Genomic DNA, 56,226 nt, shown 5'->3' on the forward strand with positions numbered 1-56,226 from the left:
AGCGTCGCCCCCTTCATCCTGCGCGGCGTCTCGCTGCTCGGCATCGATTCGGTGATGGCGCCGAAGGCGGTCCGCCTCGAGGCCTGGCGCCGCATCGGCGCCGATCTCGACCACGCAAAGCTTGCCAGCCTGTCGATGAGCATCGGCTTCGACGGCATCATCGGCGCCGCGCATGAGATCGTCGAGGGCAAGATCCGCGGCCGCGTGGTGGTGGATATATGAGCCCCCAAGGGATAAAAAAGAGCGCGACCGCTAAAATTCGAGCGATCAACCACAACCTTCGATAAGCTCTGTCTGGCAGGAGTTCCGTATGATTGCGGAACCCGGCATCAGAGAGGCGGAACCAGCCGAACGGGCCGACGGGACGGCCCCCGCGGCGCCAGGACGGCAGCTTGTCGCCGCGCCACCGCTGGCGCCGGAACTGCCGGCCTCCAACCGCGAAGGCCTGCCCTTCCTGACGCTCGTCGCCATCGTCGTGCTGGCAGGCTTTTCGCATCTGACCGGGGCGCCGATCTTCATCACCATCGGCCTTTTGGCGACAGCCATCGCCGGGCTCGCCATGCATCTGCGCAACAGGCGCACCGAGCGCCGCGCGGTGGCCCTGCTCGATGCCACGACCGCCCGCAGCCGCGCCGAAATCGAGACGCTGGCCGACCGCATGTGGGAGATGCAGGAGAGCGAGGAGCGCTTTCGCGGGCTGATCGATGCACTCGGCGATCTCGTCGTCCATCGTGACCGCGACGGCCACATTGTCTACGCCAACAAGGTTTTCGCCGACCTTGTCGAAACCGACCAGCGCGACCTTGCCGGCAAGACCCTGGCCGAACTAGGCATCGATGTCGGCATCGTCCCCGACGCCGCGTTTTCCGACCATGAATGCCTGAGTTCCACCGACGTCGCCATTCGCACGCCGGACGGCCCACGCTGGTTCTCTTGGATCGAGCTGTCGGTGCGCGACAAGGACAGCGGCGCCGTTTCGCATCGCGCCATCGCCCGCGACATCACCGCTCGCAAGCGCGCCGAATCCTCGCTGATCACCGCCCGCGAGCGGGCCGAATATGCGAGCCAGGCCAAATCGCGCTTCCTCGCCACCGTCAGCCACGAGATCCGCACGCCGATGAACGGCATCATGGGCATGGCCCGGCTTCTCGCCGACACCAGCCTTTCGCCCGAGCAGCGGACCTATGTCGGCGCCATCTCGACCTCGGCCAGCGCGCTGCTGGCGCTGATCGAGGACCTGCTCGACTACTCCAAGATCGAGGCCGGCCGCTTCGATCCCGAACCGCAGCCGATGTCGGTGCGCGAGATCGCCGACAATGTCATCGAGCTTTTGGCGGCGCGGGCTTTTGCCAAGGATATCGGCCTCGGCTGCCATGTCGAACCCGACGTGCCGCAGCTGATCACCGCCGACCCCGGCAGGGTCAGGCAGGTGCTGCTCAATCTCATCGGCAACGCCGTCAAGTTCACCGACAGCGGCGGCGTCCTGGCAAGCATCGCCCGCGTCCGCACCGAAACCACCGACCGCATCTGCTTCACCATCACCGACACCGGCCCCGGTCTGCGCGAGGAGGACATGGAGCGCATATTCGAGGACTTCGAACAGGCTGACGGCACCTCGACCCGTGCGCATGGCGGTGCCGGCCTCGGTCTCGCCATTTCCAAACGCCTGGTGATCGCCATGGGCGGCACTATCTCTGTGTCGAGCCGGCTTGGCCAGGGGTCCGAATTCGTCTTCGAGATTCCCGCTATTTCCGCCGTCGAGGCGCCGCAGATCCGCCAGGACGCGCTGTCGGGCCGGCATGCGGTGATCGTATCGAAGAACCTGGTCGAGGCCGAAGCCCTCGCCCGCACCATTCGCGCCAATGGCGGCACGGTCGATCTGGCCACCGCCGCCGCCCAGGCCACCGCTTTCGCCGAGGGCTGTGACGTGCTTCTGATCGATGCTGCCATGGAGCAAAGCGACGGCAGGCTGCTCAGGCGCCTGCGCCAGAGCGGATTTGCCGATTGCGAGGCAGTGACGCTGATCGCGCCGACCGACCGCGGCATGCTTGGCGAGTTCCGTGCCAACGGTTACGCCACCTTCCTGGCGAGGCCGGTGCGCGGCGAGACACTGCTGCGCGTGCTTTTGACCAGCCATGCACCGGTCATCGCCGAGCCGCAACTGCAAAGGCGCGGCGCGCAGGCGGGGCACGCCATTGGCGCCCGCCAGCAGGGCCTGTCGGTGCTGATCGCCGAGGACAACGACATCAACGCCATGCTGGCCCGCGCCACGCTGCTGAAGGCCGGGCATCGCGTGAAAGTGGTCGGCAACGGCAAGGCCGCGGTCGAGGCGGTCATCAGCACCGGCCACAAGCACCGCTACGACGTGGTGCTGATGGACTTGCACATGCCTGTCATGGACGGTCTGGACGCCATCGCCGCCATCCGCCGCCATGAGGAGGAGACCGCGGTGCCGCCGGTGCCGATCATGGTGCTGTCGGCCGACAGCCAGGAAAAGACCCGCCACGCCGTGCTCGCTCACGGTGCCAGCGGCTTCGTCACCAAGCCGCTCGACCCCGATGCCCTGGTTCATGCGGTCGAAGGGCAAGCGGCCGCCTGAGGCACAACATAGACGGTTGATAGATTACCCAGCCGACGAAGTATTGCCCGCAGAGCCGTATCACGGTACTGTCACAATCCTGTTGCACCTACACCGTATCCCCGTGCCAAGAGGGATGGCTCGAAGGAGAATCACTCGTGCATACAGTCATGCCGGAATGTGATGCTCGGCCGAACGCCAGCGGGCCTTTGCTCGTCGGCCGGAACGCCGATGCCGTCATAAAAGGCGCATCGCTCGGCCGCATCGGCAATCTCGAAGTGCGGCTCGCCCGCAACGAGCCCGAGATCGCTGCCGCGCAGGAAGTGCGCTACCGGGTGTTCTACGACGAGCTTGGTGCCAGGAAGGACCTGTTCCAGATGCAGGACCGCCGCGATGCCGACCGCTTCGATCCCCTCTGCGACCATCTGCTGGTCTTCGATACTTCGCTTTCCGGCCCCGAGCATCGCCGCATCGTCGGCACCTACCGCCTGCTGCGGCAGGAGATTGCCGCGGCCGCCGGAGGCTTCTATTCCGAAGGTGAATTCGAACTGACCAAGCTGATCGCGCGGCATCCCGGCCAGCGCTTCCTCGAGCTCGGCCGCTCCTGCGTTCTGCCGGAATACCGCTCGAAGCGCACCATCGAGGCGCTGTGGCAAGGCATCTGGGCCTATATCAATCATTACGGCATCGGCGTGATGACCGGCTGCGCGTCGTTCCACGGCACCGTGCCGGCGGCACATGCAGAGGCGCTGACCTATCTTGCCCACCACTGCCGGACGAATTCATCCTGGGACGTGCGTGCCGTCGCCGGGCGCTATTGTTCCATGGATCTGATGCCGATCGAGGCGGTCAATACCAAGGCGGCGATCGCCGCGATGCCGCCACTGGTCAAGGGCTATCTGCGCGTCGGCGCGCGCATTGGCGACGGTTGCGTCATCGACCGTGAATTCTCGACGGTCGACGTGTTCGTGGTGATGCCGGTCAAGGAGATCGGTGCCCGCTACGTCAATTATTATGGTGGAGAAGCGCAGCGGTTTGCGGCGTGAATAGTGAATAGTGAATAGTGAATAGTGAATAGTGAATAGTGAATAGAACATAGCACTGACTGCTGGAGCAGCAATTGGCTACTCACTACTAACCATTCACTATTGACCATTCACCCATTCACGCATCTTTCTCAGCCTGCTCGTTGACCGGCCCCGGCTCGACTGGCGCTTCGCTCGCCACATGCTTGGGGCCGCCCTTAGCCACGCCGACCATGGCGGGCCGCAGAACACGCTCGCCGATCGAATAGCCGGGCTGCACGACCTGCACGACCGTGTTGGCCGGTACGTCGGGATTGGGCACCTCGAACATCGCCTGGTGGAAATTCGGATCGAATTTCTCGCCCTCGGGCTCGAGCTTCTTCACGCCGTGGCGTTCCAGCGCCGACAGCATGGCGCGCTCGGTGATCTCGACGCCGTCGATCAGCGCCTTGAAGCCGGCATCGCCCGAAGCCTTGGCCTCCTCCGGGATGGCATCCAGCGCACGGCGCAGATTGTCTGACACCGAAAGCATGTCGCGGGCAAAATTGGCAACCGCATAGGCGCGCGCGTCGTGGACGTCGCGGGCGGTGCGGCGACGCAAGTTCTCCATGTCGGCCGCGACGCGCAGCGCGCGATCCTTCAGCTCTTCGTTTTCCTTCAGAAGCCGCACAAGCGCTTCATAGTCGCCGTCGACGCCACCTTCCCTTGGCTCCGCGGCAGCCTCGGTCTTCTCGGCTTCATCGGGCGCGCGTTCGTCTTTTGCCTGGTCGCTCATCGCCGTTTCCCGTCATTTTCGAATGGTGTGGATTTGCGCCCGATATCGAGGTTTAGCGGCCAAAAATCAAGGGGCAAGCGATACTGCAGCCGCTGTCGCTGATTGATGGCGGACGGCGCAGACCTTTCGATTTTAATTCAAACTTTACCGTACCCGACGTCTTTGCTTGCCGGGACACTACAATGCGGGAACCATTCCTCCCTTGGAAGAGTTTCGAAGCCGACACAGGATTTTGGATGATGCCCCGCAGGAATGGCGAAAAACGCGATGGGCTCGCCGCCGATATCCGGCGCCAGCTCGGCACCGAGGCGACCAAGCGCTTTCTGCGCACCTTGCCGGCCTTCCGCACGGAGTCCGATATTCCCGACCGTCTGAAGGAATTGCTCGACCGCCTGGACGGCGTGGAAGCCAAGGTGGTCGCAGGCGGGCGCCGTCGGTAAACACCATTGCAGGCCGTGCGCCCGGCGACTGCGGCCATCAATTCCTCGCCATCGCGCGACATTTACCCGCAGTAACTTTGCGTGATCGCCGGCTTGCGGCAGCGCGCTGCTCCGCCTATGTTTCATGATGAACATGATTTCCCCCGAAGCTGTGGCAAACAGCAAGCGCGCCTGGTTGAAAATCCTGTCGCGCTATAAAAAGCCCGACAGGCGTCGCAGCGCCGTCGAACTCGCCATCACCCTCATCCCCTTCGCCACGCTGTGGACATTGTCCTCGGCCGCTTATGCCTATGGCCATTGGTGGGGTCTGGTCCTCATCCTTCCAGCCGCCGGCTTTCTGGTGCGGATCTTCATGATCCAGCACGATTGCGGCCACGGCTCCTTCTTTGCCAATCGCTATGCCGACGACTGGATCGGCCGCGTCCTTGGCGTGCTGACGCTGACGCCCTACGATTGCTGGCGCCGCGCCCACGCAACCCATCACGCCAGCGCCGGCAATCTCGACGAGCGCGGCACCGGCGACATCAAGACACTGACCGTCGCCGAATACCGGCAACTGTCGTGGCGGGGCCGGCTCGCCTATCGCCTCTATCGCCATCCGCTGGTGATGTTCGGCCTTGGCCCGATCTGGATTTTCATTTTCGAGCAGAGACTGCCCTTGGGCATGATGCGGGGCGGCCTCACCCCTTGGGTGTCGTCGATGTCGACCAACCTAGCCATCACGGTCATAGCCGCGCTGCTCATCTGGTTCGTTGGCCCCGGCGCGTTTCTGGTCGTGCATTTGCCGATCGTCATCCTCGCCGGATCGGCCGGCATCTGGCTGTTCTATGTCCAGCATCAGTTCGAAGAGACGGAGTGGACAAAGGACTCCGAGTGGGAATTCCAGCACGCTGCCCTGCACGGTTCGTCCTATTACGACCTGCCGCCGGTGCTGAACTGGATCACCGGCAATATCGGCGTCCACCACGTGCACCACCTCTCGGCCAAGGTGCCATGCTACCGGCTTCCGGAAGTGCTGAGGGACTATCCGGAGCTGCGTGAGATCGGCCGCGTCACACTCCTCGACAGCCTGCGCTGCGTCAAGCTGGCGCTGTGGGACGAGAGCCGCAGCAAGCTGGTATCGTTCCGCGAAGCGCGGATGGCCGTGTAGACGTACCGCCGCACCTAAAGCGCGTCGCGCTCGACCGGCCTCATGCGACGCGCTTTAGGTTCTTGTTTATGCATGCCGTTATCGCAAAACCGCTGAACACTTTTGCGCGACATGCGTTAGGGGTGCGGCGGGCTCCACATTCCGAGCTTAAGCCGCCTGGCGCTGGTCGCGCATCAGGATCTCGCCCTGGCGGATCTCGGTGCCCAGCACTTTCAGGCATTCGCGCATGAACGCGGCAAGGCCCGGCCAGCCCTTGGCCGACACCAGATTGCCGTCGACATGGGCGCCGGTCGGCGCAACATCGATATAGATGCCGCCGGCCAGCGTGACTTCCGGCTCGCAATACTGCAGCGCCGCGACTTCGCGGCCGCGCACCACGCCGTCGACCGCGATCAGGATCTGCACGCCGTGGCAGATGGTGAAGATCGGTTTTCCCGTCTCATGGAAATGCCGCACCAGCGCCTGCACGCGCTTGTCGATGCGGATATATTCCGGCCCGCGCCCGCCCGCCGCGTAGACGGCGTCGTATTCGGCCGGGTTGACCTCGGAAAACGTCTTGTTGAGAATGTAGTCGTGGCCGAGCTTTTCCGTATAGGTCTGGTGGCCCTCGAAGTCGTGCAGCGAGGTCTTCAGGATATCGCCGGCCTTCTTGTCGGGGCAAACGACATGGACGGTGTGGCCCACCGCATGCATGGCCTGTTCAAAGACGAAAATCTCGTACTCCTCGCTGAACTCGCCAACGAGCATCAATATCTTCTTGCCAGCCATACCCGGTTCCTCCCTTGTGGCCACATTTATTCGGATCGCGAAATAATGGGTCTATCCTAAGGCGGAGAGGCGCAAAATAAAAGGTTGAATCTGGAATGTGGTCCGACCAGAAGGCTTCTGGCCCTCTGGAGCGGATCAGCCGGCGCGCACCCGCCGCCAGGAATATTTCGGGCCTTTGGCCTCCGGCTTCACCGCCGGCTGATAGAACAGCGGCAGTCCGCCTGTGCGGCCTTGCTCGAGCCGCTTCAGCAGCACCGGGTGCGATATCTCGAATTCATCGAAGCCGACGCGCAGCATATGCGGCAGCTGATCAATCAGCACCTGCCCGGTGGCGCGCATAGCGCCTGCAAAATGATAACGGCTGCGCAGCAATTCGCCCTTGGAGAACGAGCGGCCGTCATTGAACGCCGGAAACGCCAGCGCCACCAGTGACAGCTGATCGAGCAGGCCTGCGATCTTTTCGAGCTGATCGCCGGGCTGCAGCAGCACACCGATGCGCTCCTTCGCCGACCGCCGCACCTCCGGATCGAGGCCGAGAAACGCCTGCAACGGCAGGATGAAACGGCCATTGCCGACCAGCGCCTCGGCGCTTTCGGCATGAACCCACTCGTCCTCGCGGAACCCATCCGGTGTCCACAGCCGCATTGCGTTTTCGGCTATCAAGTCGCTCATCAAGAAAATTCCCAAGTCCACAATATTCTCAAATTCAAAACACCCCGGGGTGTGTCGAGATTCAGGTCAGGCCAAGCCGAAGCCGACGGCGGGCGCGAAGCGACCAAACTGGGTGGCTTCCGAGAACCGGAGCGGAGCGTACTTTGGGTACGTGAGCGCCGGAAGCGCAGGAAGCCGCCGTTTGCAGGCCGGCTGAATATCAACATATCCTAAAGCGAGGCGTCGGTCAGCGACCTTTCCAGCCCCGACAAGTGGATGCCGCATTCGGTCTTGGCGTGCCCGGCCCAGCGGCCGCTGCGCGCGTCGTCGCCCGGCTGCACCGGCTGCGTGCATGGGAAGCAGCCGATCGACAGATAGCCATAGGCGACCAGCGGGTTTTCACGCAGCGCATGTGCGCGCATGTAGCCGGCCTGGTCCGATGTCGTCCAGTGCGCCAGCGGATTGATGCGGATGCGCGAGCCGACCGCCTCGAACACTGGCAGCGCTGCCCGGGTCGCCGCCTGGAAGCGCTTGCGGCCGGTGAACCAGGCGCGGAACGGCTCGACGCCGCGCGCCAGCGGCTCGACCTTGCGGACGTCGCAGCAGGCGTCGGTGTCGGTCTCGTTCAGATTGCCGGTCGGGTCGATCCTTGCCAGCGCCGCATCGTCGGGCCTGATCACCCGGATATCGCTCAGCCCGAAATCGGCGGCCAGCGCGTCACGATAGCCGAGCGTCTCCTCGAAATGCTTGCCGGTGTCGAGAAAGATCACCGGCAGCGTGCGGTCGATCTCGGCGATCATGTGCAGCAGCACCGCCGAATCCGCGCCGAAGGACGAGACGGCGGCGATTTCGCCGTGAAAGAACTCCCGGGTCGACCGCTCGATGATCTCCAGCGGCTTCAGATGGCCGTAGAGCGCGTCGAGACCCGCCGCTTGGGCGGCGATGCCGGCCTCGACGTCGACAATACGGTCAAGCGGCCTTGGCTTCGCCAGCATAGAGCGCCTCCTTGAACGGCGCGGGACCGACTCGGCGGTAGGCGTCGATGAATCTTTCGTTTCTGTCCAGCCGAAGCCCGAGATAGGTCTCGACGATCTGCTCGATGGCATCGGTGATCTCTTCCGAACTGAAGCCGCGGCCGATGATCTCGCCGACCGAGGTGTTCTCGTCGGCCGAGCCGCCGAGCGTCACCTGGTAGAGCTCGGCGCCTTTCTTCTCGACCCCGAGGATGCCGATATGGCCGACATGGTGATGGCCGCAGGCATTGATGCAGCCGGAAATCTTCAGCTTCAATTCGCCGATCTCGCGCTGGCGCTCCAGTGAGGCGAAGCGCCGCGAGATTTCCTGCGCCACGGGAATCGAGCGCGCCGTTGCCAGCGCGCAATAGTCGAGGCCGGGGCAGGAGATGATGTCGCTGATCAGGTTGGAATTGGCCGTCGCCAGCCCGATATCGACAAGCGCGTCATAGACCGCCTTGAGGTCGGCCCGCGCCACATGCGGCAGGATCAGGTTCTGCTCGTGGCTGACGCGCAGCTCGTCGAAGGAATATTTTTCGGCAATGTCGGCGACCGCTTCCATCTGGCTGTCGGAGGCATCGCCCGGCGTCTCGCCGATGCCCTTGAGCGAGATGGTCACCCCCGCGTAGTCGGGATGGCGATGGGTGACCACATTCTGGTCCAGCCATTCGGAAAAGCTCTTGGAGTCGAGGCGGGCAAGCTTGACCGCCTCATCGCCTTCCGGCCGGTCGACAAGCGGAGGCGGCGCGAAATAGGCGTCGATGGCGCGGATGTCTTCTTCCGGCAGCCTCAGCTCGGCGTCCTTCAACTCCTGCCATTCGGCCTCGACCTGGCGGGTGATCTCCTCGACGCCGGTCTCATGGACCAGGATCTTGATGCGCGCCTTGAACTTGTTGTCGCGACGGCCGTAGAGGTTGTAAACGCGCAGGATCGCCGTGCAGTAGGACAACAGATCCGCTTCGGGCAGGAAATCGCGGATCTTCTTGGCGACCATCGGCGTGCGGCCCTGGCCGCCGCCGACATAGACGGCGAAACCGAGCTCGCCGGCAGCGTTCTTCTTCAGATGCAGGCCGATGTCGTGCGTCTGGATGGCGGCGCGGTCGCGCTCGGCGCCGGTCACCGCGATCTTGAATTTTCGCGGCAGGAACGAGAATTCCGGATGCACCGACGACCATTGCCGCAGGATTTCGGCATAGGGGCGCGGATCGGCAACCTCGTCAGCGGCGGCGCCGGCGAAGTGGTCGGCGGTGACGTTGCGGATGCAATTGCCGCTGGTCTGGATGGCGTGCATCTCGACGCTTGCCAGATCGGCCAGGATCGCCGGGATGTCCGACAGCGCCGGCCAGTTGAACTGGATGTTCTGGCGCGTCGTGAAATGGCCGTAACCCTTGTCGTATTTGCGGGCGATGTGGCCGAGCATGCGCAGCTGCTTGCTGTTCAGCGTGCCGTAGGGCACCGCGATGCGCAGCATGTAGGCATGCAGTTGCAGATAGACGCCGTTCATCAGCCGCAGCGGCCGGAACTGGTCCTCGGTGATCTCGCCGGCAAGGCGCCGCGCGACCTGGTCGCTGAACTCGGCGACGCGGGCCTTGACGAAATCGTGGTCGAACTCATCATAACGGTACATATTCAGGTCTTTCCGGGCGCGTCCGCCCGTTATTTTCTTCGTTCGAGCATGATCGGGATCATGCTTGGGTCATCTATGCCGCGCGTGCGGCTTGCGGACGGGCCTGCTTGCCCAGGTCGTTGCGGGTGGTCGGGCCGGCGGCACGGATCTTTTCACGCAGCCGGACCGCTTCGACCGTGCCGTTGGCCACGGTCACGTCTATCAGGTTGACGTCGACCACTTCGTTGTTGGCGGAGGCCTTGGCGCCGATCGCCTCCAGCCGGTCCTCGGCCGCCTTGTCATGGGCGATGTCGGCATGGTCGATAGTCTCGGCCCAGCCGCCATTGGCGTACCAGACGGCTATGCCGTCGGCGAGGCGGTTCGCGGTCAGGACTTTCATTGGTTCACTCCTTGCGCGGCAGCACGGGCCACGCTTTCCTGCCTGTGTGCCGCCAGTGGCTCGGACCGTTCGAAATTGGCGCCGGCGACCGCGTCGCCGATGATGGTCATCACCGGGCCGCTGAGGTCGGCACGCGCCTCCAGCGATGGCAGGTCGGCGAGCGTGCCGTGGAAACGGCGGCGGCTGGCAAGGCTGGCATTCTCGACCACGGCGACGGCCGTATCCGGCGACAGGCCGGCTTCGATCAGCCGGCCGGCGACCTCTGCAGCGACCGAGCGGCCCATATAGACGGCGACCGTCGCGCCGGAAATAGCGAGCTTTGCCCAATCTGGCAGCGAATTTCCCTTGAGGTCATGGCCGGTGGTGAACACCATCGACGACGACACGCCGCGCAGCGTCAGCGGCAGTTCGAAATCGGCGGCGGCGGCGAAGGCCGCGGTGACGCCCGGAACCACTTCGTAGGCGACGCCGGCATCGCGAAGTGCCGCCATCTCCTCGCCGGCCCGGCCGAACACCAGCGGGTCGCCGGACTTCAGCCGCACGACACGCTTGCCGGCGTGGCCAAGCTCGACCAGCAGCGCATTGATCTCGGCCTGGCTCTTGGAATGGCAGCCCTTGCGCTTGCCGACCGGCAGGCGCTCGGCATCGCGGCGGCCCATGGCGACGATCGCCTCCGGCACCAGCGCGTCATGGACGATCACGTCGGCTTCCATCAGCAGGCGATGGGCGCGCAGCGTCAAAAGGTCCTCGGCGCCCGGACCGGCGCCGACAAGCGCGATATGGCCCGATGCCGGTTCTTTCGAAAGCAGCAGGCCGACGGCCGCATCATGCGCCTGCGAAAGCTCGCCGGCCTCGACAGCGCGGGCCGGCGCGCCGCCAAAGAAATCGCTCCAGAAGCGGCGGCGGGCGTTGCCCTTCGGCAGCAGTCTTTCGGCGGTGTCGCGAAACGATGCGGCGAGAGTTGCGAGCGGACCGAGCGAGGGCGACAGCATGCGGTCGATGCGGCTGCGCAGCATCTGCGCCAGCACCGGGCCGGCACCTTCCGTGCCGATGGCAATGGCGACCGGCGCGCGGTTGACCAGTGCCGGCGTGAAGAAATCGCATAGCTCCGGCCGGTCGACGGCATTGACCGGAATGCCCAGCCGGCGCGCATCCCCGGCAACGCGGCGATCGAGCGCCTCGTCGCCGCTGGCGGCAAACACCATCACCGCACCATTGAGATGTGCTGCATCATAGGCCTCGGCGATGTGGGCGGCCCCCGTCTCGGCGATAAAGGCCAGCAGCTCCGGGCTTGTTTCATCGCTGACGATGCGCAGCACAGCGCTCGACTGCGCGAGCAGCCGCGCCTTGGCCAGCGCTTCCTCTGCGCCGCCGACGATGGCTATGGCTTCGCCCTCGACCCGCATGAAGACGGGAAAGGCATTGAGCTTGGGCGTGGCTTGCGGCATGACGAGCGGAATCCTGGAACCGTTTGTCAGTTCTACGCGGGGGCGCGAAAAACCAGAAGGCACCCACTCGCGCATCGCTTCGTAGCAGGCAATCTCTTTTCTGCAAGCATGAAGGCCAAGAGAAAAATATTCCACATTCAAATGCGGAGCAGATTGAAGCTGCTGTTGCAGCCCTTGATCCGCTGCCTTTCTAGCGCCTGGAGGAGCTAACCACAAAACAGATTTTTCTAAATTCTATCAATTTAGTAGATTAAGCCGCCGGATGCTGACCGAGCGATCGACGGCAGCCCCGCGCTCTCGCCGGCCCTTGTCGGAATACCGGGTCCGAGTACCGGAACATTCCCGCCTCGGCACGCGTTTGCACTAGGGCCCAAGCCCGGTCATGCCCCTACGGCAAAGGCTTGGCGATGGGCTTGAAAAATCAAAAAAGGAGCGCCCCATGAGCAACGTCAGACTGAAACGCGGACTGTGGATCGTGGTGGCAGATGGCGAAAAGGCGCTGTTCCTCGAGAACCGTGGAGACGTCCAATATCCCGACCTTCAGGTCGTGCACGAGATGGAGCAGGAAAATCCGGCAACCCGAGAACAGGGCACGGACCGCCCCGGCCGCTACAGCGACGGCCCTTCCGTCCACCGCAGTGCGGTCGAGGACACCGACTGGCACCGTCTCGGCAAGGAGCGTTTTGCCGAAGAGATTGCCGACAGGCTCTACAAGCTCGCGCATCGCGGCAGCTTCAAGGAGATCGTGCTGATCGCGCCGCCGCCGGTGCTGGGCGACATGCGCAGGAAGCTGCACAAGGAGGTCACCGACAAGATAACGGCCGAAATTCCAAAGACGCTGACCAACCACAGCATACCCGATATCGAGAACCTGCTGCAGGCGACCTGATCGGCATCGGCGGCGTCAACCGCCGCCAGACTTGAACACGCCGCCCGCGATGCTGACAAATCCTGCCGGCTCGCTCGCCTGGAAAGCCTTCTACACGTGCTGGCCGCCATTGATGTGTATTTCCGAGCCGGTCACGTAGGACGCCTGCTGCGAGCACAGGAAGAAGATGATGTCGGCGACTTCCGCCGTGGTGCCCAGCCTTCTCAGCGGAATGGTCTCGACGATTTTTTCGGTGCCCGGCGACAGGATCGCGGTGTCGATCTCGCCCGGCGCAATCGCATTGACGCGAATGCCGTGCGGGCCGAAATCATGCGCCATCTCGCGGGTCAGCGAGCCGAGTGCTGCCTTCGACGTCGCATAGGCGGTACCGGCGAAGGGGTGCACCCGGGTGCCGGCGATCGAGGTGACGTTGACGATCGAGCCCTTGGCCGACGCCAGCTCCTTGAACAGTCCGCGCGCCAGCATGATCGGGGCAAAGAAATTCACCTGGAAGACGTCGCGCCAGACATGCATCGGCGTGTCGATCGAGTTCATGCGGCTGTTGCCGTCCTTGAGCTTCGGCGAGATGCCGGCATTGTTGACCAGCGCATGCAGCTGCCCGCCATGCGCCTCCAGCCGGTGGCGGATCTCGGAGATGGCGATGCCGACATCCTCCTGGTCGGCGAGGTCGACCTTGATATGGTCTTCCGGGCCGGCCGGCCACGGGCAGTCCTCGGCAAAGGCCTGGCGCGAGCAGGTGATGACGCGCCAGCCTTCGCGTGAAAAGCGCTTGACCGTGGCGTGGCCGATGCCACGGCTGGCGCCGGTCAGCACAATGGTCTTTCTGGTGTCGGTCTCTGCCATTCGCGGTCTCCAAACGGGAGATGTAGCGGAACGCGGCAGCGGTGGCGAGGGGGCCTGTTGTTCAGCCGCCTGTCAGGATGTCCAGGATCGACGTCTGCCGCTTCTTGACCGGGCCGCCGACATTGCCGGGCGGCACCGGATGCTTGATCGATGCGGTGGCGCTGTCGACCCCCGGCATGGCCAGGCCGCCGGCATCGACCGTCTCGGCAGGACGCACGGGACGCGAAGCCGGCTGGGTAGCTGCTGCAGGCGGCGCCGATTGGCCAACGGAAGCGACCGGCGCCGGCGGCGCCGTGTCGGACGGTATGTCGTCCGGGACGATGGTGTCGGGCGGCGTCGACTTCCAGGTTCCAGGCAGCGGCCGCACCGGCACGCCCTCATGCGCGGCGACCATGAACTCGTGCCAGGCCTGCGCCGGCAGCGCGCCGCCGGTGACCTTCTTCATCGCGCTGCCGTCATCATTGCCGAACCAGACGCCGGTGGTCAGATTGGCTGTATAGCCGATGAACCAGGCGTCGCGCGAATTCTGGCTGGTGCCGGTCTTGCCGGCCGCCGGCCAGGCGAACGCCGCCTTCCTGGCCGTGCCGATCTCGACCGTGCCGGTCATCATCGAGTTCATCATGCCGACAACATCGGGATTGACGACCCGCGGCGCACCGCCGCCATTGTTTTCGTAGAGCACCTTGCCGTCGCTCGTCGTGACGCGGCGGATGAAATGGATGTCGGGCTTATAACCGCCATTGGCAAAGGGAACATAGGCCGAGGTCAGTTCCAGCGGCGTCACTTCCGAGGTGCCGAGCGCGATCGATGTGTTGGCCGTCAGCTCGGACTGGACGCCCATGCGGTGCGCCGCCTCGACCACCGCATTCGGCCCGACTTCCATGGTCAGCTGCGCGGCAACCGAATTCAGCGATTTTGCCAGCGCCGTCGCCAGCGTCACCTTGCCGAAATATTTGCCGCCGTAATTGTCGGGCGTCCAGTTGCCGATCTTGATCGGCGCGTCGTTGCGCACGCTGTCCGGCGTGCGGCCGGATTCCAGCGCCGCCATGTAGACGAACGGCTTGAACGCCGAGCCCGGCTGCCGGCGCGCCTCCGAGGCGCGGTCGAACTGGCTGGTCGAATAGTCGTAACCGCCGACCATCGCGCGCACCGCGCCGGAATTGTCGATCGACACCAGCGCGCCCTGGCTGACATTGAGCTTCTTGCCGCTCTGATCGATCAGCCGGCGGATCGATTGCTCGGCGAGTTTCTGCAGCGTCAGATCGACGGTCGTGTCGACGACGATATCGCGGCGCACGTCGCCGATCAGGTCGGGCAGTTCTTCCATGATCGTATCGGCGACGTAGTTTTCCGAGCCGGTCCAGTAGGACGGCGCGCGTGTCGCCGGCGCGCTCATCGCCGTGGTCTGCTCCTTTGCGCTGATCTTGCCCTCGTCGCGCATCGCGGCGAGCACCAGCTGCGAGCGCTGCTCGGCCGCCTTCGGGTCGCGCGCCGGCGACAGCCGCGACGGCGCCTTGAGCAGGCCGGCGAGAAGGGCGGCCTCCGACAGCGTGACGTCACGCGCGCTCTTGCCGAAATAGCGGCGCGAGGCCGCTTCGACACCATAGGCGCCAGAGCCGAAATAAACCCGGTTGAGGTACATTTCGAGGATCTGGTCCTTCGTATGCTTGTGCTCCAGCCACAGCGCCAAGAGCACTTCCTGCACCTTGCGTTCCAGCGTGCGGTCCGGCGTCAGGAACAGGTTCTTGGCCAGCTGCTGGGTCAGCGTCGAGCCGCCCTGCGAAAAATGCCCGCCCAGCACATTGGTCACCATGGCCCGGGAAAGGCCGATCGGGTCGATGCCGAAATGCGAATAGAAACGGCGATCTTCGATGGCGATGACGGCCTCGGGAATATAGAGCGACATTTCGTGCAGGCCGACGGCCTCGCCGCCGCTCATGCCGCGATTGCCAAGCAGCTGGCCGTCGACCGAGACGATCTTGATGTTGGGGGCGCGATCGGGAATGGCCCAGGTGGTGGCCGCCGGCATTTTCGCGCCGTAATAGACGACGATGCCGGCAGTGGCGATGCCGCCCCAGATGGCCAGCACGAAGCACCAGTAGAACAGCCGGGCAAGCACGCCGAACACGCCGCGCCGGCTTTTGCCGCGCCCGCCGCGCGGCGGCTTGGCCTTGGACGATTTGCGCTTTGCAGCGGCTTTTCGGTTGCTCGGCACGACGCGGTCCTCCTCGCTTACCGAAAAACCCGCCGAGGATCTCGCCCCCGGCGATGCCTCGAAGCTGGGCTCGATGCGGCTGTCTTTCCGGTTCGCCATGCGCTGTGCTGTCTTCCCCATGCCTATGGCGTTGGGGTTGAAGACTAGATGCGGCGGTTTAAAGGCGGGTTAAGTCGGGAAAATCTGAATCGATTGGTAATCAAATGGGTGCCGGGCACCTATTGCCGCTGTTCACGCCGCCTGATTCTGACGTCAGCGAATCGGTCGGTAGCCTCCAGGATAGCGCGGTCATATTTCTCGGTCGTGCTGATGCCCAGTGGCCGGCAACCTCGCGTGGGTCGTTCAGACTGGCGCCCGCGTCTGGCTTGATTGGTCACGGATAGTGATCGGCGGCCAGAGCGCACGCTACGGCTTCGCCACTAGCTGTCAGCAACAGGAAGATGCCGGCCGAGAAGGCAGCCCGGCCCGGCGCTGGCACTTGGCTCTGGCAATGTATTTACGAGCGTGGCCGAGCAGGGGAGGACATGGCATCATCGCGATCAAGGTCCAGGCGGTTGCCAAGGTAGAATGCACCTTCACGCGCCTCATCGGCGCGCTCTTAATTGCACCATTGCGGCCTTCGCCAGTCCGTGGCCGGGCGACACTTCATTCGTAATCGTCGAATTTCATAGCGACTTTTCCCCTGTTTATAGGCGCAATCCGGTCGGAAAGAGGTGGGTTCCAAAGCTGAACTCTTCAACTTTCGCCAGCAGGCGTGATGCCATGGCGCTTTTCCCACAGCGCCTTTGCTTCATTTTGGTCCAGACAGACCAAGGAAGCCTTGCTGTGTAGGAGATTTCGACCCGGGTTGCCCAACTTGGGAAAGATGTCGCAATGGTAAGGGTTTGGACCATAGGGCTGGTCCGGCGCTATCGGAGTGTATGCGATCCCTAGCGGCTCAACACCCTGTTTAGTCTTTTGATCAATTCGATTCATCGTGTTCCGCACCGCAGAGACGCTAATCTTCGTCGCACCTAGGCCCTTCTGAGATACAATGCGGTCATTCACCAAAACGTTCGCTGCTTCCAACATCGAAAGCAACTCGACCGAACAGCCTCCTTCCATAGAAGTCCAAAGTTGCGGCGAAACTCCATACCCCTCGCCTTCAACGTGTACAATATGGGCTGACGTTTTAACTATTCTTAACAGGTCGTCATCGGCAGAAATCGCCAAGTCATCGAACCAGCTATCCGGATCATCATTTGGTTGCGGCGTTGGTGACAGCGTCAGCCCCCCGAGGGAAGTGTACTTGTAGCGCCCTGACAAAGCCCAGGATGGCCGCATCTCCCGATAGCGTGATAGGGTCCTTGTTGGCTACTTTAAGAAACAAGTGCCTAGCATCCTCACTATCAACACCATAAAACAAGGTCAAATATCTACGATGCCATTCGGCTTGTAAGGACCCATCTGCTCCTGGAATGATCTCGGGCAGCGGACCTGAATAATCCTCCAGTGCAGATTCTAATTCGGAAATAAATGCCTTGACCCTGTACTTGGGGAGGGGCTCGGCCCCATATCCGTCCCAATCTTTTCGAAGGCCGCTTAGTAAACTCCTTTGGGAATCAAGTGACTTTCGCACCGCAGCGTTCAATCCTCGCTTAGCTTGGGGCGGCGCAAGCCACGGATCTGCTAGTGCGATCATCCCGTAGACGTTTCCCGGCAGATCAATCTGCCGCACAAATGTTTTAAGGAGGCGATCATTCGCGGCCCAATCAGGAAAAGCGCCTACAACGTCGGGAGCGTAAAGCGTGCCGACCACCGTACCCATTACATGACGATGACTTGATGTATGAGGCGTCTCCGCCAACATCGACTGACTGCAAATGACCATAGGATCGAAAACAGGTCCAAAGCTCCCAAGTTCCGACGCATTATTGACACCAAGCACCGGCTCGTAAGCGGAGCTAGTACCGTAGCCAATGCCGGTTTCTGTAGGGGCATACATATTAAGGATCGCAGCGAATCGGGTCGGCACAAGCTGCTGTGGCTCCTCAAGCTTACCACGAGCCGTAGGACTCCCGTTGCCTCGATCAATTCGCGCGAATTTCATCGCACAACTGGCGAGCATGCCCTCGGAAACGTATTCAGGAAAAATGGTCATAACCGTCAGATAATATCAGCTGGGCCTCTTTTACAATCTCGTCGAGAACCTCATCAAAATCTTGCGCTCTCATAGGCGTCTCAGGTGCGGCAAATACGTCCACGTATTGGGTCGCGATGTAAGCCCCTAGGTGCTGAAGCATATTGCCTGGGTTTGCTAGGTCAACCTGCACGGCAACCCGCCGACCGTTGGCAACCCGATACATCCGCTGAATTGTGACGTTCGGGTCAACCAAGCTGGTGCGCGGCACATTTGTATGGAAACTTACGTCTATAGTGGCCTGAGGAACCACAACTTGCCCTGGCAGGAGCGAAACCGCTTTTGCGACTGAGCCTCCTAAGTCTGGGAATTCTTCGGAGGTTTGAAAAACCACAGCAGGCCTCAGAATGTGCTCTCCAGCGGAAAGCTTCTTCAAAACTGAGATGCCTTTAGCCATCGCAGAATTTGGCTGAGATACCGTTCCTAAGTTATTAGGGAGATTTTCAGGCGGCCTAATGACGACATCGATCCTGTTTAGTTGAACGATAACAATGAATTGCAAGCCGCCGATGGAACCTACGGCTTGGGAGCCAGCCCCCATCGGCAGCTGCTGGAAGCTGTCAGGCATTTTTCCAAACTCAGACTGCCAAAGTTCGACAGCCGTCCTGATTGGCGGCCGCGTTGTGAACGTCACGAACTGCAGACTGTCGTAGATAATTGCCATAAAAAACCAATCGATGAACGGTACAGCAAACCTAACCCCAATGGATTGACGAGTTCTTAGCAGCCATTCGACTCCGAAACAACGGCTGGCCCTCCCACTCAAGGCACTCATAGTCTTGGGAGTTTTCCGATCGGCCAGGGCTCAAGCGAAAGTGGCGCGACATTCAGTCGATAGGTTTCGAGACGGACTTCACGCGCTGGGCTAAATTGAGTTTCAGCTTTCGCAGCGATGAATTTGGGTCTCCTCAGACTCGAACTATCATTGAAAAATGTTGTATTTCGCTGGCCTGTCGCGCCGAAGGTCGAGAGTCCACCACTTGCCCATTTCTCCGAGTTTGACGACCCTTGCGGTAACAGGCGCTCACCAATCTTCAAGGGCGGGTTAAGTCGCAAATCGAAGCTGCTGCGATTGGAAGCCAAGCCACGAGAGACCTGAAAACGAAAAACCCGCCTCGGCGGGCGGGTCGTTGGAGCCAATTAGCACCATAGCCAAATTAATAGCATAGCTGCCGGCACAAAGCAAGAACAAAATACGCCATCCAGGAATAAATCGCTTCACCGTGCGATGCCGGCCGGCGACATACCCGGCCTCAGTCGTCGGCATCCGCATCGTCGGAGGCCGGCCGCCAGCTGATCGGCTCGATCTTCCTTTGCGTATGGCCGTCCGTATAGGCCCACCAGCCGGCGTCGCTTTCGTCCCAGTCGCCGCCGGCCGCCTTCAGCCGGTCGAGCGAACGGTATTGCGCGATGCTCTCGTTTATCACGCCGTGGCTGTCCTGCCAGTAGACGGTGACCTTGGAACCGTCCCTGGGTGCCGTTTCGATTGATTTTCGGGCAGCCATTTCAATTCCTCCCGGCCGACGGCGTTAAAGTGCCAGAAGGCCATCAGCTGTGGGCGAAGATGTCCTCTTCATCCCAGCCCATCAGGTCGAGTTTCGCACGCGTCGGCAGGAAGCGGAAGCAGGCATCGGCCTCCCTGGTCCGGTTGTCGCGCGCCAGACGCGCGCTCAGTACGTCGCGCAGCCGGTGCAAATAGAGCACGTCGGAGGCGGCATATTCGAGTTGCTCGGGCGACAGCGTCTCGGCGGCCCAGTCCGATGATTGCTGCGCCTTCGACAGGCCGATCCCGAGAAGCTCGAAGCAGATGTCCTTCAGCCCGTGCCGGTCGGTGTAGGTGCGCGTCAGCCGCGACGCGATCTTGGTGCAGAACACCGGCTCCGGCATGACGCCGAAGGCATTGTAGAGAACGGCGAGATCGAAGCGGCCGTAATGGAACAGCTTGGTGATGCTGCGGTTCTTGAGCAGGCTGACGAGGTTCGGCGCCTTCTTCTGGCCGGGCGCGATCTGGATGACGTCGGCCGAGCCGTCGCCCGGCGAGATCTGCACGACGCAGAGCCGGTCGCGATGCGGGTTCAGCCCCAGCGTCTCGGTGTCGATGGCGACCGCCCCGACATCGTAATGCAGCAGGCCGGGCAGATCGTTTTTGTGGAAACGTATGTCGCTCATCGTCTTCTCCGGTCGCGGCCCCGTGCAGCGATGCGCGACGGACCGTGCCCGTCCTTGCCGCGATCCGGCGAAAAATCAACAAAAACTTGAGTCTGGCGCAATTTCAGCGTGTCAGCGCCTCGAGAATGCGCGCCCAGGAGCGCTGGCCCTTGTGGAAGGAGCTCATCTCGTACTTCTCGTTCGGCGAGTGGATGCGGTCGTCGTCGAGGCCGAAACCGACCAGCAGCGATTCCATGCCGAGATAGGTCTGGAAATCGCCGACCACCGGGATCGAGCCGCCGCTGCCGGTCACCACCGCCGGCTTCGGCCATTCGTCGGACAGCGCCTGCTTGGCCTTGGCGAGGAAGGGCGAGTCGTAGGAAAGCTGGATCGCCGGCGAGCCGCCATGCGGGTGGAATTCGACCGAGCAGTCGGCCGGAACCCGCTGCCTGACGAATGCCTGGAAGGCGGCGCGGATTTTTTCCGGATCCTGTTTGTGGACCAGGCGGAAGGAGACTTTCGCCGAGGCTTGCGCGGCGATCACCGTCTTGAAGCCCTTGCCGGTATAGCCGCCGATGATGCCGTTGAACTCGGCCGTCGGCCGCGCCCAGGTCAGTTCGAGCACCGAGCGGCCCTTTTCGCCGGACGGGATCGACAGGCCGATCGGGCCGAGGAAGGTCTCGGCCGTCTCACCGAGCGACAGCCACGACTGCAATATCTGCGACGGCGTTTCCTCGACGCCGTCATAGAAACCCGGAATGGTGACGTGACCATCCGCATCGTGGATGTCGGCCAGAATTTTTGCCAGGATGCGGATCGGATTGGCGGCCGCACCGCCATAGAGCCCGGAATGCAGGTCGCGGTCGGCGGCAGTCACCGTGATCTCCTCGCCGACCAGCCCGCGCAGCGAGACGCAGATCGACGGCGTATCGCGGTCCCACATGCCGGTGTCGCAGACCAGCGCGAAATCGGCCTTGAGCTCATCCGCATTCGCCTCGAGAAACGGCTTCAGCGACGGCGATCCGGACTCCTCCTCGCCCTCGAACAGGATTGTGATTCGGCACGGCAATCCGCCATGCACCTGCTTCCAGGCGCGGCAGGCCTCGACGAAGGTCATCAGCTGGCCCTTGTCGTCGGCCGCGCCGCGGCCAGTGATCACCTTGTGGCCGGGCTCGATCTCCTTGACCGCCGGCGCGAACGGGTCGCTTTCCCACAGCTCGATCGGATCGACCGGCTGGACGTCGTAATGGCCGTAAAACAGCAGATGCGGCGCGCCCGCCGGCCCATCGTGATGCGCGACCACCATCGGATGCCCCGGCGTGTCGCGCACGCTGGCGTCGAAGCCGATCAGCTTGAGCTCGGCGACCAGCCATTCGGCGGCCTTGCGGCAGTCGGCGGCGTAGTCCGGATCGGTGGAGATCGACTTGATGCCGAGCAGGCCGAACAGGCGTTCCAGGCTCTGGTCGAAGTTCTTGTCGAGGCGGTCGAGAACAGGGGAAACTGCGGACATCTGGCGGGCCTTTCGATTCTGGCGGCGAATCTAGAGCCCATACGGCGAAACGGAAAGCCCGCGACCGTTAGGCCACAAGGCAGGATCTTGTCGAAAGGCAAAAAAATGCCGCCGTGGTGGAGGGGGAACCACGGCGGCCTTACTCGAAACGATGCGGCAGCCCGGAGAGGGGGGATAGGCTGCCGCAAGTGTCCGGGATAGGCGGGGGACGGGCCTTGCTCCGGACTTCGGCGAAAACTGCCGATGGCGTTTATCTGTGTCTGCGAACGTGGCGATTCAAGGGCACAAAAATTACACTTTTGTAACATAGGCGTGAGCGAACAAAGCTCCGGCCACGCCGGCAGGGCCGGCCAAGCTCGCACGCCATTTGTCAGGGTGTTGCCGGAACCCTTGGCGGAAGCCGCCTTTGGCATGGACCGCGGCGCTGCGCCGCGCTATCCCTCGTGCCATGAAAAAAGGCGATCATCTCTTCCTTGTCGACGGCTCCGGTTACATCTTCCGTGCCTATCACGCGCTCCCGCCGCTGTCCCGCAAGTCCGACGGGCTGCCGACCAGTGCCGTGCTCGGCTTCTGCAACATGGTCTGGAAGCTGACGCAGGACGCCCGCAACACCGATGTCGGCATCGTGCCGACGCATTTCGCCGTGATTTTCGACTATTCGTCGAAGACCTTCCGCAACGACCTCTACCCCGAATACAAGGCCAACCGCTCGGCGCCGCCGGAAGATTTGATCCCGCAATTCGGCCTGATCCGCCAGGCGACCAGGGCCTTCAACCTGCCATGCCTTGAGACGGAAGGCTACGAGGCCGACGATTTGATCGCCACCTATTGCCGGCTTGCCTGCGAAGCCAGCGCCGACACCACCATCATCTCTTCCGACAAGGACTTGATGCAACTGGTCGGCCCAACGGTTGCCATGTACGACCCGATGAAGGACCGCCAGATCGGCGTTCCCGAGGTGATCGAGAAATGGGGCGTGCCGCCACAGAAAATGATCGACCTGCAGGCGCTGACCGGCGATTCGGTCGACAATGTGCCGGGCGTGCCCGGCATCGGGCCGAAGACGGCGGCGCAATTGCTCGAACAGTTCGGCGACCTCGACACGCTGCTCGCCCGCGCCGGCGAGATCAAGCAGGACAAGCGGCGCGAATCGATCATCGCCAATGCCGACAAGGCGCGCATCTCGCGTGACCTGGTGACGCTGAAGAACGACGTGCCGGTGACCGAAGGGCTCGACGAGTTCGTGTTGCACGCGCCGGACGGCCCAAGGCTGATCGGCTTTCTCAAGACCATGGAATTCTCGACGCTGACCCGCCGCGTGGCCGAAGCGACCGGAACCGACGCGGGCGACGTTCCAGCCACCCCCGTCACCATAGAGCGTGCCGATACCGCGCATGGCCCCGATATGGGTTTTGGCGCGCCCGCGGCCGCCGAGAGCGCACCGCCGTCGGACAAAGCGGCACTCGAAGCCCCGGCCGCAGCCAAGCAAGGCGACACCCCATCCCTGCTTTCGGCGCTTCGCCTGGAGGCTGCCACCGCCCGCAAGATCGACACCAGCGCCTACGCCTGCATCCGCGACGCCGCGACGCTGAAGGTCTGGATCGCCGAGGCGATGGAGAGAGGCATCGTCGCCTTCGACGTTAAGACCTCCTCGCCCGATCCGATGCGGGCCGAACTGATCGGCCTTGCCATGGCCGTCGCGCCCGGCCACGCCGCCTACGTGCCGCTTGCCCACAAAAACGGCAATGGCGACCTGCTCGGCGGCGGCGCGGTCGAAAACCAGATCCCGATCCGCGACGCGCTGGCGTTGCTCAAGCCGCTGCTCGAGGACAAATCCGTCCTCAAGATCGTGCACGACATGAAATACCGCCTTGTCGTCATGAGCCGTCACGGCATCGAGATCGGCCCCTATGACGACACCATGCTGATCTCCTACGTGCTTGAGGCCGGCACTCATGGTGGCCATGGCCTGGAGGCGCTGGCCGATAAATGGCTCGGCCACGCGACCATTCCGCTGAAGGAACTGGCCGGTTCGGGAAGAAGCTTCGTCGGCCTCGATCAGGCCGACCTCGGCAAGGCGACGGCTTACGGGGCCGAGCACGCCGACGTCGCGCTCAGGCTCTGGCAGGTGCTGAAGCCACGGCTTGCCGCCAAGGGCCTGGTCTCGGTCTATGAACGGCTGGAACGGCCGCTGGTGCCGGTCCTGGCACGGATGGAGCAGCGCGGCATCTCCGTCGACCGGCAGATCCTGTCGCGGCTCTCCGGCGAACTGGCACAGGGTGCCGCACGGCTCGAGGACGAGATCTACCAGCTGGTCGGCGAACGCATCAACATCGGCTCGCCAAAACAGCTCGGCGACATCCTGTTCGGCAGGATGGGTCTGCCCGGCGGTTCAAAAACCAAGACCGGCCAGTGGTCGACCTCGGCGCAGCTTCTCGAAGACCTCGCCGCCGAAGGCCACGAATTGCCGCGTAAGATCGTCGACTGGCGCCAGCTGACCAAGCTGAAATCGACCTATACCGATGCGCTGCCCGGCTTCATCCATCCCGACACCAAGCGCGTCCACACCTCCTACGCGCTTGCCGCGACGACGACCGGACGGCTGTCGTCCTCGGATCCCAATCTGCAGAACATTCCGGTACGCACCGTCGAGGGGCGAAAGATCAGGACGGCCTTCATTGCCGACAAGGGCAACAAGCTGGTTTCCGCCGACTACAGCCAGATCGAATTGCGCGTGCTGGCCCACGTCGCCGAAATCCCGCAGCTCAAGCAGGCCTTCGCCGACGGCGCCGACATCCACGCCATCACCGCGTCCGAAATGTTCAACGTGCCGGTCGAGGGCATGCCTTCGGAAGTGCGCCGCCGTGCCAAGGCGATCAATTTCGGCATCATCTACGGCATTTCGGCCTTTGGCCTCGCCAACCAGCTGTCGATCGCGCGCGAGGAAGCCGGCGACTACATCAAGAAATATTTCGAGCGCTTCCCCGGCATCCGCGACTATATCGATGCGACCAAGGCCTATGCCCGCGAGCACGGCTTCGTCGAGACCATTTTCGGCCGCCGCATCCACTATCCGGAAATCAGATCGTCAAATCCTTCGGTCCGGGCGTTCAACGAGCGCGCCTCGATCAACGCACGCCTGCAGGGCACCGCCGCCGACATCATCCGCCGCGCCATGATCCGCATGGACCATGCCCTGGAAAAAGCCAGGCTTTCCGCCCGCATGCTGCTGCAGGTGCATGACGAGCTGGTCTTCGAGACCGTCGAAGCCGAGGTCGAGGCGACGATCCCGGTCGTCTGCCACGTCATGGAGAACGCCGCCATGCCGGCGGTATCGATGTCGGTGCCGCTGCACGTCGACGCCCGCGCCGCCAACAACTGGGAAGAGGCGCATTAAGGCGGGCCACAGAGCCATATTCGGTTCAAGGTTCACGAGCAGCACCGGTATGCTATAGTGCCCGTATGATCACCAAGGCACTTGAGAATCTGGTAAGGCATGCGGAAGCTTGGCCTCGCGAAGACCAGGAGGAGCTTGCTGATTACGCCCGCGTCATCGAGGCGCGGCGGACTGGCGTGTATGCGACGTCGGAATCAGAGCGCAGCGCGGTCACAGCGGGCCTAGCAGAGGCCGATCACGGCACTTTCGTAGATGAGGATACCGTTCGCGCGGCCGACACCCGCCGCAGGCTATGAAGGTCCGATTTACGCGGCAAGCCTTTGCCGAACGCGAGGCGATTTTCAACTACCTCGAAGAGCGGGCGCCTCAGGGCGCCCTTTCAGTCATTTCTCGGATCCACGCTGGGATTTCGCGACTTGCCGAATTTCCCGAAAGCGGTCACGCGACCGACATCCCTGGCGTTCGCGTCCTCTTCATAGGCCGCTACCCTTATAAGGTCTTCTATCGTGCCCGTGCCGACGCAATTGAGATCCTGCACATCCGGCATACCTCAAGGAGACCCTTTCCCTACTGAGCCGATCCGGGAACACCCGGCGAGGGCTCGGAAAACCTTGCTCCGCCTTCGCCGCGTTGCTCCGGCCTCAAGCCGCCTCGGCCAAACACTTCGCACATGTCCCACGAAACTCGATCACCGCCTTCTTGGCGGCGAAGCCGGTCGAGCGCACCCATTCGTCGAGCCGGTGTCCGACATCGTGGTCGGAGAACTCAGTCACCTGGCCGCAGGTGTCGCAGATGGCAAACGCCGTCATCGAATGGCTGTGGTCGTGCGGCTCGGCACAGGCGACGAAGGAATTGAGACTTTCGAGCCTGTGCACGAAGCCGGATTTCACCAGCGTGTCGAGCGCCCGGTAGACCTGCAGCGGCGCGCGAAAACCGCGCTCGCGCAGTTGGTCGAGCAACGTATAGGCGCTGAGCGGGCCGCTGGCGGCCTCGAGCTTCTCGAGAACGCAAAGCTGGTTCTTCGTCAGTACATCCCTTGCCGCCATGATCCTGTTCCAAGCCGCTCCGTGCCGATCGCTGCTATTAGGCATGCAATCCGGCCTCTTCCACTGAGATAGCGACGAACTGCCATTTTTGCTACTGTTTCTATTCGCAGCCGGTGGTCGGCTGGCCGGCGGCGCCATATTCAAAATACTGACAAAATCCTCGGCCAGGCTGGCCGTGCTTGGAAATTCGATCGGGCTTGGGGAAGCAATCATGATCAAAGTGACGCGGCGGACGCTGCTTGCCGGCACGTCCGCGCTGGCCGCTGCCGGCCTGGTGCCGTTTCGGGCATTAGCAGCGGCGCGCACCTACCATGCGCTGCTTGTTGCCTGCACCGATTACCCGAACCTGCCGAAGAAAAACTGGCTGATCGGACCGAAAAACGATGCCGGCCTGGTGCGCGATTACCTCCTGGGGAACACGCCCGCGCCGGTAAAATTCCTGGCCGAAAACGTCACGCTGCTCGCCAAGGATGTCGAAGGCGCCAACGGACCGCCGACACATGCGGCGATCAAGGCGGCGTTGGCCGATCTTGCCGCCAAGGTCCAGCGCGACGATTTCGTCTACCTGCATTTGTCCGGTCACGGCGCGCAGCAGCCGGCAGCGAACAAGGGCGACGAGACGGACGGCCTCGACGAGATTTTCTTGCCGTCCGACATCGACAAATGGGTCAACCGCGAAAAGGGCGTGCCCAATGCGCTGGTCGACAACGAGATCGGCACCGCGCTCGACGCTATTCGCGACAAGGGCGCCTTTATCTGGGCCGTGTTCGACTGCTGCCATTCCGGCACGGCGACGCGCGCCGCCGAGGTCGACGACGAGTTGGAACGCAAGGTCGAGTTCGCCGATCTGGTCGGCGGCGACGACGCTGCCAGGGCGGCTGCGGTGAAAGCCTATGACGAGATTGCGTCGGCCGCGCCGCGCGGCTTTGACGAGGACGGGCAGCGCAAGCCGGCCTTCAAGCTGACGCCGACCGGCGCCGAGCCGACCACCAAGGGCAAATTGGTCGCCTTCTACGCGGCGCAGACGATGGAGACGACGCCCGAGATGCCGCTGCCCAAGGGCACGGCCGATGCACCGCGTTTCGGGCTGTTCACCTTCACCATCCTGTCGAAACTGGCCGAGAACCCCAACATCACCTATCGCCAGCTCGGCCAGGCCGTGCTGCAGCAATATTCGGCGGACGGCCGCACCCGGCCAACGCCGCTGTTCGAAGGGGAACTCGACGCACGCGTCTTCGGCACCGACAAGACAGACGCGGTCATGCAATGGCCGATCGTCATCGAGAACGACAAAGCCACGATCGGCGCCGGGTTGCTGCATCGCCTCACCCCCGGCAGCAGGCTCGCAATATTGCCGTCGGCGCTGTCGCCGCTGTCCGAGGCGCTTGGCTATCTCCAGGTTCAGTCGGCGAAAAACCTGGAAAGCCGGGTCAAGCCGGTCGAGTTCGGCGGCAAGCCGGCGCTCAAGCTGGCCGACATCCCCGCCAATGCCTATGCGCGGCTGGCCGAGCTCGCCGTCGACTACAAGCTCGTGGTCGCGCGGCCGGCAGCGGCCAAAGGCCTCGAGAAAGAGGCCGCGCTGGCGAACTCGGTTCTCGACGAACTGGCGGCCAGGGAGAGCTCAGGGTTCCACATCGCGCTGGTCGAGCCGGGCAAGAGCGCAGATCTGCGTCTCGCAGTGCTGCGCGAGAACGCCATTGCCGGCGCCGCAGAAGATGCCACCGACACGCCGGCGCTGTGGTTCCTGCCGGCTTCGGGCGACATGACGCTCAAGGATGGCAGCAAGCCGCCGCTGATCGTCATTCATCCGGACGGCCGCGAAAAGTTGATCGAGGCGGCCGCAGGGAATCTGACGAAAATCTTCCGCGCCGTCGGACTGTCGAGGCTGGCCGCCGCTTCCGATTATCGGCCGGAAGAGGTCAGCGTCGAGTTCCGGATCAAGCGTTTTGACAGCGACACGCTGCAGCCGATCGAACCGTCGACGGTGCCGCGTGTTTCGCCCGACGATCAGGTCCACGTGCTGGCCAGGAACGGTTCGACCAACCTGGTCGACATCAACGTGCTCTATGTCGGCTCCGACTATTCCATCCAGCATTTTCTTGCCGAGCGCCTGACCGAAGGCGCCGTGCTCGAGGAAGGCCTGTTCAAATTCACCGACACCAGCTTCGGCATGGAGCGGATGATCGCCGTCTTGACCGAAGCACCGCCGCAGAGCGAGAAGCAGGATCTGAGTTTCCTGGCGCAAGAGGGGGTTGTCTCGGTAACGCGCGGACTGGGACAGCCAAGCTTCGCCGACATGCTGGCCGATATCGGCATGGCGCCGGCGACGCGGTCGGCCATGCGGCTGACCGACGACAAGGGGTCGAAGGGCGCCGTGATGATCTTCCCGATGGAGACGGTGCCGCGCGCCTGAGGCGGGGTCAGGTGCCCGGCCGGGCCTCTTGCCTAATCGGCTGATAATGAACATTCTTCGACCGCCGCTGTCGGCGGCCGAACGGAACGGATGAGGGCGTTCGTGAACAGGATCGTATTTTCGTGGCGCGCAACAACCGCCGGCCTTGTCGCCGGGCTGTTGCTGGCCGCCAATGCTTCGGCGGACGAGGCTTGCGGCCTCTGCGCCAAGGAGGTCGTCATCAATTCCGAACTGGCGAGTTGCTTTCTCGACCAGTACGACCAGATCGCCAAAACCGGCAACGCCGCCGTTGTCGTCGATCTCAGCAGTTGCACCTCACGCGGCGTGGTCGAACCATTGCCGTCGCCGGGCAAGGCGCAGGTGGCGCCTGACGTGCAGTTCATCGTTTCGCGGGCGCAGCTGGATTGCCTGAAGAAGAAGCTGGAGGCGCCGGGCATCGTGCTCGACCCGTCCGCCACCATAGAACTGGACAGCTGCGGATGACGAAAGCGGGGGGCAACGCAACGCAGCAGGCAGTGACAGCGCCGGTACCGCAAAAGAAGCCGGTGTCGCTGCCGGAAACCGTCGAAGGCCTGCCGTGGGTGAGCAATCACGAGGTCAAGAAGGAGGCGAACCCATTCACCGATCGCGACTGGCGCATGCTCGTCTATGCCTGGTCCGGATTGCTGGTGCGCCTGGCGATCATCTTCACCTTGATCTTTTCGGTCTACCAGTTCCTGGCGAACCAGGAGCAGAAGCGCGTCGAGCAAACGATGTCGCTGGTCGAGCTCTGGGAAAGCAAGGATTACCAGCAGGCGCAACGGGCCCTCAAGCAACGCCTGGCGGCGCTCAACGCCAAATACGGCAATCTGCTCAGTGCCAATCCGACGCCGACCGAGGAACAGGTGTTCAGACAGCGCATCGGCATCGAAGCGATGAGCGCAACCGGCGGCGACATGCCGCTGGCCGAGTTCAGCGACAATTTCGACCGCATCGTCTATTTCCTCAACCGCCTTTCCTTCTGCGTCGAAGGCAGGCTGTGCTCGCGTCAGGTCGCCGACTCCTATTTCCGCGACTATGCCGCTTCCTTCTGGAGCTATTTTGCCGGCTATATCGACAAGGAGCGCAAGGCCGGTTCACCGACTTTCGCGCAGCCGATCGAGAACTATGTCCGCCAGGCGCCACCCTCGGCCCAGTCCAGATAATTCCCGAAAATGCGAAAGCCGGCGACGGAAATGCTCCGCCGCCGGCCGGTTTTCCGCGACGATCGCGGCGGAAACTCTGCAGGCCTATTTGTACAGGCTGTTGATCCACTGGACGTTGATGGCGTTCAGACGCACGGCTGTGTTGGCATCCGGGCTCTCGGCCACGTTCACGCCGGTGATGACGCGCTGCTTGGAGCCATTGTCGTAGGCATAGACCGAGCTGCCGCTCGATCCTGGATAGGTGTCGCAGTCGTACTGGAAATACTCGGTGGCGATGTGTTCGGCGAGCACTTCGCAGGTCGCCTTCCACATCGTGCCCATCGGCTTGTCGCCGGGATAGCCGACGATGTTGGCGGTGAAATCGCCGAGATCCACATAATTGGCATAGCCCAGCCAGCCGAGGTTGGTGCCGACATCCTGCTTCAAGGTGACGATGCCGAGATCCCATGGCACGACCGAGCCGTAAAAGCCCTGGTAATTGTCGATGAAGCCCTGGATGATATAGGCGCTTTCATAGGTGAAGGCGCCGAACGGTGCGTCGTCGGCAGTCTTGCCGTTGAGAGCCGGCACGAACAGGATGTCGTCGAGCCAGGCCTTGTCCTCGTGGCTGTAGAGGCAGTGCGCCGCGGTGAGCACCGTGCGCGGGCCGATCAGTGTTGCCGAACAGCTGCCATAGCTGCCGCTTTTCGATTTGCCTTCGAGGTAGCCGATCGCGGTGAACGGGTAGGTTTTGGTATTCTTGATCTGCTCCCGGTCGTCCGTCCCGAACACCTGGCGGCCGGCCTCTTCGCCTCCGCTCAGCCCGGAATTCTCGGACTTCTGTCCCTCGGCGGGCGCGTTCATTTCCTTGATGACAAGGTCCTTCAGCGTCTCGTTCGGATCGATCTTGATGTCCTTGCCATCGGCGGAGCGGCCGACGATGCCATAGGATTTGACGGCCGTTGCTTCGTCGGTGAGCGGCGCGGCGCGGTTGGCCTCGTCCTCGGTCAGTTTCGGCGGGGCGATCGGTTTCGCCCGGCCGGGCTTGTAATCGCCCGATGTCACATCCCGCATGCTTTCGCCGTTGCCGGCATTGGCGGAACCTGGATCGGCTGCCAAGGCAGGAACCGCCCACATTGCGGTGGAAAGCAACGCGGACGCAATAATGCTATATGTCAGTTTTGTCATGGTGAGACTCTCCCAAAAGTCAGCAAGGACTGGATCAAGATACAGAAATATTGTCGAGATCGTGGTGGCGCAGAAAAATGAAATTGGTTACCGGTGCCTTTACCGGGCCATTATTCAGTGCAGCCAGTTTAGGTCCCCGCCAAAAATGCCTGCAACGGTATACTGCCTAAAATAATCCAACATTGGCAACGACAAATTGCTTCCACATAGCCCGTGGGGGGCTATAGGATTTTGGGCGGGTTTGGCTCGACAGCACGACTAGCAGAAATGGTGCTCGGCTTTGTGACGGATCATGCTTCGCCGTGGAGCATGATCTCACCGGCCGGTTCCATTTCAGTGGATCATGCGTCGGCGACTGACCTGTCGGGAACATCGTCTCAGGGGGTTCGAGGTGAAGATCATCCATAGGTTCAGACCGATTGCCGCCGCCGCACTGCTCGGCATCGCGGCGGCCTTGCCGGCCGTCAATTCCGTTCATGCCACGGACGCGGCCGCGCGGCCGGAGGCGGCGATCTCGCCGATGAAACGCGTGGCCGAGGCCAGGGCCAAGGCCAAGGCGGAGAACCCCGACGGCGCCGATCGCGTCTACGGCGGCAAAGAGGCCGAGAAGGGCGCTTACCCGTTCCAGGTGGCATTGTTGACCACCAACAGACTGGACAAAAGCCCGGCCTCGCAGGCGAATGCGCAGTTCTGCGGCGGCAGCCTGATCGCGCCGCAATGGGTGCTGACGGCGGCGCACTGCCTCAATGACGACGGCGAGCCGATTTCGCCTGATATGGTCACCGTGCTCACCGGCGCCACCGATCTCAGCGAGGGCAAGCGCTACAAAGCGGCGGAGATCATCGTCAACGAGGGCTATAGCGAGCAGACGCTGGACAACGATCTCGGCTTGATCCGGCTGGCCGAGCCGGCCGATGCTCCGACCATCAAAATTGCCCGTGAGCCGACACCGGACACCGGTAAGACGACGGTCACCGGTTGGGGCAAGATGCAGGACGAGCGTTTCCCACCGCGCTGATGGTCGCCGACCTGGACCTCCAGCCGAACGCAACCTGCAACAGCGGCATCAAGGCGATTTATGCGCATGATTTGAAGGCAGCGCTCGGCGAGCTCGCCCGCCGCATGCGTTACTCGGAAAGGGGCATCGAGGCGGCCGCCAACGCGATTGCAGCTGACATGGCCGATCCGCTGACCGGCAACATGATCTGCGCCGGCACCGCCAGCGGCGAGCGCGACGCCTGCAACGGCGACAGCGGCGGACCGCTGTTCATGACCGGCGCCGATGGCCCGGTGCAGGTCGGCGTCGTCAGCTGGGGCGAAGGTCCGGCCGACGGCAGCACCGCCTGCGGCCACAAGAACGCCTACGGCATCTACACGCGGCTGGCCAATTACACCGGCTGGATCGAAGAGAAGATGAAGACGGCAGCGCCGGCAGCGCCCAAAGCCCTCGGCACGGCGCAGAAGCCCGCCACGCCCTGACCGGTGTCATTTGCTGAATGACGGCGGGAGCAATCCCGCCGTTTCTGCCCGGAACCTTAGATCGGGACTAGAACCAGCGATCGCGGCGCTGGTCTGTGGCGGCCAAGGCGAGGCCCAGTAGCGCCCCTACGGCCGCTCCGAGTATGAAGGCGGACGATATTGTGCCGGGATTCTCCTGGACAACCCCGGACACTGTCTGCGCCCTGTTGCGCAGGGCTTGTGCCGTCCGCGAGGCGCGCTCAGCAGCGTTGCCATACCAATCGCCGGCGTCCTCAATCGCCTCTTCCGCGCGTTCGGCCAAGGTTCGGTTGATCTTGTTGATCTCGCGCCTCAGCTGCGCGACCTGCTTCTCCAGGGCTTCCTGAGCTTCACGTTGAGTCATCTTCGGTGCTGCGGATTCGTTCGGTTCGTCGGCCATTGTAATCTCCTTTGCTCAGGCTCGGCTCAACGGCCGGCCCACTGTGCAGGTTCCTCCGCAAAACGCGTATGTCCGGTGTTTGTTCGGTGAGAAACCGGCTTTTGTCCGGCATGTCTGCGAATTCGGCATCAACATCGGATCGTTCCGGCGCTCCCCGCGTTGGTGAAAACGCCACAAGGGAGGAACCGCCATGGACGACGATCGGCATGAAAAAATTCGGCAGCGAGCCTATGAAATCTGGGTGCGCGAGGGCCGCCCGCACGGCGCACATGAGCGTCATTGGCAGCAGGCGAAACATGAGCTTGACCTCGACGACGCGACAACGGTGCCGGCAGATGATGGCGCGGCCGAGCACGGTCCCACTGGAACGATCGCCAGTTCCGACGTTCTGACGGTCGAGGCACTGGCGATGCGCACCGGGATAACCGGTGATCAGGCGCAAGAGCTGATCGACAGGCTTGGCAACGACAGAGCGACGCTCGAGGAAGCCGCGCGGAACCTCAAGGCAGCCGAAGGTTAGAGCGTGTTTGAGAAGGGGATTCCCAGCGCTGCTTATCAAGCACGCTTTTAGCGGCGCTCGACACCCTTTGCCGCCAGGATGTCATCAACGGCTGCCGACATCAGAAATTCCGACAGCTGCTTGGCAGCTTCTGCGTCCGTTGAATCGGCGCTGATGCCAATGGCGAAGTCAACGTAACTCTGGAGTTCTTCCGGAAACCGACCGACAAGCATGACCTCGGGAGCGGCCGCGAGAATCGAAGTCACGGGAACGACCCCCAACTCGGCTTCCCCACGTCCCACGGCCGGCGCTGTCTGCCCTCCTGGTATGGCCACCAGCTTGGGCTTCACCTCATCCGCTATCCCCAAACGTTCCAGCAAACCGGAGAAGTAGCCACCGCTGGTTCCTTCACTGGCGTAGGCGATCGATCTGGCGCTCTTCAACGCCTGTTCGAATGCTTCCACGGACCCGATGTCGAGCGGTCGACTGCCAGCCTTGGCCGCCACCCCCATTGCTATCCGGCCGAACGCTACCTGGCTCCCCGCCTTGACCTTTCCCAAGGCGGCCAGATCCTGAACCAGGTTCGGATTGGTGATGACGAGGTCAAAAGCTTCCCCAGCCTCAATCTGCTTCTTTACTGTCGGATTGAGCTCCCACTTGACCGCAACTGTGAATCCCGTGGCCGCTTCGAACCGAGGTATGAGCGCAACGACGGCGGGGCGGACCGCAATGGCGCCAAAAAGCCGGATTTCCTGATTCATGGCCTAACCCCGAATCGATCGTAACGACCTTCCTTGGAATGCGTATCTAAGCCTTCATTCGGCGACCAGATGCCGAAGTCGCCTACTTCCTTGACGGACCCTTGCGCTCGGCCGATGCCGCCCAGAGATTGATGTCCGACTCGCGGGCAAAGCTGTCGATCTCGGCGAGCTCTGCATCGCTGAAGTCGAGCGCCTCAAGCGCGCCGACGCAATCCTCGACCTGTTCCGGCCGGCTGGCGCCGATCAGCGCCGACGTCACCCTGCCCCTGCGCAGCACCCAGGCCAGCGCCATCTGCGCCAGCGTCTGGCCGCGGCGACGGGCGATGGCGTTCAGCGCCTCGATATTGGCGACGGACTTGTCGTTGATGAATGCCGGGCGTAGCGACTTGCCCTGGCTGGCGCGGCTGCCATCGGGGATGCCGCCGAGATATTTGTCGGTCAGCATGCCCTGCGCCAGCGGCGAGAACACGATGCAACCGACGCCAAGCCCCTCCAGCGTATCGAGCAGGCCGTCATCCTCGACCCAGCGGTTGAGCATCGAATAGCTCGGCTGATGGATCACGCAAGGCGTGCCGAGCTGCTTCAATATATCGGCGGCCTCGCGGGTGCGCTGCGAATTATAGGAGGAAATGCCGGCATAGAGCGCCTTGCCCGAGCGCACCGCGTGATCGAGCGCGCCCATCGTTTCCTCCAGCGGGGTGTCGGGGTCGAAGCGGTGCGAATAGAAGATGTCGACATAGTCGAGCCCCATCCGCTTCAGGCTCTGGTCGAGGCTGGCCAGCACATATTTGCGGCCGCCCCATTCGCCATAAGGCCCTGCCCACATTTCGTAGCCGGCCTTGGTCGAGATGATCAGCTCGTCGCGATAGCCGGCAAAGTCCTTCCGCAGGATCTCGCCGAACGCCCGCTCCGCCGAGCCGGGCTGCGGGCCGTAATTGTTGGCGAGGTCGAAATGCGTGATGCCGAGGTCGAAGGCCTTGCGCGTAATCGCCTGCTTGGTTCTATGCGGCGTGTCGTCGCCGAAATTGTGCCACAGCCCAAGCGAGATCGCCGGCAGCTTCAAGCCGGAGCGCCCGCAGCGATTGTAGATCATCTTTTTGTAGCGGTTCTCGGCGGGGACATAGGGCATGGGAAATCCTCATATCTCATATCGAAACGCGCCCGACGGCTGCCGACGCGATGACGGGCAAGTCGGCTCCAGCCTCACCCTTAGCCTCTCCCCGCGCAAACGGGGAGAGGCTGTTGCGGTCCTTGGGAGGTGCGCCGCCTACTTCGTTTTCTTCTTCGCCAGCAGCTCCTTCGCCGCCTTGACGCCGAGTGCCGCGGGCCGCTCGCAGCTGGTCTGCATGGCAACGAACTTTCCGGTCTCGCCCGAGCGCAACAGGCCGGTCATGACGTCGACGGCATGCAGCGCCAGTTCCATCGAGCAGCGGTGCGGCCTGCCTTCGGTAATCGCTATCGCCATATCGGCAAGGCCGGCGGTGCGGTAGTTGGCCATCATGCCTTGCGAATGCATCTCGTTGGGCACGCCGAACGGATGCGGCCATTTCGGCAGCTTCTTGACCGGCTTGGCGGCCTCGGTGAAACGCACGTCGCCGCCGAAGAAGTTCGGATCCGGCACGAACACCGTGCCGGCCTCGCCATAGAGTTCCATCGGCGCGTGGCCGTGGCTCCAGACATCCCAGCTGGTGTTGAGCGTCACCACGGCGCCGTTCTCGAACTCCAGCACGCCGTGGATCGTCGTCGGCGTGGAGACCGGGATCTTTTCGCCGGCGCGCGGCTTCGAGCTGATGATGCGTTCCGTCATCGGGATCGAAGCGAAGGCCGCGACCCGCTTCACCGGCCCGATCAGCTGGATCAGGTTGGTGATGTAATAGGGTCCGATATCGAGCACCGGCCCGGCGCCCGGCTGAAAGAAGAAGTCCGGATTGGGGTGCCAATGCTCCATGCCATGGCTCATCACATGACATGTGCCGCTGGTGACCTTGCCGAGCCTGCCGGTGTCGATGAGGTCGCGGACAAGCTGGTGCGCGCCGCCGAGGAAGGTGTCGGGGGCCGAACCGATGCGCAGCCCCTTGCTTTCCGCCCGTTTTTTCAGGTCGAGCCCTTCCTTGACCGACAGCACGAAGGGCTTCTCCGAATAGACGTGCTTGCCGGCATCGAGGATCTGCTTCGACACCTCGTAATGCACCGCCGGAATGGTCAGGTTGACGATGATGTCGATATCGTCGGCCTTGAGCAGCCCCTCGACGGTCTCGGCGCGCAGCTTGAACTCTTTTGCCCGCGCTTTCGCCGCTTCCATGTTGATGTCGGCGCAGGCGCGCATCTCGATGCCGCGAAACAGCGGCGCCAGCGAGAAATACGCCTTCGAGATGTTGCCGCAGCCGATGACGCCGATGCCAAGTTTTGTTGCCATGCTGGTGTGCTCCTAATAGGTCTTGGCGGCTGCGATCGAGCGGCGGGCGAAGCGCTCGATATCGTTGGGATTGTCCTGTTCCATGACGTAGTATTTTGCGGCGCTTTTGGCGTGTAGCGCCTTGATCAGGCCGGGCCAGTCGATGGTGCCGTGGCCGACGTCGGACCAGCCGTCCTCGTCGAGGCCCTCGCCCGGCTTGGCCAAGTCCTTGACATGGACGGCGACGATGCGCTTGCCGTGCTTCTCGATCCAGGGCAGCGGATTGACGCCGCCGCGCACCACCCAGGCGACGTCCATCTCCCAGCCGATGTCGGGCGCGGAGGACAGGATATGGTCCTGCGGCACCGAGCCGTCGGCAAGCGCCTTGAACTCGAAATCATGGTTGTGCCAGGCAAAGCCATAGCCGGCTTTCCTGGCCGTCTCGCCGACCTTGGCCAGGCGTTCGCCGAAGCCGCGCCAGCCGGCTGTGTCGGCCGGCCTGAACTCGGCGTTCAGGAACGGGCAGATGAGCAGCGTGATGCCGAGCGCGTCGGCCGTCCTGCGCACGCCGTCGAAATCCTTCTCGAGCGCGTCGATCGAGAAATGCCCGGTCGGCATGGCGAGCCCGTTCTTGTCGAGCTCGGCACGGAACGCCTTGGGACCGTCATAGACGCCGCCGAACCCTTCGACTTGGCTGTAACCAAGCTCCCCCAGCATCTTGAGCACGCCCTCCCAGGGCTGGAAATTGCGGGCGCTGTAAAGTTGGAATGACCAGTTCATCGTCTCTGTCCGTTTTCTTGTGGATGGTTAGTTTTGGGGGGATGAGTCTTGGGGGAGTGGAAGAGTCTTGGGAGTGGAAGAGTCTTGGGAGGCTAAATCATGCTCTAGAGGCGGTTACCTGTGGCGGCGTCGAAAAGCGAGGCGCGCATCGGGTCGAAACCGATGCCGACCGCCTCGGCGTTGTTTGGCGTGCGCTCGGCTGTCACCCGCACCGTGAAATTCTGGCCGGCGAGCTTCAGCCAGACCAGCGTGTCGGAACCCATGGGCTCGACGACCTCGACATTTGCCGTGGCTGCGAACGGCCATCCCGTGCCGCTGTTGAACGCCACGTGCTCGGGGCGGATGCCGAACACGGCCGGCCCTGGCACCGGCTCCTTCTCGAAAGCATAGGTGGCAAGCGGTATCCGCACATCATCGGCGACGAAGTGCCAGTCGCCTGCCGCTTGCTCCAGTCTGCCGTCGAGGAAGTTCATTGCCGGCGAGCCGAGGAAGCCGGCGACAAACCGGTTGACCGGCCGGTTATAGATGGTCTGCGGCGCATCGAGCTGCTGGATGACGCCGCCCTTCATCACCGCGATACGGTCGGCCAGCGTCATCGCCTCGATCTGGTCGTGGGTGACGTAGATCATGGTGTTCTCGAGCTTGCGATGCAGCAGCTTGATTTCGACGCGCAACTCCGCGCGCAGCTTGGCGTCGAGGTTGGAGAGCGGTTCGTCGAACAGAAAGACATCGACGTCACGCACAAGTGCGCGCCCGATCGCCACGCGCTGGCGCTGGCCGCCGGACAGCGCCGCCGGCTTGCGATGCAAAAGCGGTTCGATCTGCAGGATCTCGGCGGCCCGGGCGATGCGCTTGGCGATCTCGTCCTTGGCGAGGCCGGCAACGCGCAGCCCGAACGACAGGTTCTTCTCCACCGTCATCTGCGGATAGAGCGCGTAGGACTGGAACACCATGCCGATGCCGCGATCCTTGGGCTCTTCCCAGGTGACGTTCTTGCCCTTGATGAAGATGCGGCCTTCGGAAACGTCGAGCAGCCCGGCAATGCAGTTGAGCAAGGTCGACTTGCCGCAGCCGGACGGGCCGAGCAGCACGATGAATTCGCCTTCGGCAACATCGAGGTTGAGCGTCTGCAGCACCGATATCGCACCGAAATTCAGCGACAGGTTCTGGATCGAGACGCTGGTGCCGTTTGCCGCAATGCTGCCGTTTGCGTTCATCGCCATCATCCTTTCACCGCACCGGCGGCGATGCCGCGCACAAACAATTTTCCGGACAGGAAATAGACGATCAGCGGCACCAGGCCGGTCAGGATGGTGGCTGCCATGTTGACGTTGTATTCCTTCACGCCTTGCACCGAGTTGACGATGTTGTTGAGCTGCACCGTCATCGGATAGGTATCGGGGCGGGTATAGACGACGCCGAACAGGAAGTCGTTCCAGATGCCGGTCACCTGCAGGATGATGGCGACGACGAAGATCGGCAGCGACATCGGCAGCATGATGCGGAAATAAATGCCCCAGAAGCCGGCGCCGTCGACACGCGCTGCCCGGAACAGCTCCTCCGGCATGGAGGTAAAGTAGTTGCGGAACAACAGTGTGAGGATCGGCATGCCGAAGATGGAATGGACGATCACCAGGCCGCTGAGGCTGCCGTAAAGGCCGACTTCGCGCAGGATGATGACGATCGGATAGATCATCACCTGATAGGGGATGAAGGCGCCGACGATCAGGATGATGAAGAAGGTGTCGGCACCTTTGAAGCGCCAGTTGGCAAGCGCATAGCCGTTCACCGAGGCGAGCGCGATCGACAGGATCACCGACGGGATGGTGATGCGCACCGAATTCCAGAAGCCACGCGACAGCCCGTCGCAGTTGAGCCCGGTGCAGGCGCTCGACCAGGCCTTGACCCAGGGCTCGAAGGTGATCTCCATCGGCGGCGAGAAGATGTTGCCGAGGCGTATCTCGGGCATGCCTTTGAGCGATGTCACCACCATGACGTAGAGCGGCAAAAGATAGTAGAGCGCCACCACGATAAGCGTGCCGTAGAGGAAGATGTTGCGGCGCGAGAACGTGTGGCGCGGCTTCGGTCCGCTCGGCCCGTAGGCTTCGAGCCCGCCGGCGCCGCCAATAGCGGGCAATGAAACGGTATGGTCAGACACGCTTCTTGCCTCCGAACTCGAGATAGGCCCACGGCACGATGACAATGATCACCGACACCAGCATCATCGTCGAAGCGGCGAACCCTTGGCCGAGGTTCTGGGCAAAGAACATGTAGTCATAGACATATTTGGCCGGGACTTCGGAGGCGATGCCGGGTCCGCCGCTGGTCTGGGCGACGACAAGGTCATAGATCTTGACGATACCGGCAGCGATGATGACGAGCGTGGTGATAAACACCGGCCGCATCATCGGTATGACGATGAACAGATAGGTCTTCCAGGTCGGTATCCCGTCGACCCGCGCGGCCTTCCAGATATCCTCGTCGATGCCGCGCAGGCCGGCCAGCATCAGGCACATGATGAGCCCGGTGCCCTGCCAGAGAGCGGCGATCAATATGCCGTAGATGACGATGCTGGAATCATAGAGCGGATTGAAGCTGAAGCTCTCCCAGCCGAGGCTGCGCACCACTGCCTGGACACCGAACTCGGGGTTGAGCAGCCACTGCCAGACGAGGCCGGTGACGATAAAGGACAGGGCGAAGGGATAGAGGAAAATGGTCCGGAAGGTGTCCTCGAACCGGATCTTCTGATCGAGCAGGGCGGCAAGCAGGAAGCCGATGACCAGCGAGAACACCAGCGACAGCACGCCGTAGATCAGCAGGTTCTCGATCGAGACCAGCCAGCGCGGCACCGACCACAGCCGGTAGTACTGGTCGAGCCCGACGAAATTCAGCCGTGGCAGGAGCTTCGAACTGGTGAAGGAATAAAGCACCGTCCACGCGCTGCCGCCGACAAAGATCACCAGCGCGGTGAGGATCATTGGGATCGAGGCGATTTTCGCATTGAGGTTGCGAAAGAGTTGGCTAGGGCGTTCGCTCTTGCTCATCTGCACAGCCGCGCTGGATCGGGTAAGGGCGGGAGGGTCAAGAGGCCTTGACCTGAGCTCCCGACCCTGCGCTCGCAGGGGCGGGAGTGAGGTGGTTGGTCGATCGCTCAATCGGCCGAACCGACGATGGCGGCAAAGCGCTTCTGCGCATCTTCCACGGTCATGTCCTGCTTGGCGAAGAACTCGGAGAACAGATCCTCCTTCTGCTTCTGCGTATCCTGCGAAAGCAGTTGATCCGTCCAGGGCATGACATTGCCCTTGGCGAGAATTTCGAGCCCCTTCTTCATGCAGTCGTTCGCCGCCTTGAGGTCGACGTCGCCGCGCACCGGCAGCGAACCTTTCTTGAGATTGAAGGCGACCTGCGTCTTGGGATCGAGCAGCGTGTGGGCCAGCACTTCCTGTGCCTTCGATTTTTCGGGATCCTTCAGCAGCGGGAAGTAGAAAGCGTCGCCGCCGGTGGCGATGACCTCGTTGAGACCGAGGCCCGGAAGGCAAGTATAGTCCTTGCCGGCGGTCTGGCCGGCAACCTGGAACTCGCCCTGCGCCCAGTCACCCATGATCTGGCCGCCCGCCTTGCCGGTGATGACCAGATTGGTGGCCTGGTTCCAGTCCTGCACATTGGTGTTCTTGGCCATCTTGCGGGCATCGTCCGCGGCCTTGAAGACCTTGGCGACCTCGGGCCCGGCGGCGAATTCCGCGTCCTTGTCCTTGTAGACCTTGAGGAAGGCGTCGGTGCCGCCGACCGCCGCAAGCAGCACGTCGAAAGCGCCGGAGGCCTGCCAGGGCTGGCCGCCGACCGCGAGCGGCTGGATGCCTGCTTTTTCAAGCGCGGGCGCCGCAGCGACATATTCATTCCAGTTCTTCGGCACCGGCACGCCGGCCTTTTTGAAGGCCGCATTCGACAGCCACAGCCACTGCCAGGAGTGGATATTGACGGGCACGCAATAGATCTTGCCGTCGAGGGTACAGCCGTCGAGCAGGCTCTTCGGCTGCACGATTTCCGTCCACTTTTCCTTGGTGGCGAGATCGGTGAGGTCGCGCATCAGCCCGGCCTGCACCAATTCTTCCGCCTGCCGGCCGTGATTGAACTGGGTCGCGCCCATCGGGTCGCCGCCGGTGATGCGGCTGATCATGATCGGCCGCGCCGTGCCGCCGGAGCCGGCGATGGCGCCGTCAACCCAGTGATTGCCCGTTGCGTCGAAAGCCTTGGCGAGTTCGGCGACCGCTGCCGCCTCGCCGCCGGAGGTCCACCAATGGGTGACTTCCAGATCCGTCGCGGCCGCCGGGCCGGCAAATTGCAGCGCGACCGTCGCAGCCAGCGCAGCAGTCATGAGTTGGTATCGCATTTCGTTCCTCCCAGAATCTGAAACGTTACAGATTTTCGATACGGCAATTGCTTGAGGCGCGCAACCCCTCAGGCGAAGGTGGCATCAAGTTTTTTCGAAGCGCGAATAAAATCGCACGGCGCGTCGGCCTACCGCATCGCAACAAGAGGGGTTGCACTGCAAAATGGAATGCTGCGACGCCAAAAAATCGGAAAAGCCCGTTCCAATCACGGTTTTGCACCGACTGCAGCACCGCTCGTTCTGCATCTGTCACCAGTGATATGGCGATGGTCGTGACAATCTGTAACGTTTCAGTATATAGCGGTTTCATTCGGTGAGGGCCCGCGGCGAACGCGCGGCCGGCCGATTGCCGGCCTGTCCGGCAACTGTTATGCGCCTGACGGGGCGGGATGAATGAACAGGCATCAAAAAGAGAAGGCCGACGAAGCGTCGGGCCAGGGCCGGCCGACACTGAAGACGCTCGCCTTCATGACCGGGCTGGGCGTCACCACCGTGTCGCGCGCGCTGAAGGATGCGCCCGAGATCGGCGCCGAGACCAGGCGGCGCGTCCAGCTTGTCGCCAAGCAGATCGGTTATCGGCCCAACCGTGCCGGCGTCCGCCTGCGCACCGGCAAGACCAATGTCATCAGCCTGGTGCTCAACACCGAGCACGAGATCATGAGCTTTGTCTCGGATATCATCTACGGCGTTTCCGAAGTCATTGCCGACACGCCCTACCATTTGATCGTGACACCCTACTCGCGCTCGCAGGATCCGCTCGACCCGATCCGCTACCTCGTGGAAACCGGTTCAGCCGACGGCGTCATCATTTCGCGCACGCAGCCGAACGATCCGAGGGCCCGTTATATGCTGGAGCGCGGCATCCCCTTTGCCACGCATGGCCGCACCGATATGGGGCTGATCCATCCCTACCATGATTTCGACAATTATGCTTTCGCAGCCGAGGCAGTGCGCCATCTGGCCGGCCTCGGCCGCCGCCGCCTGGCTCTGTTGGCGCCGCCGGTCGAACTGACCTATCACGGCCACACGCTCGCAGGCTTTGCCGATGCGCTGAGCGAGGTCGGCGCCAGCGAGATTCCGTTCAACACCGTTTCGATCGATCATTCGATCGAGCAGATCAGAATGCGGACCGCGCAGCTGATGCGCCGCGAAAGCCGCCCGGACGGTTTCATCAGCAGCGCCGCCGCCGCGACGCTCGCCATCGTCGCCGGCATCGAAGACGCCGGCCTCAAGCTTGGCCGCGATGTCGATGTGGTGTCCAAACAATCGTCGGAGCTTCTGCATCTGTTTCGCAGCGAATTGCTGGTCGTCAACGAGAACTTCCGACTGGCCGGCGCCGAACTCGCCCGCTCGGTGCTGGGCTGGATCGGCGGCGCCGCACCCGGCACCCTGCAAAGCCTGAGCGAACCGGGCGAAGTCCAGGCCTATCGCCGCCCGGCGTGAGCGGGACATGTTCAAAGTGAACTGGCACCCGCTCCATCTATTGTCATAGCCGCATTTCTGCGGCGCCAAGTGGTTCCACTTGGCTGCAAAATGCGCGCTGCCGACTGGCAACCTTGGGGCCGGAAGCGGTCCGGCAGCTAACAGTTAACGCAAGGGAGAAAGCCGCCGCCTGCCGGCGAGTCTCAAGCTCTTGGAAAACCCATCCTCAGGAAGTTACGCTGATGAATCTACTATAACATTGGCGCATGCGAATCGATTTGTCAGATCCGTCGGTCGATGCCTTAGCCGAGATTATCTCGGGCGGCTCGGCCGGCGGCTACGAGCCGTCAATTGGCCTTTACCGGCAGGGGTGGCGGTTGGAGGCTTGGTTCAAGGGCTTTGGGGTACCCTTCGACATCAAAGGCGAGAGCCGTTTACCTGCCACCAAGACGGCCATCCATGGCGCAATGTTCATCGACACAGGCAACGGCGAACTGCTCAAACGGATCATCGAGAGCGCGGCAGACCCGCGCGACTTCATCAAGGAGCCTGAGCGACACACCGCTGTTGTCGAGTACCTCAACAAGCACTTGTTCTACGACGGACTCAACTTAGAGCCCGCCGGGCGCACAATGCGCCTGGTCGAGATTGTGGAAACTGCCCCGGTTACCAATGAGCTTTCCGCAATGGCCGTCGGCATCGACTTCGATACGGTCAGCCGGGACCTAGATCGTGCGCTTCGAGCGGCCGCCGCAGACCCCGAGTTGGCAGTTACATCGGCTTGCGCAGCCGTCGAGAGCGTCTGCCGCTCTATCCTTGTCGAGCTGGAGCTCGACTTCCCTGCCAAACAGGACATCAGCTCGCTCTATCGCGCAGTACGCGATCCACTTGGTCTGGATCCGATGAAAGAAGGTTTGGCGCCCGAGATCGTCAACGACGTGAAGGCGGTGCTCTCCGGTTTGGTTACTTCGGTGCAGAGCATCGGCTCCCTCCGCACTCACGTCGGCGGCGCCCATGGCAAAGAGAAAGGGTTCCGACGTATCGATGCCCGCATAGCCAAGCTTGCTATCCATTCCGCGTCCGCGATCGCGCTCTTCATCATCGAGACGTGGCAACTGCGCCATCCTGGGCGTGCGCTGCCACTGCGCGACAAGCCGAAAGAAGCGTCATGAGTGAGAAGCCGATAATCCTGAAGTTGATGCCCGATCGCGCGGACGAAGGCCTTCGTGTCGCCTATCATCCGAAAAAGGTCGGTGACTATGAGATCGAGCTCCAACTCAAACCGGAAGCACTGAAAGCGGCGGCGAAAGCCAAGCCCGACTTCGAGGCGCCGACAGAGCCGATCATTCTTGCCCGATACAAGGCCTCGACCCGCACCCTCACCACATATCCGATCAGCACAACCTTCGGGGCCTATTTCCTCGAGCCCAAATACCTCCATCTAGAGACCATCATTCTCGAAGACGTCGACTCACTGGGCGCGATCAAGGACGATGACTACCTCTACTTTGAGGAGTTGCCAGCAGGCATCATCAGGGAGCCCTTGGCCGGCTTCGGCTTGGCTTACGACATGCGATTCATCGCGGAGGCGGCAGAGCGCCAGAGCGGCGTTACCACGCTGCGAATCTCGGACGACAAAGGGGTATCCCGCAAGGGCGACGTGCTTACGATGTCGTACTCGATGTTCGACAAATTTCGTCGCGATATCAACCGTACGCACAAGCGATCCATCGACCTGGCAAACAGGGCGAAGCGCGAGTACCTCGACGCCAATCTCAACATCATGCTTGATCCAGACTTCGAGCTTCCGATCGGCGACGGCACCCGTCGGCCAGTCGCCGACATCCTTGCTGAGACGCTCATCGGCAAGTCTCGATCGCCGGAGGCCGAAGCCAAGGCCGCAGCTCGCACGGTCAAGAAGTCGGTCAGGACGTTGGCAGAGCAAGAGCCGGGGGAGCTGCTCGATTTGTGTCGTGAAATCGAGCTCGTGTCGCTCGAGGAGCTGATCGAGATTTTCGATAAGAAGCTCAGCCAGACCGGTCTGCAAGAGCGTCACTGGCAGGAGTTCTTCAACGCAAACGCTTTTATTCTGCAGCTCGCTTTCAACCTGCCAGCGCTGGCCTTCGGCGACCAGGTCGCGGTCGGTGGCACGAAATTCGATGGTAGCGGCGGCAAGCTGGCTGATTACGCCATCAGGCTCGGACTGTTCGGCAACCTTGCACTGATCGAGATCAAGACGCCCAAGACTGCTTTGCTTGTGAAACGTCCCTACCGCGGTGGCGTATACGCGCCTTCCGAGGAACTGAGCGGTGCGGTTACGCAAGTGCTTGACCAGCGGCACCAGTTGCAGAACGACATCAACAGCAAGAAGATCGCCTCGAAGGCGTACGACGTCTTCACCTACGCGGTGCCCTGCATCGTGATCGCAGGTCAGTCGCCCGCCGCAGACGAAGAGAAGAAGAGCCTCGAGCTTTACCGCAATAACCTGCGCGACGTGATTGTCATCACGTTCGACGAACTGCTCGCCAAGCTGAAAGCGCTCCATGAATTTCTGGCTAAGAAGCCCGAGCCGATGAAGCCTGAGCCACTGAGGCGAAAGCCGGTCGAGTCTAGTGACGATGACCTGTTCTAGTGACGCGGTCCGATATTGCCGCGCACTAACTAACTATAGGGGAGAGGCCGCATCGCGATCTCAACCGTCGGGTAGCATGGTGTTCTTATCACGCGACTGGGCTTGGCAGCCGTTGGCCACTGACTTTCAGCGACCACTTTCCATCCCGTTGCTGACACGCCCTCTTCGAAAAGCAGACTGGCCGCTTTCTGTAGCTTGCGTATCACACGCGAACGGCCGGGATAAGGCGCTAACCCGCCGCCTCACTCCCCCACGGGCCATGGAAAGCGCCCTGACCATCGATGCGCTCGAAGCCGTGCGCGCCGAAGAAATCGCGCTGCGCCTGGATCAGGTTCGAAGTGCCGCGGCTCTGCCGGTAACTGTCGAAATAGGCAAGTGCAGATGACAGGGCCGGCACCGGCGAGCCGGCTTCGGCTGCCCTTGCCACGACACGGCGAAGCGACGGATGTGCCTCCTGCATCAACGAGACGAAAGCCGGCGCCATCAACAGGTTGGTGGCTGCGCCGCCGCCGCCGAAGGCCTCCGCCATCGTATCCAGCAATTGCGAGCGGATGATGCAGCCGGCCCGCCAGATCTTGGCGATGACCGGCATCGGCAGGTTCCAGTTGAATTCCTTCGACGCGCCGCTCATCACCGCGAATCCTTGCGCGTAGGCGGCGATCTTGCCGGCAAACAGCGCCAGCTCGAGATCGGCGAGCAGGGCGTCCCTGTCTCCGGAAATCTTGCTCACGCCGCCGCCATAGACCTTTTCGGCGGCAAGCCGCTCGTCCTTGATCGACGACAGTACGCGTGCCGCCACAGCCGCCTCGATCGCGGTGGCCGGGATGCCTAGCTGCTGCGCCTCGATCACCGACCATTTGCCGGTGCCTTTCTGGCCGGCGCGGTCGAGGATGATGTCGACCACCGGTTTGCCGGTCGTGGGATCGTCGGCGGCCAGCACCTTGGCGGTGATCTCGATCAGGTACGAATTGAGCCTGCCCGTGTTCCACTGAGAAAACACCTCAGCGATCTCTTTCGGCCCCATGCCGAGCCCGTCGCGCAATATGCCGTAGATCTCGGCGATCATCTGCATGTCGGCATATTCGATGCCGTTGTGGATGGTCTTGACGAAATGGCCGGCGCCGTCGGTGCCAAGCCACGCCGCGCAAGGCTCGCCCTTGAACTTGGCCGAGATCGCGGTCAGCACCTTTTCGACGCGCTTCCAGGACTCTTCGGTGCCGCCGACCATGATAGAGGGACCGTGGCGTGCGCCCTCCTCGCCGCCGGACACGCCCATGCCGATGAAGGTCAGGCCCGAATCGGTAAGCTCGGAGAAGCGCCGCATCGTATCGCGGAAATTGGCATTGCCGGCGTCGATGACGATGTCGTTGGCCGACAGCACGCCGCGCAATGCCGCGATCTGCTCGTCGACCGGCTTGCCGGCCAGCACCATGATGATGATCGGCCGCGGCGGCCGGATCGCGGCGGCCAGTTCTTCGAGGCTGTAGCAGGGCACCACCCTATCCCGAAGCGCGCCGGCATTTTCGACAAAGGCATCGGTGCGCGCCGCGGTGCGATTGAAGACGGCGATGCGGTGCCCCTTCTCGGCGATATTGAGCGCCAGGTTGGAGCCCATCGTGCCAAGGCCGATCAGGCCTATTTCGGCTTTTTCCATCGTTTCTTCCCTGCTTTCGGATCTTGTTGGTTTGAGCCCGCGATTGGGTTGGACGCCCATTCTTGATGGCGATGATTGACGGGGGTTCGCGGCCGCGTCAACCGCCTCGCCGAATTGTGTTGCGTGGACCAGCGCTCTCGTCACGGCCTGATGTCGATCGGCGCCTCTATCTTCACCATCTCGAAATCCGAGACCAGGATATTGAGCCGCGCCGTCCACCGGCCGGCGACCGGAATGACGAGATCGTCGACGCGCCAGGTGCCGTCGCCGGGATTCGTCGCCGGGCGTTTGATGGGCTCGATGCCGGAATCGGGCTTTGACAGCACCAGCGTTACCTGCTTGGCGTCGAGCGGGCCGAAATCGCCGGTCATGATGAAGATCGAAGCGGCAACAGGTCCGGTGTGCCCGGGCGCAATGCTGAGATCGGCCATCGCTTGCAGCGTGTGGATATGCACCGATGCCGGCTGTGCCGCGGCGATCGCCAGCGCCCGCGGCGGCGGCGTGAAGCGCCAGCCGGCGGCAACGCCGAAGATCGCCAGCACGATCAGCACCTCGATGGCGATCGAGCGGGCCAGCCGCCGCTGGACTTCCGTTTCGCCCGCCTCAGCCGGGGCCGTAAGCTTGAAGCGATTGACGGCGGCGAGCGTGAACAGAAGGACGAGCAGCACCAGCTTGAGCAGCAGCAGCCGGCCGTAGGCCGTATGGACCAGCGCCGACGGCGTTTGCACCTGGATGACGGCGAGCACGATGCCGGCTGCCGCAAGCACCGCCACGACGAACAGGATCGCTCGTGAAAACCGGCGCAGCAACGGCCCGGCTTTGTCCGGCTGCCGTTTCAAGGCAAGACCGAGCGGCGCCAGCGCCCCGGACCAAATCGCGATACCAGTGGCGTGCAGAAACACCATCGGCCGGGTCAGCCATTGCGGCTCGGCAGCACTGGCATGCCCGCTGGCGGCAAGTGCTGCGCCAACGCCAACCAGTCCGGCTAAGGCCAGCGGCTTTGCGTCGGCGGGCGGCACGACCAGCGATAGCTGGCCAAGGCCGAGCGCCATCAGCGCGATCAGCACCGTCCAGCCGAAGCTGGTGCCAAGCCCGGTCTGCCAGATGACCGGCTGCGCCAGCCGGGCAAGCGGCGCGCCGAGTGCATCCAGCCCCTGGAAACCGAGCGACAAGAGTGCGGCGGCCAGCCCGCACAGGATCGCGGCGACGACAAGGTTCTGGCCGGATCGACCGCCTTGCGCCAGCCAGGCCTGCGCAAAGGCACCGCCGACACCGAAAAACAGGCCGATGTATAGAAAAACCTTGCCGATCCAGATCGCCGTTCGAAGCTCCCGGTCGACAGCTTCGGAGGCGGCCGGCGCAGCACTCGGTGCACCGACCGAGAACAGCACCGAGCCGCCGACCGGATGCCCGTCGGCGGAGATTACCCGCCAGCTCAGCACATGCGTGCCGGATTTCAGCGCCTGCGGATTGTCGACCTCGACGGTCTGGCCGCTGAGCCGGAAAGATCTCAGCGGGACCGCCGTGCCGTCGGGCCGCACCAGCGTCAGCACCAGCGGCGAAACCGGTTCGCTGAAGGTCAGCGACATCTGCGACGGGCTCTGCGCCAGCACCGCACCGTCAGCCGGCTCGGCCTTGATCAGCGCCGCATGGGCGAAGGCTGCGTTTGGCGCGGCAATGGTGGCAAGCAGCACAATCGCGGCCAGCAGGCCGATGGCAAGCCGGCCGGTTGTGCAGGCCGTTCGGACGATGGATGCCGCGCTCATGTCACCGCCACAAAGACAGCGGCGCGCTCTTTCGGATAGAGCGCGCCGCGTAAGGATCACTTCTTCGGCAGCAGCTTGAGGCCGGGCGCCGGAAATTCCAGCGCGTCCTCAGCCTGCCCGGCCGCCGGAATCTCGATCCAGCGATCGGCAACCCCGTCACATTCCTGCACCACCGGGAAATGCAGCGTCTGGCCTGCCGGCAGATCCGCCGCCAGCGTCGCGCGAAAGACGAATTCGTCGTAGAACTCGTCCGGCAGGCTGCCGGCGCTCCAGTCGATCTCCTTGACGCCGCTGGTCACTGCCTGGCCGTAGAGCTGGTAGGACTTTTCGTATTTGCCGTTCTTGACCTGCAGTGTCCAACCCGGCTTCGGCATCGGTTTGACCGAGAGCACCCCTTCCGGGATCTGCACGCGCAGCGCGGTCGTCGCCTTGCCCTCGCAGCCATGCGGCACCCGAAGAACCGCCTTGTAGGTCGAGCCCACCGCCGCCTCCGGCGTTTCGAGCGTGATGTGGGCAAAGGCCGCGCTGGTCCCGAGGACAAGAAGCACGCAGCCGGGCAAAAGAGATTTCTTCATGACGGTACCTCTCGAAGCGGCCAAGTCAGTCTTCGTCCTGGGGCGCCGCGCTGCCGATGCCTTGCACGGCGAATTCAATCTGCACGGGCCCGGCTTTCTCGAAGGTCAGCGTGGCGGAGAACATTTCGCCCTCCATGGGCTGCCGCTTCAAATCCATGAACATCAAATGATAGCCGTTGGGCGCCAATGCGACCTTGCCGCCAGCCGGGATTTCGAGGCCGCCGGTGACCGGCCGCATCGTCATCACGCCATTGCTGACGCCCATCTCGTGCAGTTCGGCCTTGGCCGAAATGTCGGAGGTGATCGACAGCAGGCGATCCGGCGCACTGCCGGTGTTGGTGATGGTGAAGTAGCCGCCGGCCACCTTGGCGCCGGCTGGTGTGGCGCGCGACCAGGGGTGCCCGATCTCGAGATCGCCAAGCTTGAACTCGTGTGCCAACACCGTCTGGGCGCTGGCGAACAGGAGGGCAAGAACGCAAAGGGCGACGCCGAGACGCTGCTCGAAACTACCCAGTGAGAAGCGCCTGCGGCTGGATGCGGCAGCGCGAAAAGAGTGAGACATGATTGCTCCGTGGACTTTAAGGGGGATCGCGCCGATGGCCGGTCGCGAACGATGTCGATAAACGCGCCGGCAAAGCGTTGCGCGGCGCGAACCAGAACGGATCAGGCCGTCGCCGGTGGTGCGCGCGGATTGGACGGAGTGCGGGCGCGGGCGAAATCGCGATGCCGGAAGGCCGGCAGGAAAAAGGCGATGGTTTCGATGGAAAGGCTGCGAGCCAGGCTCCCGGCTGCATCCAGCGGCGCATAGACCGCCGAAACGAGATTGCAGCCAAGCATGCAGCAAGCCGGCATGTGCTGCTGATGCGGATCGCCGGCGGGGAGTTGCGCCGCACCGTCATGGGTGCAGATCGTGTTGCCGAAAGCATCGAATTGCGAGGCTTTCGGCTCGACGCCGGACGCAAACGCGCCGAACATCGACTGGAGCATGAAAAGCCACGCCGCGGCGAACGCGACCGGCATGCTCCATCGTCTCCGGCGTATGGTCAAGAACCAGCCTCTTCACGCAGCAACGTCAGCTCTCTAGCACGGAGCCGGCGGCCGGAAAATCGCCAAAACGTTGCTGCGGCAACGCAACACAATCACGCGCGTTGCGGCTGCCTGCCCTCGGGAATGGACGTCAGCAGCGTGTGGCGGGCCGATTTCAGGTGCTTGCGGCAGGCGGCGTCGACCTTGGCGAGATCGCGCGATTTGAGCGCGGCGATATAGGCGAGATGCTCCTGGACCGCGACTTCGTTGCGCTCGCGCTCCTGCGCCTTGTTCCACTGGTAGTGGTAGTGGAAGATCATGGCGATGACGTCGTAGAAATCGACGATGAAGCGGTTGTGCGACGCCCGATGGATCAGCCGGTGAAAGCGCTCGTCAAGCTCGGAGAATTCGTTGAAGCGCACGGCGATCTCGCGCTCCAGCCGGTGATGCTCGTCTTCCAGGCGGTCGAGGTCGGCCCACACCGGGCTGTCCTCGGGCAGAGCGGCAAAGGCTGCGGCCGAGCGCAGTTCGAACATCTCGCGGATTTCGGTCAGCTCCAGCGCGAAGGCGCGGGTAAAGCCTTTCAGCACCCAGTGGCTGTTGCGGCGCTTCTCGATCAGCCCGAAGCGCGAGAAGCGGATCAGGAATTCGCGCACGCTGGTGGTGCCGACGCCGATCTCGCGCGCCAGTTCGAGCTCGTTGATCTGCATGCCTGCTTCGGCACCGCTGGCAAGCAGCCGCCGCATGAAGGAGCGCTCGATGATCTCGGCCAGCGTGTCGGTTTCTTCCTCGGGGAAGAAATCGTCCGGTCGCGGTTCGCGCAGGACCGTCTTGCTGCGCTTGTTCCAGTCGATCAGCCCGGTTTCTTCCATGCGCGCAAGGATAGTGCGGACCGTCGTGCGGCTGACGCCGAGCAGCGTACCCAGCTCCGGCTCCGAAGGCAGGCTCCTGGTTTCGTCGAGCAGCCTCAGACCGCGATTATAGGCGTCCTTGTAAACGTTGTTGCTCTTCGACATCCCCTGCCCCGTGGCGCATCGGCGTTTGCGGCCAGTGTGAAGCGTTTCTCGCGCATGAAACCGGTACCTTTTCGGAAAACATCATGCGCAACGCTAGTTTTGGTTGTAGAGCCTGCTTCTCGCATCCAAAAGACGCGTCGCGCTCTGGCGAAAAAACAATTGACGCAAAAATGTTTTTTCACGATAAAAGACATTATATGTTAAGAGCCGCGTGTCAATCCGCTCGCGCACCCAGGAACACACCCAGGAAGCTCCCGTGAACGCCGCAAACAGCATTCTTCTGTCTCCCGCCGACAATGTCGCGGTCGCCAATGGCCGCATCGAGATCGGCACCGTGCTGCCGGGCGGCGCCGTCGCCGCCGCAGTGATCGAGCCGGGCCACAAAGTGGCGATCAAGCCGATTGCGGCCGGCGAAGCCGTGGTCAAATACGCCCAGGCGATCGGCCGCGCCACGCAAGACATCGCGCCCGGCGAGCATGTCCATTCGCACAATCTGGTCTTCGAAAGCGGGCGTTTGCCGGTGGTGCCGCCGAGCGAGGCAGTGCATGCGACCGAGGCCGACCGCGCCCGCACCTTCATGGGCTACCGCCGCGCCGACGGCCGCGCCGGCACGCGCAACTTCATCGGCATTCTCGCCAGCGTCAATTGCTCGGCCACCGTCTGCCACGCCATCGCTGACGCGGCGAACCGCACGCTTCTGCCGCAATATCCCGGCATCGACGGCTTCGTCCCGATCGTCCACGGCCAGGGCTGCGGCATGAGCGCCACCGGCGACGGCATGATGGTGCTACACCGCACGCTGGCCGGCTACGCCCGTCATCCGAATTTTGGTGGTGTGCTGATGGTCGGGCTCGGCTGCGAGGTCAACCAGCTCACCCTCTACGGCCAGAAGGGCGTTGCCGCGGGAAAACGCCATTTCAACATCCAGGAAGCCGGCGGCTCGCGCAAATCGGTCGAGAAGGCGCTGATCGTGCTGGCCGAGATCGCCGAGGAGGTCGGCAAGCTTCAGCGTGAGCCGATCCCGGTCAGCGAGATCGTCGTCGGCCTGCAATGCGGCGGCTCCGACGGCATGTCCGGCATCACCGCCAATCCGGCGCTGGGTGCCGCGGTCGACATTTTGGCCGGCGTCGGCGGTGTCGGCATCCTCTCCGAGACGACGGAGATCTACGGCGCCGAGCACCTGCTTGCCTATCGCGCCGCCACCCCCGAGATCGCCGCCAAGCTCGACGGCTACGTGAAATGGTGGGAAGACCATGTCGCCAAGCATGGCGCTTCCATCGACAACAACCCATCGCCGGGCAATAAGCGTGGCGGCCTGACCACCATCCTGGAAAAGTCGCTCGGCGCGGTCGCCAAGGGCGGCCAGACGCCGCTCAACGGCGTCTTCGGCTATGCCGAAAAGGTCATCGGGCACGGGCTGGTGTTCATGGACACGCCCGGCTACGACCCGGTCTCGGCCACCGGCCAGGTGGCGGGCGGCGCCAACGTCATCGTCTTCACCACAGGCCGCGGCTCCTGCTTCGGCTGCCGGCCGACGCCGTCGATTAAGGTCGCCAGCAACTCGACCATGTATCACACGATGGAAGAGGACATGGACGTGAATTGCGGCGTCATCGCCTCGGGCGAAAAGACCATCGCCGGCATGGGCCGCGAGATCTTCGAACTGATCGTCGAGACGGCTTCGGGCCGCAAGACCAAGAGCGAAGAGTTCGGCTACGGCGACAACGAGTTCGTGCCTTGGCATCTCGGAGCGACGCTCTAAGCCGGACATGCGCAATAGTCGCGAACACCGGACGTGATCGCCAGGCGTCACAGTTCCAACGCTCCCGAAAAAGAATGAACATTCCATATTGACTGGACGATGGAATTAATATTCCATGCGACATATAGGAGGAGATTGGCAGCGGAGTTCCGGAGGGAGCAAGCTTTCCCGCCCAGCCATTCGAGCGGCCATCAAACATCGCTTGCGCCGACCGAGGTGATGCACTATCAAAATGCGGTAAATGTTTTTTATTGATAAAGTTCCGTTTGGGCCGCGCCATCCGAATGGAGCTTCCGTAACATTCACCGGGCGACTTAGGGAGGACTCCTAATGAAATTCGTGACCAGCATTCTCAACCGCCGCGCCTTCGTGGCACTTGCAGCCGCCTCGATGCTTGCCGGCGTGATGCATTCGGCGCCGGCATCCGCGGCCGACGCGACCATTCCGATCATCGTCAAGGACACCACGTCCTTCTACTGGCAGATCGTTCTGGCCGGCGCCCGCAAGGCCGGCAAGGATCTCGGCGTCAACGTGCCGGAGCTCGGCGCCCAGGCCGAGACCGACGTCAACGGCCAGATCTCGATCCTCGAAAATGCCGTCGCCGGCAACCCGGCGGCCGTCGTCATTGCGCCGACCGAAGCCAAGGCGCTCGGCAAGCCGATCGACGAGGCCGCCACCAAGGTCAAGATCATCGGTATCGACTCCGGCGCCGACTCCAAGGCCTTTACCTCGTTCCTGACCACCGACAACATCCAGGGCGGCCGCGTTGCCGCTGACGGCCTTGCCGCAGCCATCGGCGAAGCCAATGGCGGCAAGGTCGAGGGCGACGTCGCCCTGATCACCGCTCTTCCGGGCGCCGGCTCGCTCGAACAGCGCGCCCAGGGTTTTAAGGAACAGCTCGCTGCCAAATATCCGGGCCTCAAGCTGGTCGCCGACAAATACGCCGACGGCCAGGCCACCACCGGCCTCAACATCGCCACCGACCTGATCACCGCCAACCCCAACCTCAAGGGCATCTTCGCCTCCAACCTGATCATGGCGCAGGGCGTCGGTCAGGCGATCGCCGAGAACAGTCTTGCCGGCAAGGTCGGGCTGGTCGGTTTCGACAGCGACGAGAAGCTGATCAAGTTCCTCAACGACGGCGTCATCTCGGCGCTCGTCGTCCAGGACCCGTACCGGATGGGCTATGACGGCATCAAGACGGCGCTCGCCGCCTCGAAGGGCGAGAAGGTCGAGGCCAATGTCGATACCGGCGCCAATTTGGTTACCAAGGCCAACATGAAGGATCCGAAGATCGACGCGCTGCTCAACCCGAAGCTCGACTGAGCATAGCCGCAAGTGAACTGTTTCCGGGGCCTTTTCGCCCCGGAAACATCCCACTCGTGCCAATCGCGAGGCCAATCTTTGGGGGCCAATCTGGGAGGATTGTCATGATGTCGACGGCGCAGGAACTGCATCCGGCCCCAACGCTGGAACCGGGCAGGACCATCCTCGAACTCCGCGGGCTGGAAAAGCGCTATCCCGGCACCCACGCGCTGAAGCCGGTCGATCTCGCCTTCAAGGCCGGCGAGATCCACGCCATCGTTGGCGAGAACGGCGCCGGCAAATCCACCCTGATCAAGCTTCTGACCGGCGTCATGCCGCGCACCTCCGGCGACGTCATCTGGGAGGGCAAGCCTGCCGCATTGGCAACGCCGCATGAGGCGATGGCGCTCGGCATCAATGCCGTGCATCAGGAAGTCGTCCTATGCCGCCATCTCACCGTCGCCGCCAACATGTTCCTTGGCGAGGAGGATTCCCGCTTCGGCATCCTGCAGCAGCGGGCGATGGTCAGGCAGGCGCAGAAGATCATCGACGATCTCGGTTTCGACCTGCCGGCGCATGTCATGCTGGGTGACCTGACCATCGGCCAGCAGCAGTTGATCGCCGCCGCCCGCGCCACGGTGCGCGGCACCAAATTCCTGATCTTCGACGAGCCGACCGCCTATCTTACCCGCAAGGAGGCCGACCAGCTGTTCACGCTGATCCGCCGGCTGAAGGGCGAAGGCGTCACCATCATCTACATCAGCCATCGCATGGAAGAAGTGTTCGAGCTCGCCGACCGCGTCTCGGTGCTGCGCGACGGCACGCTGGTCGGCACCAGGAACATTGCCGAGACCAATGACGCCGAGCTGGTCAAGATGATGATCAACCGCTCGATCGAGCAGGTCTACCACAAGGAGCATTTCACCCCCGGCGCGATCATCGTCGAAACCAGGAACCTGTCCGGCAAGGGTTTCGAAAATGTCTCGATGTCCGTCCGCGCCGGCGAGATCGTCGGCCTCTACGGCCTGATCGGCGCCGGGCGCAGCGAGTTCGTCACCACGCTCTATGGCCGGCACCGCAAATCGGCCGGCCAGATCCTCTGGGAGGGCAAGGAGGTCAAGGTCAATTCCGAACATGACGCGATCAGGCTCGGCATGGCGCTGGCCCCGGAAAGCCGCCGCGACCAGGGCCTCTGCCTCAACCTGCCGGTCGGACTCAACCTCAATCTGCCGATCTACAAGCGCATCTCGAGCAATCTGCTGATCTCCCGCGCGCAGGAAAAGGCGCAAGCCGATCGCCAGATCGCCGACCTGCGCATCAAGACGCCGACGCGCGGCGCGCTGGCCTCCAGCCTGTCCGGCGGTAACCAGCAGAAGATCGTCATCGGCAAATGGCTCGCCCATGGCGCCAAGCTATTCATCTTCGACGAGCCGACTGTCGGCGTCGACGTCGGCACCAAAGCCGAGATCTACCGCCTGTTCGGCGCGCTGTTGTCCAAGGG

General features: G+C 62.8%; 52 protein-coding genes (2 of these 52 only partly in view). 20 read left to right on the forward strand and 32 right to left on the reverse strand.

Annotated features, from left to right (window positions below):
• The 3 genes from acuI to olsB form a co-directional block, all read left to right on the forward strand.
• Positions 1-222, forward strand: the 3' end of a protein-coding gene (gene acuI / locus NKJ32_RS11595) for an acrylyl-CoA reductase (NADPH) (RefSeq protein ID WP_352568234.1). The gene continues 768 nt to the left of window position 1, outside the view; only the last 222 of its 990 coding nucleotides appear in the window; the start codon falls outside the window, past its left edge; its stop codon occupies positions 220-222.
• 88 nt (positions 223-310) lie between these two features.
• Complete coding sequence (locus NKJ32_RS11600; protein WP_352568235.1) at positions 311-2,599, forward strand: PAS domain-containing hybrid sensor histidine kinase/response regulator; 2,289 nt, start codon at positions 311-313, stop codon at positions 2,597-2,599.
• Between the two features lie 149 nt (positions 2,600-2,748).
• Complete coding sequence (olsB, locus tag NKJ32_RS11605) at positions 2,749-3,624, forward strand: l-ornithine N(alpha)-acyltransferase (RefSeq protein WP_352568317.1); 876 nt, start codon at positions 2,749-2,751, stop codon at positions 3,622-3,624.
• Positions 3,625-3,742: 118 nt separating this feature from the next.
• Here olsB and grpE read toward each other — a convergent pair whose 3' ends face one another.
• A complete protein-coding gene (gene grpE, locus NKJ32_RS11610) occupies positions 3,743-4,378 on the reverse strand; it encodes a nucleotide exchange factor GrpE (protein WP_023675250.1) in 636 nt (211 codons plus the stop codon).
• Positions 4,379-4,614: 236 nt separating this feature from the next.
• Between grpE and NKJ32_RS11615 the strand changes: the two genes are divergently transcribed.
• Together NKJ32_RS11615 and NKJ32_RS11620 are read left to right on the forward strand one after the other, a co-directional pair.
• Positions 4,615-4,818, forward strand: coding sequence for a hypothetical protein (locus NKJ32_RS11615; RefSeq protein WP_023675249.1), 204 nt, complete (start codon positions 4,615-4,617; stop codon positions 4,816-4,818).
• 127 nt (positions 4,819-4,945) lie between these two features.
• Positions 4,946-5,968 (forward strand): fatty acid desaturase, encoded by a 1,023-nt coding sequence (locus NKJ32_RS11620; protein ID WP_352568236.1) that lies wholly within the window; start codon positions 4,946-4,948, stop codon positions 5,966-5,968.
• A 147-nt stretch (positions 5,969-6,115) separates the two neighbouring features.
• Here the strand turns inward: NKJ32_RS11620 and NKJ32_RS11625 are convergent, their stop codons facing one another.
• The 6 genes from NKJ32_RS11625 to cysG all read right to left on the reverse strand — a co-directional run bounded on the left by NKJ32_RS11625 (position 6,116) and on the right by cysG (position 11,854).
• Entirely contained in the window at positions 6,116-6,736 is a 621-nt protein-coding gene (locus NKJ32_RS11625) for a DJ-1/PfpI family protein (RefSeq protein WP_352468335.1), read from the reverse strand.
• A 135-nt stretch (positions 6,737-6,871) separates the two neighbouring features.
• Positions 6,872-7,408, reverse strand: coding sequence for a DUF934 domain-containing protein (locus NKJ32_RS11630; RefSeq protein ID WP_352568237.1), 537 nt, complete (start codon positions 7,406-7,408; stop codon positions 6,872-6,874).
• Between the two features lie 209 nt (positions 7,409-7,617).
• Positions 7,618-8,382, reverse strand: coding sequence for a phosphoadenylyl-sulfate reductase (locus NKJ32_RS11635; RefSeq protein WP_352448339.1), 765 nt, complete (start codon positions 8,380-8,382; stop codon positions 7,618-7,620).
• The gene (locus NKJ32_RS11640; protein ID WP_352827590.1) at positions 8,357-10,027 is read right to left on the reverse strand and encodes a nitrite/sulfite reductase; all 1,671 of its coding nucleotides are present in this window, start codon (positions 10,025-10,027) and stop codon (positions 8,357-8,359) included. Before NKJ32_RS11640 ends, NKJ32_RS11635 begins: the two co-directional genes overlap by 26 nt.
• A gap of 73 nt (positions 10,028-10,100) precedes the next feature.
• Positions 10,101-10,406, reverse strand: a complete 306-nt coding sequence (locus tag NKJ32_RS11645; RefSeq protein WP_352453967.1) for a DUF2849 domain-containing protein — start codon at positions 10,404-10,406, stop codon at positions 10,101-10,103.
• Complete coding sequence (cysG, locus tag NKJ32_RS11650) at positions 10,403-11,854, reverse strand: siroheme synthase CysG (protein ID WP_352698487.1); 1,452 nt, start codon at positions 11,852-11,854, stop codon at positions 10,403-10,405. The genes NKJ32_RS11645 and cysG overlap by 4 nt, the downstream gene beginning before the upstream one ends.
• A gap of 439 nt (positions 11,855-12,293) precedes the next feature.
• Here cysG and NKJ32_RS11655 point away from each other — a divergent pair, with 439 nt between their 5' ends.
• Entirely contained in the window at positions 12,294-12,743 is a 450-nt protein-coding gene (locus NKJ32_RS11655; RefSeq protein WP_023675241.1) for a baeRF12 domain-containing protein, read from the forward strand.
• A gap of 90 nt (positions 12,744-12,833) precedes the next feature.
• Here NKJ32_RS11655 and NKJ32_RS11660 read toward each other — a convergent pair whose 3' ends face one another.
• The 8 genes from NKJ32_RS11660 to NKJ32_RS11695 all read right to left on the reverse strand — a co-directional run bounded on the left by NKJ32_RS11660 (position 12,834) and on the right by NKJ32_RS11695 (position 21,638).
• The gene (locus NKJ32_RS11660; RefSeq protein ID WP_023675240.1) at positions 12,834-13,586 is read right to left on the reverse strand and encodes an SDR family NAD(P)-dependent oxidoreductase; all 753 of its coding nucleotides are present in this window, start codon (positions 13,584-13,586) and stop codon (positions 12,834-12,836) included.
• 61 nt (positions 13,587-13,647) lie between these two features.
• Positions 13,648-15,900 carry a transglycosylase domain-containing protein gene (locus tag NKJ32_RS11665; RefSeq protein WP_352698485.1) on the reverse strand — a complete coding sequence of 751 codons (2,253 nt, stop codon included), beginning with the start codon at positions 15,898-15,900 and terminating at the stop codon, positions 13,648-13,650.
• 636 nt (positions 15,901-16,536) lie between these two features.
• Positions 16,537-17,013 carry a hypothetical protein gene (locus NKJ32_RS11670; protein ID WP_352568244.1) on the reverse strand — a complete coding sequence of 159 codons (477 nt, stop codon included), beginning with the start codon at positions 17,011-17,013 and terminating at the stop codon, positions 16,537-16,539.
• A 25-nt stretch (positions 17,014-17,038) separates the two neighbouring features.
• Complete coding sequence (locus NKJ32_RS11675) at positions 17,039-17,941, reverse strand: hypothetical protein (protein ID WP_352568245.1); 903 nt, start codon at positions 17,939-17,941, stop codon at positions 17,039-17,041.
• Entirely contained in the window at positions 17,925-18,644 is a 720-nt protein-coding gene (locus tag NKJ32_RS11680; protein ID WP_352568246.1) for a hypothetical protein, read from the reverse strand. The genes NKJ32_RS11675 and NKJ32_RS11680 overlap by 17 nt, the downstream gene beginning before the upstream one ends.
• Before the next feature lie 589 nt (positions 18,645-19,233).
• Positions 19,234-19,485 (reverse strand): hypothetical protein, encoded by a 252-nt coding sequence (locus NKJ32_RS11685; RefSeq protein WP_352827593.1) that lies wholly within the window; start codon positions 19,483-19,485, stop codon positions 19,234-19,236.
• 43 nt (positions 19,486-19,528) lie between these two features.
• Complete coding sequence (locus tag NKJ32_RS11690) at positions 19,529-20,149, reverse strand: ribonuclease D (RefSeq protein WP_254816792.1); 621 nt, start codon at positions 20,147-20,149, stop codon at positions 19,529-19,531.
• A gap of 103 nt (positions 20,150-20,252) precedes the next feature.
• Entirely contained in the window at positions 20,253-21,638 is a 1,386-nt protein-coding gene (locus tag NKJ32_RS11695) for a M20/M25/M40 family metallo-hydrolase (protein ID WP_352755096.1), read from the reverse strand.
• A 448-nt stretch (positions 21,639-22,086) separates the two neighbouring features.
• Here NKJ32_RS11695 and polA point away from each other — a divergent pair, with 448 nt between their 5' ends.
• Both polA and NKJ32_RS11705 read left to right on the forward strand, forming a co-directional pair.
• Positions 22,087-25,035 (forward strand): DNA polymerase I, encoded by a 2,949-nt coding sequence (gene polA / locus NKJ32_RS11700; protein ID WP_352827632.1) that lies wholly within the window; start codon positions 22,087-22,089, stop codon positions 25,033-25,035.
• Between the two features lie 292 nt (positions 25,036-25,327).
• Complete coding sequence (locus tag NKJ32_RS11705; protein WP_352448351.1) at positions 25,328-25,609, forward strand: type II toxin-antitoxin system RelE/ParE family toxin; 282 nt, start codon at positions 25,328-25,330, stop codon at positions 25,607-25,609.
• A gap of 67 nt (positions 25,610-25,676) precedes the next feature.
• On the opposite strand, the gene NKJ32_RS11710 is transcribed toward NKJ32_RS11705, so the two are convergent.
• Complete coding sequence (locus NKJ32_RS11710) at positions 25,677-26,081, reverse strand: Fur family transcriptional regulator (protein ID WP_023675234.1); 405 nt, start codon at positions 26,079-26,081, stop codon at positions 25,677-25,679.
• A 211-nt stretch (positions 26,082-26,292) separates the two neighbouring features.
• On the opposite strand from NKJ32_RS11710, the gene NKJ32_RS11715 reads away from it, so the two are divergent.
• The 3 genes from NKJ32_RS11715 to NKJ32_RS11725 all read left to right on the forward strand — a co-directional run bounded on the left by NKJ32_RS11715 (position 26,293) and on the right by NKJ32_RS11725 (position 29,678).
• A complete protein-coding gene (locus NKJ32_RS11715; RefSeq protein ID WP_352755099.1) occupies positions 26,293-28,494 on the forward strand; it encodes a caspase family protein in 2,202 nt (733 codons plus the stop codon).
• Between the two features lie 102 nt (positions 28,495-28,596).
• Positions 28,597-28,977, forward strand: a complete 381-nt coding sequence (locus NKJ32_RS11720) for a hypothetical protein (protein ID WP_031211345.1) — start codon at positions 28,597-28,599, stop codon at positions 28,975-28,977.
• Entirely contained in the window at positions 28,974-29,678 is a 705-nt protein-coding gene (locus NKJ32_RS11725; RefSeq protein WP_352588382.1) for a DUF4760 domain-containing protein, read from the forward strand. The genes NKJ32_RS11720 and NKJ32_RS11725 overlap by 4 nt, the downstream gene beginning before the upstream one ends.
• A gap of 84 nt (positions 29,679-29,762) precedes the next feature.
• On the opposite strand, the gene NKJ32_RS11730 is transcribed toward NKJ32_RS11725, so the two are convergent.
• Positions 29,763-30,845 (reverse strand): trypsin-like serine peptidase, encoded by a 1,083-nt coding sequence (locus NKJ32_RS11730; protein WP_352568254.1) that lies wholly within the window; start codon positions 30,843-30,845, stop codon positions 29,763-29,765.
• Positions 30,846-31,236: 391 nt separating this feature from the next.
• Between NKJ32_RS11730 and NKJ32_RS11735 the strand changes: the two genes are divergently transcribed.
• Positions 31,237-31,863 carry a S1 family peptidase gene (locus NKJ32_RS11735; protein WP_352827595.1) on the forward strand — a complete coding sequence of 209 codons (627 nt, stop codon included), beginning with the start codon at positions 31,237-31,239 and terminating at the stop codon, positions 31,861-31,863.
• Positions 31,863-32,324: a trypsin-like serine protease gene (locus tag NKJ32_RS11740; protein WP_352827598.1), complete on the forward strand. Its 462-nt coding sequence runs from the start codon at positions 31,863-31,865 to the stop codon at positions 32,322-32,324. Before NKJ32_RS11735 ends, NKJ32_RS11740 begins: the two co-directional genes overlap by 1 nt.
• Before the next feature lie 67 nt (positions 32,325-32,391).
• Here the strand turns inward: NKJ32_RS11740 and NKJ32_RS11745 are convergent, their stop codons facing one another.
• A complete protein-coding gene (locus NKJ32_RS11745; RefSeq protein WP_023675228.1) occupies positions 32,392-32,742 on the reverse strand; it encodes a hypothetical protein in 351 nt (116 codons plus the stop codon).
• Between the two features lie 190 nt (positions 32,743-32,932).
• Between NKJ32_RS11745 and NKJ32_RS11750 the strand changes: the two genes are divergently transcribed.
• Positions 32,933-33,262: a DUF2934 domain-containing protein gene (locus NKJ32_RS11750; protein WP_352577436.1), complete on the forward strand. Its 330-nt coding sequence runs from the start codon at positions 32,933-32,935 to the stop codon at positions 33,260-33,262.
• Positions 33,263-33,309: 47 nt separating this feature from the next.
• Here NKJ32_RS11750 and NKJ32_RS11755 read toward each other — a convergent pair whose 3' ends face one another.
• The 8 genes from NKJ32_RS11755 to NKJ32_RS11790 all read right to left on the reverse strand — a co-directional run bounded on the left by NKJ32_RS11755 (position 33,310) and on the right by NKJ32_RS11790 (position 41,567).
• Positions 33,310-34,002: a molybdate ABC transporter substrate-binding protein gene (locus NKJ32_RS11755; RefSeq protein WP_352568257.1), complete on the reverse strand. Its 693-nt coding sequence runs from the start codon at positions 34,000-34,002 to the stop codon at positions 33,310-33,312.
• Positions 34,003-34,084: 82 nt separating this feature from the next.
• Positions 34,085-35,131 carry an L-glyceraldehyde 3-phosphate reductase gene (gene mgrA / locus NKJ32_RS11760; protein WP_352644086.1) on the reverse strand — a complete coding sequence of 349 codons (1,047 nt, stop codon included), beginning with the start codon at positions 35,129-35,131 and terminating at the stop codon, positions 34,085-34,087.
• Positions 35,132-35,269: 138 nt separating this feature from the next.
• Positions 35,270-36,418 carry a Gfo/Idh/MocA family protein gene (locus tag NKJ32_RS11765; protein WP_352633787.1) on the reverse strand — a complete coding sequence of 383 codons (1,149 nt, stop codon included), beginning with the start codon at positions 36,416-36,418 and terminating at the stop codon, positions 35,270-35,272.
• A gap of 12 nt (positions 36,419-36,430) precedes the next feature.
• Complete coding sequence (locus NKJ32_RS11770) at positions 36,431-37,177, reverse strand: sugar phosphate isomerase/epimerase family protein (protein WP_352755105.1); 747 nt, start codon at positions 37,175-37,177, stop codon at positions 36,431-36,433.
• A 104-nt stretch (positions 37,178-37,281) separates the two neighbouring features.
• On the reverse strand, positions 37,282-38,394 hold the full coding sequence (locus NKJ32_RS11775) for an ABC transporter ATP-binding protein (RefSeq protein WP_352456789.1): 1,113 nt from the start codon (positions 38,392-38,394) through the stop codon (positions 37,282-37,284).
• 5 nt (positions 38,395-38,399) lie between these two features.
• The gene (locus tag NKJ32_RS11780) at positions 38,400-39,335 is read right to left on the reverse strand and encodes a carbohydrate ABC transporter permease (RefSeq protein WP_352588397.1); all 936 of its coding nucleotides are present in this window, start codon (positions 39,333-39,335) and stop codon (positions 38,400-38,402) included.
• Positions 39,328-40,221 (reverse strand): carbohydrate ABC transporter permease, encoded by an 894-nt coding sequence (locus NKJ32_RS11785; protein ID WP_352755107.1) that lies wholly within the window; start codon positions 40,219-40,221, stop codon positions 39,328-39,330. Before NKJ32_RS11785 ends, NKJ32_RS11780 begins: the two co-directional genes overlap by 8 nt.
• 107 nt (positions 40,222-40,328) lie before the next feature.
• On the reverse strand, positions 40,329-41,567 hold the full coding sequence (locus NKJ32_RS11790) for an ABC transporter substrate-binding protein (protein WP_352506635.1): 1,239 nt from the start codon (positions 41,565-41,567) through the stop codon (positions 40,329-40,331).
• Between the two features lie 393 nt (positions 41,568-41,960).
• Between NKJ32_RS11790 and NKJ32_RS11795 the strand changes: the two genes are divergently transcribed.
• The 3 genes from NKJ32_RS11795 to NKJ32_RS11805 all read left to right on the forward strand — a co-directional run bounded on the left by NKJ32_RS11795 (position 41,961) and on the right by NKJ32_RS11805 (position 45,621).
• Positions 41,961-43,010 carry a LacI family transcriptional regulator gene (locus NKJ32_RS11795; RefSeq protein ID WP_352644082.1) on the forward strand — a complete coding sequence of 350 codons (1,050 nt, stop codon included), beginning with the start codon at positions 41,961-41,963 and terminating at the stop codon, positions 43,008-43,010.
• Between the two features lie 245 nt (positions 43,011-43,255).
• On the forward strand, positions 43,256-44,161 hold the full coding sequence (locus NKJ32_RS11800) for an abortive infection family protein (protein ID WP_352827604.1): 906 nt from the start codon (positions 43,256-43,258) through the stop codon (positions 44,159-44,161).
• Positions 44,158-45,621, forward strand: coding sequence for a Shedu immune nuclease family protein (locus NKJ32_RS11805; RefSeq protein ID WP_352755109.1), 1,464 nt, complete (start codon positions 44,158-44,160; stop codon positions 45,619-45,621). The genes NKJ32_RS11800 and NKJ32_RS11805 overlap by 4 nt, the downstream gene beginning before the upstream one ends.
• 229 nt (positions 45,622-45,850) lie before the next feature.
• Here the strand turns inward: NKJ32_RS11805 and gnd are convergent, their stop codons facing one another.
• The 6 genes from gnd to NKJ32_RS11835 all read right to left on the reverse strand — a co-directional run bounded on the left by gnd (position 45,851) and on the right by NKJ32_RS11835 (position 51,658).
• Positions 45,851-47,275 (reverse strand): NADP-dependent phosphogluconate dehydrogenase, encoded by a 1,425-nt coding sequence (gene gnd / locus NKJ32_RS11810; RefSeq protein WP_352827607.1) that lies wholly within the window; start codon positions 47,273-47,275, stop codon positions 45,851-45,853.
• Positions 47,276-47,415: 140 nt separating this feature from the next.
• A complete protein-coding gene (locus tag NKJ32_RS11815; RefSeq protein WP_352755114.1) occupies positions 47,416-49,041 on the reverse strand; it encodes a copper resistance CopC/CopD family protein in 1,626 nt (541 codons plus the stop codon).
• A gap of 56 nt (positions 49,042-49,097) precedes the next feature.
• Positions 49,098-49,616 carry a YcnI family copper-binding membrane protein gene (locus NKJ32_RS11820; RefSeq protein ID WP_352588428.1) on the reverse strand — a complete coding sequence of 173 codons (519 nt, stop codon included), beginning with the start codon at positions 49,614-49,616 and terminating at the stop codon, positions 49,098-49,100.
• Between the two features lie 25 nt (positions 49,617-49,641).
• A complete protein-coding gene (locus tag NKJ32_RS11825; protein WP_352588431.1) occupies positions 49,642-50,178 on the reverse strand; it encodes a copper chaperone PCu(A)C in 537 nt (178 codons plus the stop codon).
• A 101-nt stretch (positions 50,179-50,279) separates the two neighbouring features.
• Complete coding sequence (locus tag NKJ32_RS11830; RefSeq protein ID WP_352588434.1) at positions 50,280-50,636, reverse strand: DUF2946 family protein; 357 nt, start codon at positions 50,634-50,636, stop codon at positions 50,280-50,282.
• Between the two features lie 119 nt (positions 50,637-50,755).
• Complete coding sequence (locus tag NKJ32_RS11835) at positions 50,756-51,658, reverse strand: GntR family transcriptional regulator (protein WP_352448373.1); 903 nt, start codon at positions 51,656-51,658, stop codon at positions 50,756-50,758.
• Positions 51,659-51,914: 256 nt separating this feature from the next.
• Between NKJ32_RS11835 and NKJ32_RS11840 the strand changes: the two genes are divergently transcribed.
• The 3 genes from NKJ32_RS11840 to NKJ32_RS11850 form a co-directional block, all read left to right on the forward strand.
• Positions 51,915-53,420, forward strand: coding sequence for a UxaA family hydrolase (locus NKJ32_RS11840; RefSeq protein WP_352568273.1), 1,506 nt, complete (start codon positions 51,915-51,917; stop codon positions 53,418-53,420).
• Between the two features lie 330 nt (positions 53,421-53,750).
• Positions 53,751-54,746, forward strand: a complete 996-nt coding sequence (locus NKJ32_RS11845) for an ABC transporter substrate-binding protein (protein WP_023675208.1) — start codon at positions 53,751-53,753, stop codon at positions 54,744-54,746.
• Positions 54,747-54,850: 104 nt separating this feature from the next.
• Positions 54,851-56,226, forward strand: the 5' portion of a protein-coding gene (locus NKJ32_RS11850) for a sugar ABC transporter ATP-binding protein (protein ID WP_352755116.1). The gene runs 178 nt beyond the window's last position; only the first 1,376 of its 1,554 coding nucleotides appear in the window; its start codon is at positions 54,851-54,853; its stop codon lies off the right edge, out of view.

The sequence above is a fragment of the Mesorhizobium sp. M0159 genome (assembly GCF_040322295.1).
In the GTDB taxonomy this organism is placed as follows: Bacteria; Pseudomonadota; Alphaproteobacteria; order Rhizobiales; family Rhizobiaceae; genus Mesorhizobium.

Excerpts from the sequence above, each read along its gene's own strand:
- NKJ32_RS11600 (WP_352568235.1), top strand. The coding sequence starts at position 311 with ATGATTGCGGAACCCGGCATCAGAGAGGCGGAACCAGCCGAACGGGCC.
- olsB (WP_352568317.1), top strand. The coding sequence starts at position 2,749 with ATGCCGGAATGTGATGCTCGGCCGAACGCCAGCGGGCCTTTGCTCGTC.
- grpE (WP_023675250.1), bottom strand. The coding sequence starts at position 4,378 with ATGAGCGACCAGGCAAAAGACGAACGCGCGCCCGATGAAGCCGAGAAG.
- NKJ32_RS11615 (WP_023675249.1), top strand. The coding sequence starts at position 4,615 with ATGATGCCCCGCAGGAATGGCGAAAAACGCGATGGGCTCGCCGCCGAT.
- NKJ32_RS11620 (WP_352568236.1), top strand. The coding sequence starts at position 4,946 with ATGAACATGATTTCCCCCGAAGCTGTGGCAAACAGCAAGCGCGCCTGG.
- NKJ32_RS11625 (WP_352468335.1), bottom strand. The coding sequence starts at position 6,736 with ATGGCTGGCAAGAAGATATTGATGCTCGTTGGCGAGTTCAGCGAGGAG.
- NKJ32_RS11630 (WP_352568237.1), bottom strand. The coding sequence starts at position 7,408 with ATGAGCGACTTGATAGCCGAAAACGCAATGCGGCTGTGGACACCGGAT.
- NKJ32_RS11635 (WP_352448339.1), bottom strand. The coding sequence starts at position 8,382 with ATGCTGGCGAAGCCAAGGCCGCTTGACCGTATTGTCGACGTCGAGGCC.
- NKJ32_RS11640 (WP_352827590.1), bottom strand. The coding sequence starts at position 10,027 with ATGTACCGTTATGATGAGTTCGACCACGATTTCGTCAAGGCCCGCGTC.
- NKJ32_RS11645 (WP_352453967.1), bottom strand. The coding sequence starts at position 10,406 with ATGAAAGTCCTGACCGCGAACCGCCTCGCCGACGGCATAGCCGTCTGG.
- cysG (WP_352698487.1), bottom strand. The coding sequence starts at position 11,854 with ATGCCGCAAGCCACGCCCAAGCTCAATGCCTTTCCCGTCTTCATGCGG.
- NKJ32_RS11655 (WP_023675241.1), top strand. The coding sequence starts at position 12,294 with ATGAGCAACGTCAGACTGAAACGCGGACTGTGGATCGTGGTGGCAGAT.
- NKJ32_RS11660 (WP_023675240.1), bottom strand. The coding sequence starts at position 13,586 with ATGGCAGAGACCGACACCAGAAAGACCATTGTGCTGACCGGCGCCAGC.
- NKJ32_RS11665 (WP_352698485.1), bottom strand. The coding sequence starts at position 15,900 with ATGGCGAACCGGAAAGACAGCCGCATCGAGCCCAGCTTCGAGGCATCG.
- NKJ32_RS11675 (WP_352568245.1), bottom strand. The coding sequence starts at position 17,941 with ATGACCATTTTTCCTGAATACGTTTCCGAGGGCATGCTCGCCAGTTGT.
- NKJ32_RS11680 (WP_352568246.1), bottom strand. The coding sequence starts at position 18,644 with ATGGCAATTATCTACGACAGTCTGCAGTTCGTGACGTTCACAACGCGG.
- NKJ32_RS11685 (WP_352827593.1), bottom strand. The coding sequence starts at position 19,485 with ATGGCTGCCCGAAAATCAATCGAAACGGCACCCAGGGACGGTTCCAAG.
- NKJ32_RS11690 (WP_254816792.1), bottom strand. The coding sequence starts at position 20,149 with ATGAGCGACATACGTTTCCACAAAAACGATCTGCCCGGCCTGCTGCAT.
- NKJ32_RS11695 (WP_352755096.1), bottom strand. The coding sequence starts at position 21,638 with ATGTCCGCAGTTTCCCCTGTTCTCGACCGCCTCGACAAGAACTTCGAC.
- polA (WP_352827632.1), top strand. The coding sequence starts at position 22,087 with ATGAAAAAAGGCGATCATCTCTTCCTTGTCGACGGCTCCGGTTACATC.
- NKJ32_RS11705 (WP_352448351.1), top strand. The coding sequence starts at position 25,328 with ATGAAGGTCCGATTTACGCGGCAAGCCTTTGCCGAACGCGAGGCGATT.
- NKJ32_RS11710 (WP_023675234.1), bottom strand. The coding sequence starts at position 26,081 with ATGGCGGCAAGGGATGTACTGACGAAGAACCAGCTTTGCGTTCTCGAG.
- NKJ32_RS11715 (WP_352755099.1), top strand. The coding sequence starts at position 26,293 with ATGATCAAAGTGACGCGGCGGACGCTGCTTGCCGGCACGTCCGCGCTG.
- NKJ32_RS11725 (WP_352588382.1), top strand. The coding sequence starts at position 28,974 with ATGACGAAAGCGGGGGGCAACGCAACGCAGCAGGCAGTGACAGCGCCG.
- NKJ32_RS11730 (WP_352568254.1), bottom strand. The coding sequence starts at position 30,845 with ATGACAAAACTGACATATAGCATTATTGCGTCCGCGTTGCTTTCCACC.
- NKJ32_RS11740 (WP_352827598.1), top strand. The coding sequence starts at position 31,863 with ATGGTCGCCGACCTGGACCTCCAGCCGAACGCAACCTGCAACAGCGGC.
- NKJ32_RS11745 (WP_023675228.1), bottom strand. The coding sequence starts at position 32,742 with ATGGCCGACGAACCGAACGAATCCGCAGCACCGAAGATGACTCAACGT.
- NKJ32_RS11750 (WP_352577436.1), top strand. The coding sequence starts at position 32,933 with ATGGACGACGATCGGCATGAAAAAATTCGGCAGCGAGCCTATGAAATC.
- NKJ32_RS11755 (WP_352568257.1), bottom strand. The coding sequence starts at position 34,002 with ATGAATCAGGAAATCCGGCTTTTTGGCGCCATTGCGGTCCGCCCCGCC.
- mgrA (WP_352644086.1), bottom strand. The coding sequence starts at position 35,131 with ATGCCCTATGTCCCCGCCGAGAACCGCTACAAAAAGATGATCTACAAT.
- NKJ32_RS11765 (WP_352633787.1), bottom strand. The coding sequence starts at position 36,418 with ATGGCAACAAAACTTGGCATCGGCGTCATCGGCTGCGGCAACATCTCG.
- NKJ32_RS11770 (WP_352755105.1), bottom strand. The coding sequence starts at position 37,177 with ATGAACTGGTCATTCCAACTTTACAGCGCCCGCAATTTCCAGCCCTGG.
- NKJ32_RS11775 (WP_352456789.1), bottom strand. The coding sequence starts at position 38,394 with ATGAACGCAAACGGCAGCATTGCGGCAAACGGCACCAGCGTCTCGATC.
- NKJ32_RS11785 (WP_352755107.1), bottom strand. The coding sequence starts at position 40,221 with ATGAGCAAGAGCGAACGCCCTAGCCAACTCTTTCGCAACCTCAATGCG.
- NKJ32_RS11790 (WP_352506635.1), bottom strand. The coding sequence starts at position 41,567 with ATGCGATACCAACTCATGACTGCTGCGCTGGCTGCGACGGTCGCGCTG.
- NKJ32_RS11795 (WP_352644082.1), top strand. The coding sequence starts at position 41,961 with ATGAACAGGCATCAAAAAGAGAAGGCCGACGAAGCGTCGGGCCAGGGC.
- NKJ32_RS11800 (WP_352827604.1), top strand. The coding sequence starts at position 43,256 with ATGCGAATCGATTTGTCAGATCCGTCGGTCGATGCCTTAGCCGAGATT.
- NKJ32_RS11805 (WP_352755109.1), top strand. The coding sequence starts at position 44,158 with ATGAGTGAGAAGCCGATAATCCTGAAGTTGATGCCCGATCGCGCGGAC.
- gnd (WP_352827607.1), bottom strand. The coding sequence starts at position 47,275 with ATGGAAAAAGCCGAAATAGGCCTGATCGGCCTTGGCACGATGGGCTCC.
- NKJ32_RS11815 (WP_352755114.1), bottom strand. The coding sequence starts at position 49,041 with ATGAGCGCGGCATCCATCGTCCGAACGGCCTGCACAACCGGCCGGCTT.
- NKJ32_RS11820 (WP_352588428.1), bottom strand. The coding sequence starts at position 49,616 with ATGAAGAAATCTCTTTTGCCCGGCTGCGTGCTTCTTGTCCTCGGGACC.
- NKJ32_RS11825 (WP_352588431.1), bottom strand. The coding sequence starts at position 50,178 with ATGTCTCACTCTTTTCGCGCTGCCGCATCCAGCCGCAGGCGCTTCTCA.
- NKJ32_RS11830 (WP_352588434.1), bottom strand. The coding sequence starts at position 50,636 with ATGCCGGTCGCGTTCGCCGCGGCGTGGCTTTTCATGCTCCAGTCGATG.
- NKJ32_RS11835 (WP_352448373.1), bottom strand. The coding sequence starts at position 51,658 with ATGTCGAAGAGCAACAACGTTTACAAGGACGCCTATAATCGCGGTCTG.
- NKJ32_RS11845 (WP_023675208.1), top strand. The coding sequence starts at position 53,751 with ATGAAATTCGTGACCAGCATTCTCAACCGCCGCGCCTTCGTGGCACTT.